35 protein-coding genes and 4 pseudogenes are annotated in these 41,708 nt (G+C 37.5%); 14 read left to right on the top strand and 25 right to left on the bottom strand.

The features are described 5' to 3' along the window. Positions 1–597 precede the first annotated feature (597 nt). From CCE82_RS11105 to CCE82_RS11085, 5 genes are all read right to left on the bottom strand, one after another. Positions 598–993 (bottom strand): type II toxin-antitoxin system HicB family antitoxin, encoded by a 396-nt coding sequence (locus tag CCE82_RS11105; RefSeq protein WP_086429446.1) that lies wholly within the window; start codon positions 991–993, stop codon positions 598–600. A 34-nt stretch (positions 994–1,027) separates the two neighbouring features. Then, positions 1,028–1,213, bottom strand: a complete 186-nt coding sequence (locus CCE82_RS11100; protein ID WP_086429445.1) for a type II toxin-antitoxin system HicA family toxin — start codon at positions 1,211–1,213, stop codon at positions 1,028–1,030. A gap of 420 nt (positions 1,214–1,633) precedes the next feature. Continuing rightward, on the bottom strand, positions 1,634–2,023 hold the full coding sequence (gene rbsD / locus CCE82_RS11095; protein WP_086429444.1) for a D-ribose pyranase: 390 nt from the start codon (positions 2,021–2,023) through the stop codon (positions 1,634–1,636). Further along, positions 2,016–2,900, bottom strand: a complete 885-nt coding sequence (rbsK, locus tag CCE82_RS11090) for a ribokinase (protein WP_086429443.1) — start codon at positions 2,898–2,900, stop codon at positions 2,016–2,018. The genes rbsD and rbsK overlap by 8 nt, the downstream gene beginning before the upstream one ends. 1 nt (position 2,901) lies before the next feature. Next, entirely contained in the window at positions 2,902–3,870 is a 969-nt protein-coding gene (locus tag CCE82_RS11085; RefSeq protein WP_086429442.1) for a LacI family DNA-binding transcriptional regulator, read from the bottom strand. A 267-nt stretch (positions 3,871–4,137) separates the two neighbouring features. Between CCE82_RS11085 and CCE82_RS11080 the strand changes: the two genes are divergently transcribed. Further along, positions 4,138–4,650 carry a peroxiredoxin family protein gene (locus tag CCE82_RS11080; protein ID WP_086429441.1) on the top strand — a complete coding sequence of 171 codons (513 nt, stop codon included), beginning with the start codon at positions 4,138–4,140 and terminating at the stop codon, positions 4,648–4,650. A 245-nt stretch (positions 4,651–4,895) separates the two neighbouring features. Here the strand turns inward: CCE82_RS11080 and CCE82_RS11075 are convergent, their stop codons facing one another. Beyond that, positions 4,896–5,351, bottom strand: coding sequence for a P-loop NTPase family protein (locus CCE82_RS11075; protein ID WP_086429440.1), 456 nt, complete (start codon positions 5,349–5,351; stop codon positions 4,896–4,898). 240 nt (positions 5,352–5,591) lie between these two features. On the opposite strand from CCE82_RS11075, the gene CCE82_RS11070 reads away from it, so the two are divergent. From CCE82_RS11070 to CCE82_RS11050, 5 genes are all read left to right on the top strand, one after another. Continuing rightward, on the top strand, positions 5,592–6,104 hold the full coding sequence (locus CCE82_RS11070) for a DUF4242 domain-containing protein (RefSeq protein WP_086429439.1): 513 nt from the start codon (positions 5,592–5,594) through the stop codon (positions 6,102–6,104). 180 nt (positions 6,105–6,284) lie between these two features. Beyond that, entirely contained in the window at positions 6,285–7,025 is a 741-nt protein-coding gene (locus CCE82_RS11065; protein ID WP_086429438.1) for an ABC transporter ATP-binding protein, read from the top strand. A 12-nt stretch (positions 7,026–7,037) separates the two neighbouring features. Then, positions 7,038–7,982: an ABC transporter substrate-binding protein gene (locus tag CCE82_RS11060; protein WP_420822121.1), complete on the top strand. Its 945-nt coding sequence runs from the start codon at positions 7,038–7,040 to the stop codon at positions 7,980–7,982. A gap of 5 nt (positions 7,983–7,987) precedes the next feature. Continuing rightward, complete coding sequence (locus CCE82_RS11055) at positions 7,988–8,752, top strand: ABC transporter permease (RefSeq protein ID WP_086429436.1); 765 nt, start codon at positions 7,988–7,990, stop codon at positions 8,750–8,752. A 19-nt stretch (positions 8,753–8,771) separates the two neighbouring features. After that, complete coding sequence (locus tag CCE82_RS11050) at positions 8,772–9,809, top strand: acyl-CoA dehydrogenase family protein (protein ID WP_086429435.1); 1,038 nt, start codon at positions 8,772–8,774, stop codon at positions 9,807–9,809. Between the two features lie 171 nt (positions 9,810–9,980). On the opposite strand, the pseudogene CCE82_RS11045 reads toward CCE82_RS11050, so the two are convergent. The 6 genes and pseudogenes from CCE82_RS11045 to CCE82_RS11010 all read right to left on the bottom strand — a co-directional run. Then, positions 9,981–10,202 (bottom strand): annotated as a pseudogene (locus CCE82_RS11045) (transposase); the annotation flags it as partial. Positions 10,203–10,313: 111 nt separating this feature from the next. Then, positions 10,314–11,460, bottom strand: a pseudogene (locus tag CCE82_RS13430) (IS3 family transposase). A gap of 93 nt (positions 11,461–11,553) precedes the next feature. Then, positions 11,554–12,264: an ATP-binding cassette domain-containing protein gene (locus tag CCE82_RS11025; RefSeq protein WP_159454538.1), complete on the bottom strand. Its 711-nt coding sequence runs from the start codon at positions 12,262–12,264 to the stop codon at positions 11,554–11,556. 5 nt (positions 12,265–12,269) lie between these two features. Continuing rightward, positions 12,270–12,686 carry a stage II sporulation protein M gene (locus tag CCE82_RS13425; protein WP_420822120.1) on the bottom strand — a complete coding sequence of 139 codons (417 nt, stop codon included), beginning with the start codon at positions 12,684–12,686 and terminating at the stop codon, positions 12,270–12,272. Positions 12,687–12,736: 50 nt separating this feature from the next. Beyond that, positions 12,737–14,446: a hypothetical protein gene (locus CCE82_RS11015; protein WP_086429428.1), complete on the bottom strand. Its 1,710-nt coding sequence runs from the start codon at positions 14,444–14,446 to the stop codon at positions 12,737–12,739. A 65-nt stretch (positions 14,447–14,511) separates the two neighbouring features. Further along, the gene (locus CCE82_RS11010; RefSeq protein ID WP_086429427.1) at positions 14,512–14,748 is read right to left on the bottom strand and encodes an uberolysin/carnocyclin family circular bacteriocin; all 237 of its coding nucleotides are present in this window, start codon (positions 14,746–14,748) and stop codon (positions 14,512–14,514) included. A 149-nt stretch (positions 14,749–14,897) separates the two neighbouring features. Between CCE82_RS11010 and CCE82_RS11005 the strand changes: the two genes are divergently transcribed. Continuing rightward, positions 14,898–15,500, top strand: a complete 603-nt coding sequence (locus tag CCE82_RS11005; RefSeq protein ID WP_240507201.1) for a hypothetical protein — start codon at positions 14,898–14,900, stop codon at positions 15,498–15,500. A gap of 555 nt (positions 15,501–16,055) precedes the next feature. On the opposite strand, the pseudogene tnpA reads toward CCE82_RS11005, so the two are convergent. From tnpA to CCE82_RS13415, 3 genes and pseudogenes are all read right to left on the bottom strand, one after another. Continuing rightward, positions 16,056–16,537 (bottom strand): annotated as a pseudogene (gene tnpA / locus CCE82_RS11000) (IS200/IS605 family transposase). A gap of 400 nt (positions 16,538–16,937) precedes the next feature. Beyond that, positions 16,938–17,150: a group II intron maturase-specific domain-containing protein gene (locus tag CCE82_RS13420; protein ID WP_420822122.1), complete on the bottom strand. Its 213-nt coding sequence runs from the start codon at positions 17,148–17,150 to the stop codon at positions 16,938–16,940. A 21-nt stretch (positions 17,151–17,171) separates the two neighbouring features. Next, positions 17,172–17,522, bottom strand: a pseudogene (locus tag CCE82_RS13415) (group II intron reverse transcriptase/maturase); the annotation flags it as partial. 851 nt (positions 17,523–18,373) lie between these two features. Here CCE82_RS13415 and CCE82_RS10990 point away from each other — a divergent pair. The 6 genes from CCE82_RS10990 to CCE82_RS10965 all read left to right on the top strand — a co-directional run bounded on the left by CCE82_RS10990 (position 18,374) and on the right by CCE82_RS10965 (position 28,181). Further along, complete coding sequence (locus CCE82_RS10990) at positions 18,374–19,546, top strand: MFS transporter (RefSeq protein WP_086429426.1); 1,173 nt, start codon at positions 18,374–18,376, stop codon at positions 19,544–19,546. A gap of 759 nt (positions 19,547–20,305) precedes the next feature. Next, positions 20,306–21,877: a fatty acid degradation protein FadX gene (gene fadX / locus CCE82_RS10985; protein WP_086429425.1), complete on the top strand. Its 1,572-nt coding sequence runs from the start codon at positions 20,306–20,308 to the stop codon at positions 21,875–21,877. Positions 21,878–21,895: 18 nt separating this feature from the next. Then, complete coding sequence (gene fadD / locus CCE82_RS10980) at positions 21,896–23,410, top strand: long-chain-fatty-acid--CoA ligase FadD (RefSeq protein ID WP_086429424.1); 1,515 nt, start codon at positions 21,896–21,898, stop codon at positions 23,408–23,410. 42 nt (positions 23,411–23,452) lie between these two features. Next, the gene (gene fadE / locus CCE82_RS10975; RefSeq protein WP_086429423.1) at positions 23,453–24,664 is read left to right on the top strand and encodes an acyl-CoA dehydrogenase FadE; all 1,212 of its coding nucleotides are present in this window, start codon (positions 23,453–23,455) and stop codon (positions 24,662–24,664) included. Between the two features lie 47 nt (positions 24,665–24,711). Beyond that, a complete protein-coding gene (gene fadB / locus CCE82_RS10970) occupies positions 24,712–26,973 on the top strand; it encodes a 3-hydroxyacyl-CoA dehydrogenase/crotonase FadB (protein WP_086429422.1) in 2,262 nt (753 codons plus the stop codon). Between the two features lie 23 nt (positions 26,974–26,996). After that, positions 26,997–28,181: a thiolase family protein gene (locus CCE82_RS10965; RefSeq protein ID WP_086429421.1), complete on the top strand. Its 1,185-nt coding sequence runs from the start codon at positions 26,997–26,999 to the stop codon at positions 28,179–28,181. An 80-nt stretch (positions 28,182–28,261) separates the two neighbouring features. Here CCE82_RS10965 and CCE82_RS10960 read toward each other — a convergent pair whose 3' ends face one another. Continuing rightward, complete coding sequence (locus CCE82_RS10960; RefSeq protein ID WP_420822119.1) at positions 28,262–28,519, bottom strand: type II toxin-antitoxin system Phd/YefM family antitoxin; 258 nt, start codon at positions 28,517–28,519, stop codon at positions 28,262–28,264. A 200-nt stretch (positions 28,520–28,719) separates the two neighbouring features. Between CCE82_RS10960 and CCE82_RS10955 the strand changes: the two genes are divergently transcribed. Then, entirely contained in the window at positions 28,720–28,914 is a 195-nt protein-coding gene (locus CCE82_RS10955) for a hypothetical protein (RefSeq protein ID WP_086429420.1), read from the top strand. A 25-nt stretch (positions 28,915–28,939) separates the two neighbouring features. Here CCE82_RS10955 and CCE82_RS10950 read toward each other — a convergent pair whose 3' ends face one another. The 9 genes from CCE82_RS10950 to CCE82_RS10910 form a co-directional block, all read right to left on the bottom strand. Then, positions 28,940–29,173 carry a hypothetical protein gene (locus CCE82_RS10950; protein WP_086429419.1) on the bottom strand — a complete coding sequence of 78 codons (234 nt, stop codon included), beginning with the start codon at positions 29,171–29,173 and terminating at the stop codon, positions 28,940–28,942. 81 nt (positions 29,174–29,254) lie between these two features. Continuing rightward, positions 29,255–30,586, bottom strand: a complete 1,332-nt coding sequence (gene gtfB, locus CCE82_RS10945; RefSeq protein ID WP_086429418.1) for an accessory Sec system glycosylation chaperone GtfB — start codon at positions 30,584–30,586, stop codon at positions 29,255–29,257. Then, on the bottom strand, positions 30,579–32,087 hold the full coding sequence (gtfA, locus tag CCE82_RS10940) for an accessory Sec system glycosyltransferase GtfA (RefSeq protein ID WP_086429417.1): 1,509 nt from the start codon (positions 32,085–32,087) through the stop codon (positions 30,579–30,581). Before gtfA ends, gtfB begins: the two co-directional genes overlap by 8 nt. Positions 32,088–32,102: 15 nt before the next feature. Continuing rightward, a complete protein-coding gene (gene secA2, locus CCE82_RS10935; protein WP_086429416.1) occupies positions 32,103–34,487 on the bottom strand; it encodes an accessory Sec system translocase SecA2 in 2,385 nt (794 codons plus the stop codon). Next, positions 34,487–35,413 carry an accessory Sec system protein Asp3 gene (asp3, locus tag CCE82_RS10930; protein ID WP_086429415.1) on the bottom strand — a complete coding sequence of 309 codons (927 nt, stop codon included), beginning with the start codon at positions 35,411–35,413 and terminating at the stop codon, positions 34,487–34,489. Before asp3 ends, secA2 begins: the two co-directional genes overlap by 1 nt. Beyond that, the gene (gene asp2 / locus CCE82_RS10925; protein ID WP_086429414.1) at positions 35,391–36,947 is read right to left on the bottom strand and encodes an accessory Sec system protein Asp2; all 1,557 of its coding nucleotides are present in this window, start codon (positions 36,945–36,947) and stop codon (positions 35,391–35,393) included. Before asp2 ends, asp3 begins: the two co-directional genes overlap by 23 nt. Continuing rightward, positions 36,931–38,502 carry an accessory Sec system protein Asp1 gene (gene asp1 / locus CCE82_RS10920; protein WP_086429413.1) on the bottom strand — a complete coding sequence of 524 codons (1,572 nt, stop codon included), beginning with the start codon at positions 38,500–38,502 and terminating at the stop codon, positions 36,931–36,933. Before asp1 ends, asp2 begins: the two co-directional genes overlap by 17 nt. Positions 38,503–38,512: 10 nt before the next feature. Then, a complete protein-coding gene (gene secY2, locus CCE82_RS10915; protein ID WP_240507202.1) occupies positions 38,513–39,760 on the bottom strand; it encodes an accessory Sec system protein translocase subunit SecY2 in 1,248 nt (415 codons plus the stop codon). Positions 39,761–39,845: 85 nt separating this feature from the next. Then, positions 39,846–41,708: LPXTG cell wall anchor domain-containing protein (locus CCE82_RS10910; protein ID WP_086429411.1), on the bottom strand; the 1,863-nt coding region annotated here is incomplete at its 5' end.

Below are 41,708 nucleotides of genomic sequence, written 5' to 3'. Positions count from 1 at the left end.
TCAGTTTCCTGACGAATTTTAAAATCCAAGGGAAGTTCGATTTAGCTTCTCTCAACTACCTATTATAAAAAATAAGTAGTGAAGAAACTATCGTCATAATTTCTTCACTACTATCTTAATATGTTTCCTAGGGGACTTGCCTCAACTAAATTCGGCTTGATTGAATGATACATTTTGATGGAAGCCGAATTGGATTTTCGGCTGCGTCTGATCCCTCAGGAGTGTCACATGGACGGTGGCTTGCCTCGGGACATTTCTGTTTGTTGAATATGTAATACCATTCAACTTCATGTTACATTTACACACCATACATGCCGTGAGTGGAGATGAAGTGCTGCGAGGCTCTCATTTTTAAGTCTTTTTCATTTGAAATGTGATTGTCCAAAAAATTCAGTTTCAGCATGACAATTATTTCCAGAAATAAAAAAACAGACGTATGTGGCGTGTCTTCCATACATACATCTGTCAGTCAAATCATATTTCTCAACATAAAAATAACATCATCTAAATTGATTTGACTCCTATATATAAAAATATTTAATTGGTGTTTTTTGAACTTATTCATAAAATAATGGTAAGAGTATATTCTCAATTCAATTATAAGTTCAACTCTTCTTTTAATGCACGTTGCAACGTCTGACTAAAATTAACACCTTTTTCTTTGCCTAATACGACCATATATTGCGGCAAAGTCACCATCTTATTCACTGTCTTGTTTTCTTCTTTAATTCTAACTAGTTTTGTATCTACAGTAACGAGTTGTAGTTGCTCATTCGTATCAAGGTTGTTGATGAGCTCTCGATATTCTGATGGTTTAGGTATGGCATCGTTGTCATCTTCCATTACTAATAAGTGTCCCTCTAAAGCATCTTGTGCCATAAACACAGCTTCTTCAATATCACTTCCGCATGTAATAGCACCTGGTAAATCAGGAAAGTATACATTGTAGTCAGTACCTTCTTGCTGTAACACTGCATAGAAATGGTATTTCATATCAATCCCTCCATATTAAGAAGATGCAAGAGAGCTATAATAGCCCTGCTTGCTTAAGTATTGAGCATTCAGTTCCATAAGGTAAATCCTTTTTAGGGTGTGGTACAGTGACTTTGCCTTTATGCTTTAAGTGTTTAAAGTGATGGTGGCTACCAACAACTCTTACACAATACCATCCATTCTGCTCAAGCCTTTTAATAATTTCTTTTGATGAACTCATTTCAATTCACCTACCACATATATTATAACATATGTTTTAAGTGTTAGAAAGCTTAACGATTATACTATCAGCTGAAGGTTTCAAATTAATGACTACTTAATATACGTCTCATTTCCAAGCCTCATCGTATTAGAACATTCGATATATTTATTTAATCACTCATTTGATGTACTATCTTTTTTACCTAAACCTCACAAGATTGCTAAGAGGTTAAAATGAGATGTATCTCATAGTGCAAATTTAACAAAAACAGACGTATGTGGCGTGTTTTCCATACATACATCTGCTTTTGATTATTATGTTGTTTGACTACTTATTGATTCGTTTCAACAGCGACTCATTGTAGTTGCTCATTCGTATCAAGGTTATTGATGAGCTCTTGAAACTTTGATGGTCTAGGTGAATCATTGCTGTCACCCCTTAGAAAATCACACCACTTTGTAGAATAATATTGGCATATGGTGTGGCCTCGCCTGTCCGAATAATTGCTTTTGCATGACGTGTTTGCTTTTTAAACTCTTCGTGTGAGAGCATTTCAAGCGTTGGAAAATCTTTGTTAATCTTTTGATACAACGCCTCATTTTGCGCTGTCATTTCTCGAGCTACAACGACTTGTTCCACAACCATATGATGCATGAGTTCTTCATACACTTCTTCAAATGATGGTGTGCCTTTTTTTAATGCTAAATCAATGCGTTTGACCCCGTCTGGAATCGGAAGTCCACAATCCGCAATAACAATTTCATCTGTATGACCTAACGTACTTAATACTTTTGAAATCTCACTATTTAATGTTCCGTATCTATACATCAAACTCACCTTCCAAATCTGCCAAGTACGGCATGCCACCTTGTGCGCCCATACCTGTGACTGAATGACTTGCTGCTAAATTTGCAAATTCAATTGCTTTCGTTAATGGATAGTCTTTTTGCAATCCAACTGCCAATGCGCCGTTAAATGTATCACCTGCGCCTGTTGTATCTTTAACCTCTCTTTTAAAGCTTGGGACTTTAACGATTTCTGCACCGTTGTGATACATCGCACCTTCTGAACCGAGTGTCACAATAAGTTTATTTGGATATTGTGCTGCAGCTTCTTCAATGTCTTTTCCTTCAAAGAGATGCGCACTTTCTGTTTCATTTGGTGTAATATAATTCGCTTGTGCAATGACTTCTGCCGGCACTTCACGGTAAGGGGCTGGGTTTAAAATCGACACAATATCATGTTGCGCACAGTAATCCATCACATGTGTCACAGTCTCTGCAGGAATTTCTTGTTGAATAAGCACGATATCTCCCGCTTCAATACGTTCTAAATAAGGTTGAATGCGCTCTGGTGTGACATAACCATTCGCTGATGGCACGACAATAATACGGTTGTCTTGTTGTGATAACGTAATATGTGCCGTTCCTGATGGTTCGTCTTTAATCACTTGAATACCATCCACTTGGACTTCATTATCTTTAAAGTTTTGTTGAATTTGCTGGCCAAATGCATCTTCACCGACACAGCCAATCATATGAACATGTTCGCCTAGACGTGCGGCTGCAACAGCTTGGTTCGCACCTTTTCCTCCAGGCGTTGTAAAGAAGTCGTCACCTAATACCGTTTCACCTTGTTCGGGTACCACTTGTGAAGATACAACTAAATCCATAGACATACTTCCAATCACATAAATTTGACGCATTTTACTTCCTCCTTGTCGTTTCTCTTTCTATTAATGTGACATCTAACATCGTTTTACGTTCGATTTCAGCTTGTCCTTCAATTTGAGCAATCAGTTTTTCAGCAGCTTGTTCACCTAACGTGTACGCCGGTTGACGCACAGTCGTTAATCCAGGCACAAACCATTCTGCTAGTGGGATATCATCATAACCGACAACTTGTACATCTTCCGGCACACGCTGTCCGTCATAATATAGCCACTTTAATACACGAAATGCCGCCACATCATGACTACAAATGACACTGTCAATACGATTTTCATGTATTAAAGTTAAAAACTGTGCCTCTGTCATCGCTAAATCCGACAATTCAAACACGGTACAACCTGCTTTTTGTAAAACGTGTCGCGCCATTTGATAACGTTGTTGAAAAGATTGGTAACTTTGGTCTTGATATACAATTAACACACGCTGACCACGGCCCCGAAGCACCACTTCAGCTTGTAAACGTCCACCTTGTCGATGATCGGCCTCCACACAATAGTCATCCGCCGTTACCCTATCAATGAGCACATGTGGTCTATCATCATTTTGTAGTTGTTTAAAAGTATGTTGCGTAGACAGTTGAGACGCAATAATACCACTACAATGGTTTGCTTTAAAAGTCGCTAAGTAATTGAGTTCTTTATGTTCATTCATCGCACCGTTGCCAATCATGATGTGATAACCGCGTGCCATTGCTGTATCTTCTACACCACGTGCGACATGTGTAAAAAATGGATTGCTCATATCTGGCAACAGCAAGCCGAGAACTTTAGATTGTTTCATGTTCAAAGTGCGGGCGACTTCATTCGGCGCATAGTCTAATTGCTGAATAGCCGCTTCAATTTTCTCTCTCGTCGCCGCTTTAACATAGCCACTTTGATTCATCGCTCGAGATACTGTGGCAACTGACACTCCCGCTAACGCAGCGACTTCTTTAATCGTAGCCATCGCAAACCTCCTTTTGTGGAAACGTTTACATATAAATTAACACGAGTTTCACAAACGTGCAATATAAAGCATCACATTCCTTGTGAAAACTAAGACTTCCCGCACACTACTGGTAGTATAAATGTCAATTTCTATTCAAAAATAACGCTATTTTTTCGCTAACACAAGCACTCTACTTCGTCCTTCATCGCAACAATGCTATATTTGAATTAACAGAAATATCTCAACAGTAAGTCAATATTTCATCATAAAAAGGAGAGAATGATAATGACAGAATTTACATTAGGCGACCAAATGCCAAATTTTAAACTGAACGCAACAGATGGAACAACATTCGATTTCCATCAATTCCAACAAACACATCCAGAACAATGGTATTTTGTGATTAACTTCCGCGGTTCTTGGTGTCCTGTTTGTATGGAGGAACTCGATAGTTTAATTAAAAATGTAGGTTACTTTGAAAAGAAAAATATTCAAATCATTTTAACTTCAAATGATACAGCAGAAAACCTTCGTCAAATGGTTGAGGAAAAACAAGTCCCATATCCAGTACTTGTTGATGAAAACAGTAATTTTGCGAACACTTATGGCGTTTATAGTCATCCGGATGATTCCATTTATGATGACCATGGTACACACAATGAACCAGCATATTTCTTAGTTTCTGAGGACAATCGTTTGGTTTATCAACAAAAACAAACGAACCCATTCGGCCGTCCAACGATGATTGAGTTAAGAAAAATCATTCAATACATCCAAAAAAGTTATAAAAAGGCTTAATTGCAGACGCACTCCATTGAATTCAAATCATTTTATGAGATTGTAGTCCATTAGGTTCCTGTTTCTGGTACTCATAATGGACTTGCAATCTTTTTGTTAAACTTGCCATCCTTATGGTTTGCGATTTTTGATTGCATTCATGTTCTCAACCACTTTAAAATCATTAATGAATCATCAATCTCTCAATGAAATGAGACTTAAAATTTTCTATATCCCAACCTCGTTTCCCATTATCATCCCTTTCTTCACCTCCGCCATAGTTCGCAATGGTTCGCGTGAGGTTGATAAATGCGCAATAGATTCTCTGTTTTATCACGCTCATATTGCCAAATATATCGAATAAACTCCCAACTGATGATGTCTGGATTATCTCCAGCTTGAGGGCGAATTTTGCTCAGCACATAACGGTGGATGACGCGTAAAATACAACGCCAGCGTGAGTCACTCAGCCAAATCAATAAATCTGCGCGTGCTAACCTTTCATCTAATGTCCTTTCATACGTGCCATCCATCACCCATGCGTCTGTATTCACAATTTCAGTGACATGACGTTGCAACACTTCTGCCGGGACAAGTTCACCTTCTTCCCATGCATAGCGATCTAAATGATACGTTGGAATTTGAAGTGCTTTACCAATTTTCATACATAGCGTCGATTTCCCCGAACCTGGCATGCCCAAAATAACGATACGTCGATACATGAAGTTCCCTCCTCTACTCATGTTGTTTCAATTATAATTCACTTTCTAACCCATGACACTTTCTAATTCTTAATTTCTTCAATAACATTTTTCATTATTAATAAAATTATTCAACACGACTCAATTGTATTCTTTTGTGTTTTATTTATCAAAAAATTCTGATTTATTTCTAATAATCCCTTGTATTCTGATAGGAATTAAGGTAATATGTCCATATCAAATTTGTTGGAGGTATAATTTATGTCTTTATTCTTATTGGAAACTCAAGATTTATCTTTCGCAAAAACATCAACGGAATTAGAAGAAAAAGTACAATCTCTTTCTGAACAAGCAGGTCCAGAACTGATTGAAGTACAAGTTACTGAAGATTTATCACACGGTTATTTCATTGTGGAAGGCAATAGTGAAGAAGAAGCGAAACAATTTTTAGAAGATGCATCTATCGAAGTGAGCCTCGTAAAAGAAGTTCGTCTTGTTGGCAAAGATTTAGATGAGGTCAAGCAAGGCGACGTTTCTATCGACTATTTAGTCACTTGGAACATTCCTGAAGGTATTACAATGGATCAATATTTAGAACGTAAAAAGAAAAATTCCGTACATTATGAAGAAGTGCCTGAAGTACAATTCCAAAGAACTTATGTTTGCGAAGATATGACAAAATGTGTATGCCTCTATAACGCACCAGATGAAGATTCGGTTCGTCGTGCACGTGAAGCTGTGAATACACCAATCGATGGTATCGAAAAAATTTAATGCCAACCCTTTCCTAACCTATGCAAAAGCGCACATATCAATCCGACACATTGAGAGCGAGAACTGTGTAGTCAGTCAGCCATTTGATTTTGAAATATCATAAAACTGTCACTGCCTACTTCTCGCTCTTTTTTACAACTATAATTCCTAGTGTTTTAATAAGGTTTAGGAGGTGTTGAGATGATAGAAATTAAAGCACTGCATCATTATTTTGGTGAACAACATGTGATTCGAGATTTTAATTTAACGATACCTACAGGAAAGATCGTTAGTTTTATCGGAAAGAGTGGTTGTGGCAAATCGACTTTACTCAATATCATCGGTGGCTTTTTAACGCCGTCATCAGGTGAGGTCATTATTGATCAAACAATCAAAACAGCCCCTTCTTCTGATTGTTTAATGTTATTTCAACACCATAACTTATTACCTTGGAAGACGATTAACGACAATATTAAGCTCGGGTTAACAAAACATGTGTCCAATGCTGATATTGATACATATTTATCCACTGTGGGCTTAGCTGACAAAGGAGCGCATTTTCCTGCTGAGCTGTCAGGTGGGATGCAACAACGTGTCTCCATTTGTCGTGCACTCATTCATCAACCGCGTGTGGTGCTATTAGACGAACCACTCGGTGCACTGGATGCTTTTACGCGTTATAAATTACAAGATGAACTAATTAAATTACGTACGCATACGGATGCGACACTCATTCTCGTGACACATGATATTGACGAAGCCCTCTATTTGTCAGATGAAATCGTTTTGCTCGGTGATGGCGCTCAAATTCTCAACCAGTATACTGTGCATCAATCCCATCCGAGAAACCGTAGTGATGAGACATTGTTATCCATTCGTCGTCAAATTATGGAAGATTTTGCGCTCAATCATCATATGGCTGAACCGGAATATCATTTGTAGAGGAGGCACATGATGAAACGACTATTTATTTTATTCATGGTGATTCTTTTCATCATCACCGGCTGCAGTCCAAATTCTCAAAGTGATGTGCATAGCGATAAAAAAGTGCTCAAGATTGGTTACCTACCGATTACACATGCCGCGAATTTGATGATGACCAAAGAAATAAAGCAAAGTCACTCGGATTATGACATCGAATTAGTTCGCTTTAACAATTGGCCGGATTTAATGGATGCATTGAACAGTGGACGGATTGACGGCGCTTCGACTTTGATCGAACTCGCCATGAAAGCGAAATCGAAAGGTTCACCGATTAAAGCCGTCGCACTCGGACATCACGAAGGCAATGTTGTACTTGGACAAAACGGCCATAATTTACATGACTTTAATAATCATCACGATTATTCATTTGCGATTCCACATCGCTATTCGACACATTATTTATTGTTAGAAGAAATGCGCAAACAGCTCCATATTCATGATGGGCATTTTCATTATCACGAAATGGCACCCGCTGAAATGCCTGCCGCACTGAGTGAACAACGGATTGATGGCTATTCTGTCGCAGAACCATTTGGCGCACTGGGTGAAAAGCTTGGTAAAGGACACCTGTTACAACATGGGAGTGACATTATGCCTGATGCGTACTGTTGTGTTCTTGTCTTACAAGAGGATGTCATCCAACACCATCATCAAGCGGCACAACAGTTTTTGAGTGATTACAAAAAAGCAGGTTACCAATTAGAAGACAAACAGCAGAGCGTCAACATCATGGCGAAATACTTTAAACAAGATCGTAAAATCCTTGAACAATCTGCGCAATGGACATCTTATGGTGATTTGACGATTCAACAAGAGGGCTACGATAACATTGCACAGCTCGTTCAGTCACACCATTTGTTTGACGCCCCATCATACGATCAATTTGTAGATGACACATTATACAAGAAAGGGTGATTCATTTGATCAGTGCCATATTCAAAAAATATTTACTCCCTTTCTATACTTTTGTGCTGTTCTTATTACTTTGGCAATGCGTCATTTGGATCGGACAATACCAACCCGTACTCTTACCGGGACCAGTCCAAGTCGCCCAAAGTATCGGGCACTTCATCATTACCGGGGAAATATTCGTACATCTTGGCATTAGTCTTTACCGTTTTATCATCGGCTTTTTGATCGCTGTCGTGCTCGCCATTCCACTCGGGATACTATTAGGGCGCAATCGCATACTTTACCAAGCCATTGAACCGTTACTACAAACGATTCGTCCGATTTCACCGATTGCATGGTCACCCTTTATCGTTTTATGGTTTGGCATTGGCAGTTTACCGGCCATTTTCATCATCTTCATCGCCGCCTTTTTCCCTATCGTTTTCAACACAATTAAAGGCGTGCGCACCATTGATGATCACTATTTAAAAATCGCCGACAATTTAAACTTACGCGGTTGGGCATTATACCGTGACATCATTTTCCCTGGCGCATTTAAACACATCATGTCGGGCATTCATGTTGCAGTCGGCACAAGTTGGATTTTCTTAGTCTCTGGTGAAATGATCGGCGCACAATCAGGGCTCGGCTTTCTCATTGTCGACTCCCGCAACATGCTGAATTTAGAAGATGTGCTCTCTGCCATCTTTTTCATCGGGATTTTCGGTTTTCTCATCGACCGTATCATTAGTTATTTAGAAAGTTTAATTTTAAAACGTTTTGGAGAATCTTAATCTATACAGGAGTGATAGGATGACAACGATTGAAACTTTAATTGAAGAAGAATTAACCCCTTACTTAGTCGAAATTGATAACGGCCAATACTATGCACAACCATTTATTCAACACTTATTTGAAGGGGGTCATTTTTCAAAAGATGACTTGAAACAAAATGCCGTAGTGGTTGAAAAAGTCGCCTATTCATGCCTCACAACCGCATTTTGTTTATGGTGCCAACTTGCCTTTTCAACGTATTTAAAGCAAGCCGAGCAACCCGCTTTGCACAATGATCTACAACAGCAAATTTTATCCGGTCAAGCGTTAGGGGCAACAGGTTTATCCAACCCGATGAAATCCTTCAATGCATTGGAAACATTCAACTTAACGCATCATTACGAAGGTGAACAATTCATCGTGAACGGCAAACTTCCAGCAGTGAGCAACATTGGCACAGATCATTATTTCGGAGCCATCTCACAAAATACAGAGACAAACGAACTCGTGATGTTTATTTTACAAGCGAATACAGCAGGTCTTACACTTGAAGAAAAATCGAACTTCTTAGGGGTCAACGGTTCAGCCACTTACAGCATTACATTCGATAATGTGGCAGTACCTGAATCACAAATTATTACGAGAGATGCTGAACAATTTGCGGCGACCATTCGCCCACAGTTCGTCACACTGCAAATTCCTATCGCATTAGGATCCATTCAAAGTTCACTCGATTTAATCGACCAATTTTCAGACGCACAAAATGGGATTAACGCGTATTTGGAATATGATGTCGAAAGTTATAAAAAGCAGTTTGTAGCGTTACGTGAACAATATTATGCGTTATTAGACAAAGCACAAGGTGACTTGCGTGATCATTTACTCGAAGTCATTCAATTGAAAAAAGCATTAGGTTATTTATTGCTTGAAGTGAACCAAGCATCGATGGTCAACGGTGGGTCTCGCGCATATTCACCAAAAGCGCCTCAAGCACGCAAGTTGAAAGAAGGATTTTTCTTTGCGGCACTCACACCGACATTACGTCATTTAGGCAAACTTGAAGAAACACTTCAGTAAATTTCACGTTAAATTGAGAGCTGCGTTTCTAGCTACATGCCCCTGTCAAAGTACGCTTCAACTTCATAATCCATTAAAATGCTGGGACATAGTCCTTTAACTCATTTAAGAAAAAACTGTTTAAATTCATTTTTAGAGTTTAACGGTTTTTTCTTATTAGCGAACGAAAATTAGTATGGCTAGTTTTCGTATATATACTCCCATGAGTGCGATGCCAAGTTCACACTTAACTTTTGATTGGGTACGAACCGATAATCTTTGAAAGCCCAAATTAGCCTTCAGTTTTCCAAAATTTAATTCAACGTCTATCTTTCTCTTTTGATAAATGTGATTCGTCTTTGAATCTGAAATCTGCTTATTTGTATAACCTTTGAAATAGTCCCAAAACAGAATGGATCTATGTCAAGAATACGGACACAGAAAAAAGAGAATTCTACCGCGCTTCGCTTGCTTGCCTAGCCCATCATGTACTTTTAAGAATCAAAAAGTACATTCTGAGCTAGGTTATTTTGTTGCGTATTTCTTCTCAAATTCAATGGGGCTCATATCATTTAACGTTGAATGTACTCTTTTAGAATTGTAAAAAGTAAGGATATATTCCACAATGCTGAACATCGCTTCGTTTCTGGTTTTATAGTCCTGATGATGTATCAATTCCTTTTTGATGATACTATGAAAAGATTCTATACATGCGTTGTCGTAACAGTTTCCTTTACGACTCATACTGCTCTGAATCCCTTTTTCACGTAGTAAATTTTGATACTCTATTGAGGCATATTGACTTCCTTGATCTGAGTGATGGATTAGGCCTTCTCTAGGTTCTTGAATTGTATACGCTTTGTTTAAAGCTGACATCACAAGTTCTTTAGTCATACGAGGTCCATCGCTCAACCAATAATTCTACGAGAAAACAAATCCATAACAGTTGCTAAATAGAGCCATCCTTCTTTCGTGTATACATACGTGATGTCAGCCACCCAAACGCTGCCAGGTTGTGATACTTTAAATTGTTGTTTCAATAAATTGGGGTATACAGGAAGATGATGCTTTGGATGGGTCGTTGCCTTGTATTTCTTTTTTGTGATAGACCTTATACCGAGTTCCTTCATCATTCTACTGACAGTTCTTTGGGTTACAGTATGTCCGTGTCGCCTTAGTATTTGTGTGATTTTGGGGCTTCCGTATCGTTTTTGACTTTTAATATAGATTTGATAAATATCCTTCTTCAAACCTTCACACTTCACTGTACGCGTACTTGGCTTGCGATTTTTCCAATCATAATAACCACTTCTCGAAACACCTAGAACTTGGCACATCTTTACGACGCGAAATTCATGTCGGTGTTCATAGATAAACTTATATATTACTTCTAGTCTTTGGCAAAGATGTGCATAGCCTTTTTTAAGATTTTATTTTCTTCCTCTAAGTCTCTTAATCGCTTTTCTAAATCTGCCTCTACTTGCTTATTTGACGTACGTTTACAGCTACCAACAAAACCTTTTTCACCGTCTTTACGGTATATACTCAGCCATCTTGTTAACGTTTGAATAGGAATATCTAAATCTCTAGAAACTTCTGAGGCACGTCTCCCTGATTCGACTAATTGAATTGCTTCCATTTTAAAGCTATGATCGTATTTTCTTCTCGCCATCACTGACACTCCTATAAATTGATTTCTTTTATTATACATTAAATTCTTATCAATTTACCGTGTCCGTTTCTTAGTCTAGCATCACTTTACAACTTAAAAAGTGTTAATCATCCATTGCTTTAATTCTTCTTCGGAACCAATATCCTTTGTATTTTCAGTAGTATGAATTACCCCTTCTTTTAAAACAACAATTTTTGAGGCTAGATTAAATACAGTACTTGAGAAATGAGTAGTAAAAATCACAAGATGACCATTTCGATTAAATTTTTTTAATAAATTACACAAATCATTTTGGCTTTTAACATCTAAAGCATTAAAAGGTTCGTCTAGCAATATAATTTTAGGATTTATTAAATTCAATAATGCAAAGTTTAATTTTTGTATCATCCCAGAAGAATACGTTTCTATTCTTTTTTTTATTTGATTTTCAGTCAGGTTAACTTCTATACATGCTTTTTCTATTACTTTATCTTCAGGAAAAATATTATATAAAGAACAAATACATTTCAAATTTTCAATAGCGTTTAATTTCTTATAAAAAAACGAATCTGACGTTATTAAAAAAATATGCTTTCTTAACTCAGTATTGTTTAAAATATTTTTATTAAATAACTTTATCAAGCCGCTATCTGGTATTAAAAGTCCTCCTAGAATATTTAATAATGTGGTTTTACCAACCCCATTATGCCCTAATATACAATATATTTCATTGTTGTAAAAAGAATAATCAATTCCTTTTAATACATAGTTCGGGTCTTTCCCGAATTTTTTTTGAATATTCATTAAATGTAAAATGATTTTCACCTACTTTATTTATAATTAATATAAACTTCTAAAAAAGCTGCTATAAGAGAAAGTATAGTAATTAGAAAAAAGGAATTTGTAAATAAATTCTTTATATTTGACTTTATATTTATTTCTCTGATTACTTTAGAGTAAAATAAATAAATAACAAAGAAAGCGAAGCTGTTTGATATAATCAAAGCTGAAATTTCAAACACACCATGCGGAGCAAGCCATAACATTAATTGCATAAATTGATTAGTCTTCAAAGAATATCCAATTAAAAAACCGATAACTCCACCATTATATAAAATCATAGAGACATTTATAATACCAAATGTCAGAAAACCAAACAAAAATATGATAAACCAGATATAATTATGAAAAAATAGTTCAATAACACTTAAGTTCGTATTTAATTCTAATTCAACTGGCTTTTGCAAAATTACATAACTTAATACAACACCTGAAATATTCCCTACAACAAAAAGAATTATTGTGAATATATATATATATTTATTAATTTAGTATTATAAATATAAATCTCTTCCTTTCCACTTTTCTTCGAATTTATAAAGTATTTTTTTATGGATAAAAATGATATAACAAAGAAAACACTAGTAAATATAATATCAAATAATAATAACCATTTAAAATTTATTCTCAAAAAGTAGCTAATTAAAAAGCCATATATATATACTGAAGTCAAAATACTGTTAAATTTACTAATCACATTTTCCTCTAAAATTTCATCTTCCCCCAAGTCATCTAACTCGTTAAAATGTTGACTTTGAAAGTGTGGTGAGATAAAAGAAGGTATTAAGGATAAGTGAGGAAAGGTCAAAAAGTTTAAAAGTACAATTAGCAATGTAAGTATTATTTCTAATACGTGAAAATCAGATACAATGACTGAAAATATAATTATTAATACACTTTCTTTGATTGCTAAAAATCTAATTATTTTAATTTTAGAATTATACAATTCCAAAAAGCTTATATTAGCCATTCTATATAAAGCAATAGAATATTTTTCAGAATCAAATCTAAGAGAATTAGTAAAAAAATCTGTCCCTAAAGTATTTGCATCTCTTGACATCATATAGATAACAATTATAGTTACAAACATACTAATTTGATTATCTAGATGTTTGTTGCAAGCCAAAAGGACGCCACTGTATATCCATAAAGAATAGCTGATGTAAATATAGGGCTTATGTAATGTTAATTGCTCTACATTTTTAAGAAAGTTTAAAGCCTGGACTTTAGTTAGACTTTCTTTCATATGTTTTATTAGATTTAAACATGGAGCAGTCTCTGTTAAATAATAATTTTCTCTGTACCAAAACCCCATACTTCTAGATAAAATCATGCTTATGTGAATGATCGAACTCACTATCACCCATATAAGGAAAATAGGAAAATTTTCTAGACCTAGGTGAGGTGAAAAATATGATAATATGTGGGTTAATGATACATGTAATTGATAAATTTCATCACCTATCTGATTAAATAATTGAGACCAAGTAAAGTTTGTTTTAACTTTTAAATTATGAGACATAATAAAAGTTAAAGGTTTAATAATAATTTTGATAAAAAAACTTACTAAGAAAAAACTAACCATAGAGAAAAAAACACCAGAAACAATATTGAATAAAAAATAATTTATATTAATTAAAGATTTCATTCCAGAGACTTTAAATTTTGTAATCAATGCCCCCCCTATATATGATAGGTACACTTCCATAAAAATAATGATAATAAAATTAAATAAATAGACAAACATATTTGTAGAATAAATACTTATAGTAATTGCTATAATGAACACATTGAATATACCTTGAAATCTTTTTATTAAGTTTAAAAGGAATACTTTATTATATATGTCTCTATTACTGTTAGGAGATTTAAATAATATTTTTTTGTCTGTTGGAAATATTAACTCATTGATGTTTCCAATCACAGAAAATATACTTACGTAAATAAAGGAAATTAATTTAAAATAGTAATCTATAGTATTAATATGTGTATAAAAAACATCACATAAATAAGCCATAAGAATAAACACAAATACAGGGGTAGAAATTACATCTAAAAACATAATGTATAAATACATTTTTTTATACTTTTTATTTTCTAGAAATTCATATTTCCTTCTTATGTGGTTCAATAAAACGAATTTATAATAATTAAAAGAAAAATTCATTAATCTAGATCCTTTCAATGAATAAGCCTTCCATTGCTAAAAGCAGCAGAAGGCCCTTCATTATTTTACCAAATGGCTGCTTTTCTACGACCGACTTTTTTTATCATTCGTTTGATAGCTGCTCTTCCAATTTCTGCAATAATTTTACTTGCGCCACCAGTAGCAGCAATACCTATTGTACTTAATAATGAAATAATGTCTGCTCCATTTATAACGCCATTTAAAATCATTGTCGCAGTACTAATACTCAAAACAACTGTTCCACCTGTTCCTTGCTTAACTTTACGAGCTATTTCTAACATACAATCACCCCCTTTACATCAATGATGCCATAAAATCAATTTTTCAACATATATTTTAAAACTTATGTTTAAATCATTTGAAAGCTTGGTTATTTTTTTTATTTATGATATATTGAAATCATACTATTTAATTAAGAAAGGATTAAAAAATGGATAAAAATAATTGGCCCTTTTTTTATAGTTTTTATAGGAAAAGAGCATCTACTAAATGGGGTTTTAACTTACTTATTGCTATTATGTTTGCCATGTTATCTGCCCTGTTATCTTCGCAGTTATTAACTAACGAAAAATCTTTAAATTCTATTGAAGGTATCGATCAGAACACATTATTTTTAATGATTAGAATTTTCTCTACTATAGCTGGAGGGATTTCTGCAATAATTTCTACTTTAGTTATATTTGTTTTATCTTTAATGTTTACTAAAATATTCAAAACAAAACCGCGAGTTAAGAGTTTGTTTTCCGGATCAATTTTACTGGTATTAATTGTCAATACAGTTACTTTAATTGCAATCATCATTCAATTCTTATTTGGTTTAAATCCTAAAGATTACAATATTTTAAGTTTGAATATATTTAATAGAGGAAATGATATATTGGGTGCATTCGACTTTAAGCTTATAATACAAAGCTATTTATTTATTTTGCTATTAAATGCTACTGGTAAGTTGTCTATAAAAATTTCTACTGTCGTATCATTAATATTATTTATATTCTTACTAATCATAAACTTAATTGGCGCTTTGATTTAAGGTTGTTTTTATTTGAATATAATGTTTTACAACTCTTAAATTCAAAAATCATTATTAAATCTGCTGAAAAGTATACTCTTTTGTAAAAAATAAACAAAAGTAACACATCTATTTGGCTAGCTTATTGGATGATATCATTACGTAAGTATACAAATATATTGCTATAGAAAATACCCTAAGTTAGCTTTGCGGAAATTTCACCTTTCATTATTTTACTTTTGTATTGGAACATATCCCATGAGTGCTTTCACAAACACCCACAAATAAATGAAATCTGAAGAACGACCACAATATTCGTAGTATAATAGCTATGAGGTATTAGTGGTCGTTTTTTATTGAGTTCAAATCTTGAGGGGCAAACTAATCTATTCTACTTTTGTACAGCCAAAAATGTCGCTATTAAGCATGAAAATAAAAATACAGATTAATCAAAACCACCCGTGTGAACGGGTGATTTGTTCTGCGGCTGAAAGTCTCTGTTACTGACCAGCCCTTGTAAGGGCACTGAGAAAATCAGCCAACCGTACTACTTTCTCAGCGACCCTTAAAAGGGTTTTATTTTTTACTCAACTTTTTATTCTCTTCTCCTGTAAACGGATCTATGTATTCCATCATTGTGAGTTGTTCTGCTACGATATCCTCTTGTAATTGATTTCGAATATATTCTTCTATTACCTTTTTATTTCTTCCAACCGTATCTACATAAAAACCTTTGCACCAAAATTTTCTATTCCCATATCTATATTTCAAATGTGCATGTCTATCAAAAATCATTAAACTGCTTTTCCCTTTTAAATATCCTACAAATTGAGAAACACTTAGCTTTGTTGGAATACTAACTAACATGTGTATATGATCTTTACATGCTTCAGCTTCTATTATTCTACACCTTTTCTTTCACATAGTTGGCTTAGAATTAAACCTATATCTCTTTTTAATTTTCCGTATATTATTTGTCTTCTATATTTAGGTGCAAAAACTATGTGATACTTACAATTCCATTTTGTATGTGCTAAACTATTTGTGTCGTTAGACATTTTGGCATCTCCTCATGTATATAATATTGGTTGGCTGACCAAATATTATTCTAGCATGTTGAGGTGCTTATTTTAATACAACGGTAGAACCTTACTCACAACGCATGGTTTACTTTTATTCAAACAGAGTAGATAACATATTAAATTTTATTCAGAGTTTATTTATATAGACAACGTATATCAATCTTGTGTAGCAATGGATATTTATCAAAACAATGTTGCTGCTTGCATTCTTGTAAATCCTCTGACACGATATGTCCGAAAAAATATCAAGCGACATTTAAAACCATATCTAGAGATTTAGATGTACTCAATCATTGATGTCAATAACGGTTTATGAATGACGTATGTTTAAATTTTTTCGCTTTTATAATCTTGAAGCCGGTATGAATCCCCGTGACTAGAAAAGGGGATGTTCGTTGTTATTATTGTGGATTTCATATCTTATTGACATCAATTGATAGAATAGATATGCCTGTTCTTTTGAGAAGGGGATATAGCCTATCTCATCAAAGTAATTTATCCAGCCTCTCGTCACTTGATTAATTTCAGTTATAATGCCTTTAAAGGTACCGGATCTATTTCGCTTCGTTATTTTCCTTAAGGTGCGTATTAAATTTTTTGCTTACGTAGTAGGTCTGAAACCATGGCTATGATTCGAGAATCTTCGGTCGATGCCTAGTTCAATCACATGTCTAATCGCTTGTTGTATCACTCTGTCTCTAGCGACAGGGATACCAAGCACACGCATTTTCCCATTCGACTTGGGAATTTCAACTTTCCGAACTGCTTGAGGTTGATATGAGCCATCAAGCAGTTTTTTCGTTATCTGTGAAAAGTACTGAGCAAAGTGAGCGTGGAGTTCACTGACTTTCATGCCGTCAATTCCAGGAGCACCTTTGTTTTTCTTAACTTTCTTGATAGCTTTTTCTATGTTGTTTGGTCTTACAACAAGCTCCATCAGTGATGGAGACTTACGATACATTTCTTTCATTTCACCTAAGATTTACTGTACACACTTATGTATTCTTTTTCGTTCCACTACTTATCCTTCCATAAGTTGCCGGTTAGGACCGTATTCTGCACGTCGTAAATCTATAACCTCCAATCTTTACTTTGTATTGAATATTGTTCAGTCCTTCGGTACGTTTTCCCTACTATGACTTCTGCTGACTTCTCATCATTCGTTGTTACTATGATAGAAAATACCGCTGATGAGACCTCCCCGAGTAAGGTGTAACCTCTTTCCACTCATGTCACCGCATCATTTACTATATAGAACTCGGGTAGTATCGGACTTTATCTTGTTTAGCAGATTCATCCATTCTACATAGCCTTAGTATGATGTTTCTGTTCGTCAGTGCGAGTGTTTGCGTCCGACTTCCTTCCGATTCCTCTTCACAATGGACACCCTTGTCTTTCGCTAACAGTTCCTACTACCAAGCCTGTAACGGACTTTCACCGTCTAGATGTTACCCATGCCGAACGCATTTAAAAGAAACACTACTGTTTTGAAAAGTTACAATGCTTTTTATCATTGATATAGCATTAGTATCATACTCTTCACACCTCCCAGTCATACCGAAAATGTAACATCTGTTACAAAATGTGTTGATCCCCCCTAGGAAAGCGACCTGTTAATGCCCATCATTAAGACAAGCCCAAAACCGAAAATAGTTGCGCGATCTGTAATACTACAGTTTTTGTACAATGAAGATACATCAATGTTCTCTCCCCCATCCTTCCAAAGCCTCTTGTTATACATGTTGTCCTCTATGTTTTATACTAATAACATATGAATCAAACTTCTATTGCCAACAAAAGGTGGTCCTGTTTATGCAAGAAAAACTCTGGTCTAAAGACTTTATTTTCATCACGTTGACCAACTTTTTAATGTACATGATTCACTATATGTTAATCGTGACAGTGACGGTCTTCACAATTAATGAATTCCATGCCTCTGAAAGTATTGGTGGTCTCGCTTCAGGGATTTTCATTATCGGTATGTTATTAGGACGTCTCGCTTCTGGACGTATAGTGGATTCGCTTCAACCTAAAAAAGTGCTCGTTTACGGCATTATTTTTTCAATTATTACAGTTTCACTCTATTTTGTCATGCAAACGTTAATGATTTTACTCATTGTTCGTTTTATACATGGTGTCGCATTTGGCTTTTCTTCTACTGCGACAGGTACCATTTCATCGCGTATTGTACCAGAAGCACGTAAAGGTGAAGGAATCGGTTATTATGCTTTAAGTGTGACAACCGCTTCTGCTGTCGGACCGTTTTTCGGTATTTTATTCAACCAATCATTCGGTTTTCGCTCTATCTTCTCACTGAGTTTAGGTGTGATTATATTAGCGTTTATTCTTGCACTTGCAATCAAACCGTTACCTAAAGTTGAAATGTCAGTAGAAAGTCAACCTGTCAAAGGTCTGCAAGCCTTTATTCAAAAAGATGCCATTCCGATATCGTTCGTATTAGCCGTCATTGGCGTCGTATATTCAAGTGTATTGTCATTTTTATCAGTGTATACAGAAACAATGCATTTACCGACTGCTGCAAGTTTCTTCTTTATCGTATATGCGGTCAGTACATTTGTGACACGACCCTTTACCGGAAGAATCTTTGACCAACACGGCCCGAATGCGATTATGTATCCTGTCATTGTCGTTTTTGCGATAGGTCTGGTTATATTAAGCGGCGCGCAAGGCACATGGCTCATCGCATTATCCGCTATATTTATCGGCATTGGTTACGGAACGATTGTACCAAGTGGGCAAGCGATTGTTGTCCAGCAAGCACCCCGCCATCAAGTTGGGCTTGCGACATCCACATTTTATATTTTCTTAGACTTTGGTGCAGGTTTCGGCCCATTTTTATTAGGTTATATCATTTCAATGTGGGGTTTCCGTGCACTTTACGTTGCGATGGCTGTCTTAGCACTCATCGCACTTGCACTCTATTATTTCGTACATGGACGTCATGTTTCACAACGTTCGCAATGACACACAAAGGACTAGCCGTTCATAGGTCTAGTCCTTTTATTTTTGAACACGCTACATCATTAATTCCCACAACAAAAATGAAAATATCAGTTAAATCATCCAACTTGTAAAAACTGTACAAAAACAAACGAAACATCATGTTATAGTTCAAACATTGTAGTACCCCATTTGTCCCCTTACCCGTTATATGATGACGTACTTGGTCAACACTCCCGAGGGATGAAGTTGAAAACAAAATAACGTCATTTAACTTTGATAGTGGCTACTGTTTAACGCAGTAGCTGTCTGACTTCTCAATGCATATGCTTTTGAGAAGTCTAGTCAGCCTTACGGGGGCAGTACGACGAAATCTTTGTGACACATGAGATTTCTGTACTGCTCTCAAAATACAATTTGGCTTCCTTCAAATGTACATCTCAATAATGCCAAATTGAGTTGAGGCAAGTCCCCTGGGAAAGGGAGACCAATGGTAAGTCATCGGTAATCGACATAGGAACACAAGAAATCTTTCCGCAATCATTGGTAAAACACGAAAACGATGTTTCTTCCCTGCCTATACCAAATGCCCAAATCAAATTTTTTTCATCTCCCATGTAAACGACTGAAAACAGTGTCGCCACTCATTTTATCGCTTTCAATAAATTGTCTAATCTTTGTCTATTGTCTGAAAATACAAATATTTTATTTTTACAATTGTTGTAACTGTGTTATATTTCATGTAAGGGCTTACAATCAAAGTGTAAAAGGAGGCTCTGCAACATGAAAAAGTGTACATGGGCAGCAATTCCGTCACTCATCAACACGGGTGATGTGATTGGTTTAGCCGCACTGACTGTATCCAACTTACCGGCAGCACTGCTCGCATCGTTAATTGAACACTATGATCAACATCAAGAACCGAAACAATTGACGATGATGATGGCAAATGATATTAGCAGTCGTGGTCTCGCAATAGAATTAGACGATTTTGTTGAGCGACAGATGGTAGACCGTGTCATTATGAGTATTATGACCGCTTCTCCCCGTACAGCCCAAGCGATTAAAAACAATGAATTGGAAGCGTACTTTTTACCACAAGGGGTCATCGCCACGCACTATCGTCAAACGAATGCGATTACACCCGGTGTGATTACAAAAATTGGCTTGAATACACATATCGACCCGCGCTATAAAGGGGGTCGCATCAATGACAAGACGACTGCATCCCTCGTCTCTTTTCTGAACATTGATGGCGAAGATTTTCTGCATTACCAATTGCCACCACTAGATGTCGCATTGCTTCGAGGTACTTACGCTGATGAACAAGGCAACATCTACATGGACGAAGAAGCACACCTCGGTGAAAGTTACAGTTTGGCCCTCAACGCAAAGTCCAATGGTGGCACGGTCATTGTACAAGTGAAAGCTGTCGTTGATAAAGGTCAACAAAATCCGAACCACGTGTATATTCCTGGGTCACTTGTCGATTATGTTTACGTCGTTGAAGATGCATCATACCATCGTCAAGTTGTTCAAACGATGTATCAACCGACGTTATCTGGGCAAGCACGCATGGACACAATCCCGGAGTCCCCATTGCCATTTAATACACGAAAATTGATTTTGCGCCGTGCAGCCCAATTTTTAAGTGTTGGGGACACCATGAGTATCGGTTATGGCATTAACAATGAATTGACGAACCTTCTGCATGAGGAACACGTGAATTATCTTGTTCAACCGATTATGGACATTGGTATTTTCGGAGGCTTTATCGGCAGTCGTGAACATTTCGGCATGAATTACAATTCCGACGTTCGCATGCGCCACGAATTGGCATGGGATTTCATTTATAACGGGGGTGTCTCTATCGCACTAATGAGCTTTGCGGAAGTCGATCAACACGGCAATGTGAACGTCTCATACTTTGGCAATCGCATGAATGGTTGCGGTGGCTTTATCGATATCAGTCAATCTGTCCAAAAACTGATTTTGACCGGCTCACTCATTGCAGGTGCCAAGCTCAATATTGAAAACCAACAACTCTCCGTGGTTGAAGAAGGTCACACGCAAAAGTTTGTCGACACGGTGAGCAACATTGACTTCAATGCATCTTATGCCAAGTCATTACGTCAAGAAGTCTATTTCGTGACAGAACGCGCTGTATTCGAACTACAAGATGACGGTCTCACATTGATAGAAGTCGCACCAGGACTAGACATCGAACAAGATATTATCGCTCAAATGGGCTTTACACCAAAGATTTCACCACAATTGAAACAAATGGATCCCGCGATGTACCTAGCACATTGGGGGCAATTACTACATACGATTCAGTCAAACAGAGCAATATAAACAAGGGGGTATAGAGAGATGAATTTCGATTGGATTAAAACACGCGCAGATTTTGATGTCGAGAAACCCGCAGTAATTGACCATCTTAAAGGGACAAAATGGTCATACCAGCAACTGAATATTCGTGCAGATAATATGGCACATTACCTAACAAAGCAAGGGATTCAAAAAGGAGATGTCGTCGGTGTACTTGCACCCAATGATGTCGCATTGTTAGATTTACTGTTCGCTTGTTTCAAAATGGGAGCAGTGTTTTTACCGATTAACTGGCGACTTAACCCAAAAGAAATCGCAGCTATTGTCGAGGATTCTACTTTGAAATTATTGTTTTACGCTGAAAAGCATTTAAGTTCGCTCAGTGAGGTCAATCCGGATTACTTGCATATGGACATTGATTCGACTGCATACAACCAAATTGTTGACCCCACGCAACATTCTGTATTCAAAGCGATTGCTGTAGAATCAACAGACCTTGCCGCATTGATTTATACGAGTGGAACAACAGGTGAACCTAAAGGTGTCATGTTTTCCTATGAATCATTCGTGCATAACGGCGCCAATATTGAACTGACTTATAAATTCAACTCAGACTATCTCACAATTATTTCCACTCCGATGTTTCATGTTTTAGGTTTTAACGATACCGTGTTACCGACTTTGATGGCAGGTGGCACATTAGTATTGCAACGCTATTTCAATGGCGAAGAACTGAACGACATGATTGCCCAGTATCATCCAGACTTTCTCATTATGATTCCAACGATGTATTACAGCACATTGACACAAGACAATTTCAACCCTGATGACTTTAGAGCGATGAAATATGTCATCCAAGGCGGCTCACAACCACTGCCGAGCATTCAACAAGCGTTCAAAAAATACGGCATTAACATTATTAACGGCTACGGTTTAACTGAGGCACCACTCGTCATGGTCAACACCCCTGACAACGCGCGACATAAACCGATGAGTATCGGGAAAGCGGTCATGTTTGTCGATGCAAAAGTGTTAGACGAAGACAAAAATGAAGTCGCAAACGGTGAAATCGGTGAACTGTCGATTCGTGCGAAAAACGTGACGCCCGGCTATTGGAATAAACCTGAAGAAACAGCCAAAATTTTCCACGAACAATATTTACTGACAGGTGATTTGGCGAAAAAAGATGCAGATGGTGACATTTTTATTATCGACCGTAAAAAAGAACTGATTATTACGGGTGGTGAAAACGTCCTTCCATCAGAAGTTGAAAATGTACTCGCCGAACATCCACTGATTGATCGTTGTGTCGTTGTCGGTTACGAACATCCGAAATACGGTGAATCGATTGCAGCCGCGATTATTTTAAGAGATCAACCTGAGGATTACGTGGACCAACTTGATCAACATATGCGCGAACGATTAGCCGGCTATAAAGTACCACGCATGTATTTACCGGTCACACATATGCCACTGAACTCCACACAAAAACCAGACAAAATCGCCATTGCAAAAATGATGAACGACAAAGCACAACAACAAGCAGCTGAGCAATAACAAGCAAGTCACTCGAATATCACTATTAGGAGGTAATCTATTATGACTACAGACAAAACAGCAGTATTAAAACAACTTTATCCTGAAGATATTTTAAGTATTGCGAAAGGGTTAACAGAGGGCGAAGTGGAATTGTTACAACAGCTCAATGACTTGTTAGAAAGCAAATACCGCCAAGATATCAACCAACATTGGGTCGATGCGACAGTGCCAGAAGACTACTTTAAAGATATTGGAAACTTGAATTACTTTACGAACCCTCTTCTTTACCAAGGCCGTGAAGATGCGAAAACACCGAGCCAACTGTTTCAATTTTTCATGTCTTATACGATTGCGCGCTTTGATGTGTCACTTGCGACATTGCTTGGTGTCCATCAAGGTCTTGGTCACAATACGTTCCTATTCGGAGGCAGCCCTGAACAAGTCGCAAAATATGTCCCTAAACTTCAGTCACATGAATTGCGCACATGTTTTGCCCTCACTGAGCCAGATCATGGTTCGGATGTTGCAGGAGGTCTCGAAACAGTCGCTGAACGTCATGGTGATGAATGGGTCATTAACGGCGCGAAAAAATGGATTGGTGGTGCACATGTGTCCGATGTGATTCCAGTCTTTGCGGTCAACAAGGAGACCGGTAAACCTCATTGCTTTGTCGTCACACCTGATCAGGATGGCGTAGAAATTGACGTCCTCCAACATAAAATCGCATTACGTATCGTGCCAAACGCTGAAATTCGACTCAAAAATGTCAAAGTGAAAGAAGCCGATCGTCTCCAAAACATTACAAGTTTTAAAGATATCGCTAAAATTTTATACTCTACGCGTGCAGGTGTCGCTTACATGGCAACAGGTGCACTCGCTGGAACATTACGTGCGTCACTCGATTATGTGAAACAACGCAAACAATTTGGCAAGTCTATCAGTCAGTATCAACTCATCCAAGAAAAACTCGCCATGATTCAAGGCAACTTAACACATGCGATGGCGATGAGTGCACAACTCGCACGTATGCAAGAAAATGGTGAGTACGATGAGGTAGCGACTTCTACAGCAAAAATGATGAATGCCCTTCGTCTCCGTGAATCTGTCGCAATGGGACGTGGCATCACAGGAGGTAACGGTATTCTTGCTGGCGAACAAGATATTGCACGCTTTTTCTCAGACGCTGAAGCCATTTACACGTATGAAGGCACACACGAAATGAATGCACTTGTGATTGGCCGTGCACTGACAGGCGTCTCTGCATTCGTCTAAAACAAAGCGATCACAAGCCAAAAAGCGAAAAATGGGAGGAAAATACGATGACAATTAGAAAAGTAACCGTCCTTGGTGCAGGGACAATGGGCGCACAACTCGCCGCTGTCCTTGTCAATGCTGGACTTAAAGTGAAATTATTAGATATCGTAATCGATGACAATGATCCGAACAAAATTTCTAAAGCGGCTTACGATAAAATTACACATCCTAAAAAGCCATTACTGTTTGACCTTGCGCTTGCCCCGCACCTCACATATGGCAACTTTAGAGATGACTTGGCAGATGATGATGCGGACCTTTATTTAGAAGCCGTCAAAGAAGATTTAGAAGTAAAACATCAATTATGGCAACAAGTCGTACAAGCAGCGAAACCAGAAGCCTTATTTGCGACGAACACATCTGGTATTCCGATTGAAGCGATTGCGAAAGTGTTTGGACCCGAAGATAAAAAGCGCTTTTTCGGCTTACATTTCTTCAACCCACCACGCATTATGAAATTAGTCGAGCTTATCCCTAATGCGAAAACTGACGAAAGCATCGTTCAATACGTTCAGACATTTACACAAGAAGTGCTCGGTAAAGGTGTGATCGTTGTCAATGATGTCCCTGGCTTTGTGGCGAATCGCATCGGAACACAAACGATGAACGACATTATGTATCGTGCAGAACAACAAGGCTTCTCGATTACAGAAGTGGACGCACTGACAGGCAAAATCATCGGGCGACCGAAAACAGGAACGTATGCCCTATCTGACCTGGTCGGTTTAGACATTGCCGTATCCGTTATTCGTGGTTTACAACAAGTGCCTGAAGAAGCGCCGTACTTCCATGATATTCAAGTCGTTAACACATTGTATGAAGCAGGTGCACTCGGTCGTAAAACGAAACAAGGCTTTTACAAAAAAGATCGCAAACAAAAACAACGTCTTGTGTATGATGTCGAAAAGCAGGATTACGTTCCCGTGACAAAGCCCGAATTACCTATCCTTGCCTCTTTCAATAAAGACTTGGCACACAACTTAGACGTCATTTTCAACGCAACAGATCCAGCCGGACAATTTTTGTGGGAGACGTTACGTAACAATTTTTATTACGCTGCAGTGAACGTCCCAAAAGCAACGGATGACTTTCGCGATATTGACCGCGCACTCGTTTGGGGCTTCAACTGGAAATTAGGTCCTTTCCAACTATGGGATTTAATGGGATTTGACCGTGTGAAAATGCGTATTGAAGCAGAACTCGGCACCTTACCTGACTGGATTCAACAAGTAGAAGACGGTTTTTATGGAGAATGTGAAACGATTGATTATGTCACACCGATTGAACATCAACTGGATAAAATCCTTTGGCAACGTAGAGATTCACAACTCGCCATCATCAATGAGCAACAGCTATTGTTGAAACTCAGAAGTCACAATAATGTCATTACGGACGCTTTTAACGATGACTTGGTAGAAGCCATTGATATGTTGGAAAATGAACCTTATTCAAGCATGGTCATTTATGCTGACGGTCCACACTTTAGTGTCGGTGCGAACCTTTACGAAATGAAAAAAGCACACGAAACTGGACAAGTCGATGAACTGATTGCGCCGGCGATTGATCAATTACATGCGAGTTTCAACCGCTTAAAATATAGTGAAAAACCTGTTGTCACAGCCATTCAAGGACGTGTGCTCGGTGGCGGATGCGAACTTGTACTTCATTCACCATTCGTCGTCGCAAGCAGTGAAACGTATATGGGACTTGTCGAAGCAGGTGTCGGTCTCTTACCAAGTGGCGGAGGTCTCGCAGAAATGAGCGATCGTATTTTACAAACGTCACATATGATGAACGATAAACAAGCATCGATGACACAGTTTCTCATGACAGTCGGCTTAGCGAAAGTATCGACCAATGCGTTTGAAGCACAGCGTTACGGTTTCTTGCGTCCGACTGATACGATCATTTTCAATCAGGAGCGCCGTGTCGAAATCGCCTTACAACGTGCGCAATATGAAGCAGATGCACATTACATGCCGACACCGAAAAGACAATATATCGCGCTAGGAGAAGACTTCCTCGCACTCGCACAAGGTCAACTCGATGCACAACGTCTTGGTCATTACATTAGTGATCACGATTACAACATCGCCTTACGCATTGCGACAGTCTTATCAGGTGGAGACCTTCCGCGCAACACGTATATCAACCAACGTTACATTCAAAAACTCGAAAAAGTACATTTCTTAGAGCTTATCAAAACAGAAAAAACGTACGAAAGAATTGCCTATATGCTCAAACACGGCAAACCATTACGAAACTAATCAAAAGAGAGAGGATGATTGACATGCGTGAAGCTTATATTGTCGCTTACGGCCGCTCTGCAGTCGCCAAAGCCAAAAATGGAGCACTCTTTCACGAACGACCAGATGATGTTGCAGCAGAAGTGTTAAAGGGTGTGCTCAACCGTGTAGACGGCACATTCCGACCTGACATGGTAGAAGATGTCATTGTGGGTAATGCGTTTCCTGAAGGGTTACAAGGTCAAAACATTGCAAGAACGATTGCCTTACGTGCTGGCTTGGCGGATACAGTACCCGGTCAAACTGTGAACCGTTATTGCTCATCAGGATTACAAACCATTGCACTCGCCGCCAATCAAATTATGGCCGGACAGGGTGACATTCTCGTCGCGGGTGGTGTCGAACTGATGAGCGCTGTGCCGATGGGTGGTAACGAACCAACAAACAATCCTACGTTACAACAAGAAGACATCGGGGCCTCTTATCCAATGGGTCTCACTGCTGAAAATGTCGCCGATACGTATCATGTCTCGCGCGAGGACCAAGATGCTTATGCCGTACAAAGCCACCAACGCGCAACAGCGGCTCAACAAAACGGGAAATTTGAAGATGAGATTATTCCGATTCGTGTCAAAAAGGTAACTTATGATCAGGACGGCCCACATGTGCATACAGAAATGTTTGATACAGATGAACTCGTACGACCAGACACCAATGCAGAAACACTCGCAAAATTACCGACCGTATTTAAAGCAGACGGCACAGTGACAGCAGGAACATCTGCCCCACTTTCGGACGGGGTCGGCTTTGTGGTCGTCATGTCTGGTGAAAAAGTAAAAGCACTCGGCGTTACACCTATTGCACGCTTTGTCGGATTTAAAGCGGTAGGTGTCGATCCTAAACTGATGGGAATCGGACCCGCATTTGCGATTCCAGAAGTATTAAAATTAACCGACTTAACAATAGACGATATGGATTTAATCGAGTTAAACGAAGCATTCGCCTCACAAACATTAGCCTCCATGCGTGAAGTCGGGTTGTCGACTGAGAATACTAATGTGAACGGTGGCGCCATTGCGTTAGGCCATCCATTGGGCGCAACAGGTGCGATCTTAACAGGACGCTTATTAGCAGAAATGCGTAAACGTTCAGATGTACGGTATGGCATGGTCACAATGTGTATTGGCGTCGGAATGGGCGCAGCAGGTATTTTTGAATTAGTGAAATAGGACACATCAAAACAGCAACGCCCCACTCAACGTGTGATCGTTCATGTTGAGCGGGGCGTTTATTTCGATAATAGTGAAATTTATAATCTATTCCAGTCTATGTCATCTATATTGACGAAACCACCACTATCTTTTTCACGTTTTCTAGCCTTTTCCATCGTTCCAGAAGTTTCAAGGTATAATGTTTCCTGAATACTTCTCCATTGCTTTTGACTCATGATCACCGCATGATTGTCAGTTTTAGAATCACAAATCAGTATAGGCGCGTCTTGTTCATTAACTTGTTGAATCATGCTCAATAGTTCTTTTTCAGCGTGTTCAGCCGTCACTTTGTACACTACCAAGACACCTCCTCATCACTACATTTTTGACATTCAATTCAAATACTAGACATCCTTCATTGCCATTTTACCACTTTTCAGTAAATCTATATTTCCAATCCGCTTCATTTATTTATATAATCAAAGTGACATGAATTAAAAATATTTCATTTTTATATGAATAACATACCTCTATTTATTTTTAAAGGAGTATTGGCATGAACAAAAACCAAGAAAAATACATCAAGTCTTTACCGCTTCTCGGAATAATGATTTCTGTTTTTTTGATGATTTTATTTTTCATTATTTGGAAAGCAGAAGGACCTTTCTGGAAGATTATTCTATACTGCCTGCTTCCATTTTTCGTCAACACAGCTGTTTATCTTAGCTATGTATTCACTAAAAAATGGTGATGCCGTTCTATTTCACTGATATTGATCATGTATCCAGTTTCTTTTTTCCTTTATACCATTGTTCTATTAAAAGTATGAGACCTAAAACTAAAAATACTAATGATGAAATGAATCCTAATCTATCCGTAATCAATAAAAACAGTACAAATCCGCTAAAAACGATAGGTATGATAAAGCCTAAGTATTGATTCTTAGATGAAAGAAAATACTGTATGGCCAACAGAACAATAAATGTCATGATAGTAATGAATTCAGACATTCACATTTCTCCCTTCTTTTCATTGTCTATGCATACACATTTCAAAAAAAGAGACAGCGCTAAACTGTCTCTTTTTCTATATTATGCTTGATATACAGCATTAAATGCTTCAACCGTTGTTTCATTCGCATGTTTTTGTTGATAGTCTTTGCGCACTTTAAAGTAACGTTTCTTCAAGTAAACATCTTTCACAGCTTGAATGAGGTCTGCTGCTTGATCTTCTTTAGTAAATAAGTTTTCTGGTGCAGTGTATGTGCGGTTATGTGCAATATCTTCATAACCCATAATGAGCATGTCGAAATCAAATGCTTTTCGAACTGCATTCACAATTTCGCCACCTTCATTAATATCCAAGTACACATCGCACTTATGATACAACTTTTCAATCGTTTCAGTTTCAATCGTTTCATACAATTTTACATTTTTGTATGAGTCTAACGATGTCAAGACCGTCGACATTTCAGTCACTGCGCCAATGTGGAATGTCGCAAATGGACAAGCTTCAATCATTTCTACTAAGTTTGTGATTTGATCTGAGTTTGTCATAGTTAAAATGTTAGCTGAATATTGATTTTTTGATTGATATTCATACAGATAACCACTATACGCAATATGTTCTCGTTCTTCATCATTGAGTTGTTCGCTGATGATTTCATATTCTTTATGCGACGGGATTAACACACGACAGTCACGGTTGATGTTGTCTTCCAAAATCAAGCGCATATTTCCTGGAACTTCACCTTGTGATGACTCTTGCCAAAATAGTGTATCTTCGCCCGGCACATCCAGTTGATACAACACTGAGAATGGCAAACCGAGTGAGTTGATCACAAAACGACTCAAATCAACGCCGAGTTGCTTTAAGAAAAAGACTAAGAATGCTGTCTGACTGTTGAAGTGATAATACTGACCTTTCCAAGTTAAAATAATACTTGAAGCGATAAAATTTTCATAAATCACTTCTTTACCTTGTTGATCTAAATAGCGTCTAAAAATCATTTTTCCATTTAAATCATAAACGGTTTGCGCAAAATGAAGCCCGTGTTGGTTGTAGTGATTGACATATTGTAATTTTCCGTATTGATCAAGCCACTCAACATGTGTCACAAGTCGGCGCTTATCTCCAGAATGAAAATGAATATAAGCTCTTGTATAACTCATGTCTTTGACCCAAGCTTCTTCGTTATTTCCTTCAATTTCCCAAAAACGTGGCATTGGTACTTCATTAAAATAACGTGCACGCTTTTCAGATGGTGCTTGATAATTCGCAAAAAATGAATAAGGTGAAATGATGCCGTCTGGTAAAAAACCATCATCAATTAAAACGATTGTATCATCTTGGTGCCCTGCAAGTTTCAATGTTTGATATAACTCTTGTGAATTGCGATCAAAGTGCTCAAATAAATTAACCATGTAACACCTCTTCTACTAATTCTTTCCATTTTTGTCGTGTATTTTCTAATAAGTACGGTTCTGCAATTTCATATGACTGATCATGTGGTGCAGCTGGGCCATCATTGAAGAAACGCACCATTGCTTCTGCCAAACGCTCAACAACAACCTCTCTACCTTCTTCTTTTTCATCAATCGGAATGAGGTAGCCATTCTTGCCATCTCGAATAAACGTTGGGTTACCATAATTTACATCAAAACCAATCATACCTAAACCAGATCCGACCGCTTCCATCAATGTTAATCCGAAACCTTCACTTGTTGATGCTGCGACGAATAATGGATACTTTTGATAAATGTCATCTAATTTTTGGTGTCCTAACAACTTGATATAGTCTTGAGCCCCTAATTTTTCAATCCATTTTTCAATTTCTTCACGCTCGCCACCTTCACCGTAAATGTCAAAAGTCAGTTCAGGTACTTCTTTTTTCGCAATCGCTGCTGCACGTACGAGCCAGTCGATATGTTTTTCACTCGCTAAACGTGACGCAGTAATCATCGAATATGGACGACGTTTTTCTTTTGGTTTCGTCAATTGGTCTAAACTACCTACTGGAATCGTGAATATTTTCGGTTCTGCATTTAAATACTTCTTAAATTGCGCTCTTAAAATTTCCGTTTGACGTTCTGTCGCAGTGATGTAAAAATCAATTTCATTCACATTCATAAATTGATACTCGTAATAGTTGTTCCATAAAATGTAGTCGTCATCAGTTGAGTTTTCACTGAAGTGCTCAGCGTGAACAACAACGCCACCTTTAGCTTCACCTTGATTTTGTAACATCGCTTGTCCCACTTTAGAAGCACGATCATAGATTACAATATCATCAGCTGTTAAATTCAATTTACGCATGAAATAGGCTACAAATTCTTCTTTCGTATACAACGTTGCATCTTTAAGCGCATAGACATTCGTATCACCGTCGATAAATTCTGTATACGCCACTGAGCCATCTTCATTGTAAAAATGACGCATATACAACTTCGCTTTATTATCTTCTGGTGCATAAAACTCAGAAAACGTACGAATATAGCTGTAATAATCTTTACGTACTAATTTACTATTAATCACAAATTCAGCGCAGTCCACATACGGCTCATTTTCATTTTTCAAATAGCATGTAATGAATGAACCTGGCTCGTCTAAATGTAACCATCGCACTGTACCTTCTTGCTCTTCTCGGACAATCTCTTCATGTACTGACGCTTTGATGTCATCCAACGTGTAAGTTGTTGGTGCAATTTTGACATCTGTAAAATACTGATACAACCAAATGACTTCTTCATCCTTGAAGCCAATATTTTCAGTCAAAGTTTGGAGGTTATCTCCACTCATAAATTCTAAAAACACAAATTTCAATGGTTCATCTAAGCCGCGTAATAGTTTAGCACGATACATTTGTGCATATTCTACACCACTACTCGCCCAGCCGATACCAAAGTTAATATTATAAATTGTCACTTTGAAATCACCTCTTTAATTTGGAAAATGTACGATTAAACGTTGCTCTTTATCAAAATTTGTAATACTTTGACATAAGTATTTAACAATATCTTTTTTAATGACATCTTTCATCTTTTCAAACGATTCTAATGCCACTCTGTGATATTCAAATATCGGACTGCGTTTTCCGTTTTGGCGCGTATTAACACTACTTTTTAATCTTTGTAAATGATCAACTTGTTTAATCCAATTGCTATCGATTGCTTTTAATATCGCTTTTTGTACAAAACTCGTATAAAAGTAATCATCTAAATTTGCTTTTTGATAGTCGAGTTGTTGTTGAAAAATGTCCATCAAATAATCAAGCACCGCACCTCTATCTTTTAAGTCCAACGTGTCTAAGTCTCCTTTGAATTGAAAACTTAAATTTTTGTATATATAGTTCACCCATTCCGGCGTTGTATAATCGTTGAAGTCATACGCTTCTTCAAATACTTCACGCGCTAGCTTCGTTAAATGAACATCATCTAAATTTTTGAAATCCAATACACGGTTGCGCTCTTTATATATCAGTTCGCGTTGGATACTAATGCTTTTCTCATATTCATTTGCTTGTTCTCTTGCTTGAATGCCTTGTTCTTCTGACAAACGTTGTGCACGTTGGACAATCTTTTTCACACGATTTTGGAATATACGGCTATTTTGTAATGTATCTGTATCAATTTCACTCAATCGTTTTTTATCCATCGATTTTACCTTGCCCCAACGTTTAACAAGGTAATCGTCTAATGAAATGTAAATTTGCGAAGTCCCTGGGTCACCTTGTCGTCCAGAACGCCCACGCAATTGTCGGTCTACACGGCTATTTTCCATATGTTCACTCACAATGACCGCAAGACCTCCTAATTCTTTCACACCTTCTGCAAGCTTAATGTCTGTACCACGACCTGCCATACTCGTTGCAACAGTAACCGCTTTTAATTGACCTGCTTCTGCAATCATTTGCGCTTCTTTTGCAACATTTTGTGCGATCAGTAAGTTATTCGGAATATCGAGTTCAAAGAATGTAGACGAAAAATATTCAGCCACTTCAGCTGTACGTGTAATGACAAGCACAGGTCGTTGCTCTGCATACAGTTCTTTGACACGTTCGATAATCGCGAAATTTTTATCTTCAATGCTTCTAAAAACACGATCTGGATAATCAATACGTTGAACCGGTCTGTCAGTTGGAATTTGTACCACGATTTTTGTATATAAATCTAAAAATTCCTTCTCACCTAAATGACTCGTAGCCGACATCCCAGAAAAATCTCTAAACTGTTTAAATAAGTTTTGGAACGTAATCGTCGCCATCACACTCATATCCGCTGATAGTTTGACGCCTTCTTTCGCTTCAATCGCTTGATGCAGTCCGGATTGAAGTTTCGTTCCTGGCATCATCCGCCCAGTAATACGGTCGATCAAGATGACTTCCCCTTTATATACAAAGTAGTCGGTATTGTTTTCAAATAAATATTGCGCACGTAAACATAAGTTAATGTTACGCACTAAATCAAAGTACGGTTCGTCATAAATATTGTCGACACCAAAATACTTATTAGCCGCTTCAATACCACGCTCTGTTAACCAAATTTCTTTTTTCGTTTGCTTCATTTTGAAATGTTGATGTTCAACTAAAGTTTCTACAAATGTATTCACAACTCCAAATAAATTCGATTGCACACGCGGCACTCCAGAAATAACGAGCGGTGTCTGCGCTGAATCTAAAATAATCGAATCGACTTCATCAATAATGCCGTAGTTCAACTTTGGTAAAAATTTACCTTCACGACTTTCAGCTAAGTTATCAATTAAATAGTCAAACCCAAGTCTCCCGCCAGTCGTATAAATGATGTCATGTTTATAAATTTTTTGCTTTTCACCCTTCTTGTACTCATAATTTGGAATATCGACAAACCCTAGGCCAATCGTTAAACCTAACCATTCAAATAACGGCTTCATTTCTAAATAGTCACGCTTGGCTAAATAGTCATTCGTCGTAATTAAATACGCACCTTTACCAGATAAGCCATTTAAATATAACGGCATCGTTGCAGTGAGCGTTTTACCTTCACCTGTTTGCATTTCTGCGATATTGCCTTCATGTAAGACAATCGCACCTAACACTTGTACATCTTTAGGAAACATGCCGAGTATACGTCGACTTGCTTCTCGAATCACCGCGTAAGCTTCAGGCAATAAATCGTCTAATGTTTGACCTTCAGCAAGCAACTGTCGAAATTTTGTCGTTTTCTGTTGTAAAGCTTTATCTGAAAGTTGTTCAAACTCACTTTGGTATTGATTAATGCGTCGTAAAATACGTCTCAGTCGCTTTAAGCGTAATTCGTTAATCGATTGATGCATACGATTGCTCATTACAAGCCACCTCCATTAACCCATTGCGCATCTAAACCAAGCAAATGATGACTTTGATTTAAAATAGGCGTCACCAAATCCAGCGCTGGCGTGATTTCATCTTCATATGGCTGATAAATCGCAACACCGTTAAATACTATATCCGTGGTTCCAAGTTGTTTTTGGAATTCAGGATGACGCAATGAAGTCACAAATACAGATGCATCCATTTGAGCACCCATCGCATAAGCCATCTCATTTGAACGTGCATGGTAACCGACAAACTGTAAGATATAACGTTCGTGATACGGTTGCAGTAATGTTTTCAATTCATTGATGACAGAAGTCATATGGGGTTGATGCCATTTTGTCACTAAAATACAGTTGCGAATATGGCGTATCGCATCCTCTTGAATCCCTTCATCCTCTACAAAAACAACCGTCGCAAATTGAGAAGTTGGATCGGCATTGTGGATGTCACTCACTTCAACTAATTGTGATGGAGTCGTATTGTAGGAGACATCTTGAATGATAATTTGACGAAAAACCAATGATTCTGTCGCCATATTAATCATTTGAACAACATATGAAAATGCTTCGGATGGCATCATGATGTCTGCTTCATGACCTTTAATAATTTTATAGTCGCAAACGCTCCCATTTCGGCGTTTGAAAATGATTTTAAAATAGATACTGCCCACAGGTTTCACTTCATAATCAAACTTAAAACGATATGTTTCATTTTTCTTCAAAATAGGCAATGTCGGTATCGCATTATCTTTTTCATAACTCGTTATCATTTTCCATTCATGTAAAACGATTCCAGATGGCATCAGTTCATTTTCGAATAAAGTTTCTGTAGGTTTGAAGCGTAATAATGATCCATACATAAATGTGGTTTTCGTTATTTGAGTCCAGCGAATATTAAATTGATTTTTTTCTTTCATGTCTCACTCTCCCAAATCGACTTTCCATAATCATATGGTAAAAATTCGTAAACCAACTCGCGATTGTTGTCGTATCATCATTGTGACGCCCCGGAATACTACGGCTCATGACACGCGCATGCTGACGAGACAACACTGGCAATAAATTTTGAAACGCATATAAATCATAGTCATCATTTTCCATGTATGCGACAGCAAAAATAGTATTGCTGATATCTGATTGCTCTAACACATCCCAAAACCTATTATTCAATCGTTGAACAGCAGCTTGATTGAGTGCCTTTTCGTTTTCCAACAAAATATCTAATGACGTACCAAACTCTTCTGGTCGCATGAGTCTCATACTGTCAGCAATACCACCAACATTCACAAGTGGTTTACCAACAACAATGGCAGATGCATTAAGTTGTGCTCCGTAATATAACGCACCAAATGATCCCATCGATAAACCAGATAGAATTAACTCATCATCTTTGAACCCCAACCATTCCAAAGCATCTTTAATTACTTTTTTGATTTGATTTTCATAGGTCTCACTGCCGAGGTAAAATCCGCCCCCTTCGAAACGTGGATCGCCAAATAATAAAAAGGGCGCCTTAAGACCACGCATCATATAAAAACCTTCAAATCCTTCTGCCGTTCGGTATCCACTGAAATAGACGTTAAGTGGCGGCTTGAGATCACCTGGATCAAAATAATGAAAAAACTCTTCTCTTGCTTCATCCGAAAAACGCTGACCCCCTAAAATAAAGTTACCAAACTCATTACGCATCCAACGTTTATGCAAATTGCCTACGCATAGTGTCCCCTTACCTTTTGCTTTAGCACTCACCAAAATAAAAGCATCATAGTCTTTTCGTGGAATGTTTAAGGGTGTTTTTAAAAGTTCTCCTTCTAGCACATACGTCTCTTTTAATTCAGGCATATCCACTGTTTCATAGAGGCGCAATGTGTACGAAATCTCTACATCTCCTGTCGTGGTATATTCTGCCCAAAATTGATTGACTTTATTTTTGTCATAATATAAATACATTTTCCACGAGAGAATAGGTTGAAAATCCTCACCAAAGTCCCCTGTCATCACTAACTTATGTTGTCCTTCGTAACGATACTCTCCTTCAAACGACTGATTAACAACCGCGGTCGTAGGTGAAATGTGGTCACCATACTGTCCTGGATATGCTAATGAAATTAATTTGTCTAAACGATCTGCTTCATCCTTATAAGGAAAAGGACGAATGAAACGTTCCCTGACTATATCTTCCGCTTCAAATCCTACATCCCAAAATTGTTGATCAACATAAGTGTTATATGGCGAACTTACTAAACGAAAGACTTGAATTAAAGCTTCCGAGTACGGGGCTTGAACGAATACAAATTCAAATGCTTTTTGATTTTTCATCAGCGCTCTAATAGCTTCAACGTCCGATAATGATTCAAATGATTGATATACCCAGTTCACATCTTTACGATCACTAAAAAGATGTTGGTAGTTCTCACCGCCAATTTGAAGCATATTATATTTCCGTGCCATGTGTTTCACCTTCTAACCAATCATCCAACTGTTTTAAAATTTCATCCGACGTATACATCTTTGACAACTTCATTGCATAAGCGTAGGATCGATTCCAGTTTTTCAAGTGCATTAAATAAAAATCTATTGCTAATGGTAATGCTTCAATATCCGGAATAATATAGCCATTTCTTTCATGTTCTACATAATCTGTTTCCATAAGGTTAATCTGTGGTAATCCTGCACCCATACAACAAATTTGAAGAAATAAATCCGGTTCTTCGTTCAAATCAATCAATAGTCTTAACGTAGAAATTGCTTCAACAATATCATTTTCGAACGGCACGCTTTTTACTGATGCGTAGATAATTTCTTTAGGTTTACCATTTTTGGCGATATCTTGGTCTAACAAAGGTTGAGTCGAACGTTTCGTAAAATGTTCTTGAATCCTTTGTACTTCTCCCATAACCCATATTGGAACTTTAAATGTTTCAGCACGCGTTAATAAAGTTACTCGTGTTTGTGGCTCACGTTCAATTTCATGAATTAATTGTGTATTGATTTGGTGTAATTCTTCTTTACTCAGGCCATCTACCCAGACACCAATATAGGTTTCATAAAGCTGACTACTCATATTGGGTGTAATTTGCGCATCGAATGGTGTAATACGCATGATTTGATTACTTAACCGGTGTTCTGTTTTAAAGTTCACAAGATATTGATTGCTTTCCAAAGTATCAGCTAACCAATAGCCACCGTTGACCATGGATGCGATTCCTTCGTCAGACAACCCTGTTTTTCTCTTTTGAAATACTGAAAAACATAACTTTTGCGCTTCCAAATTTTCTGCAATCATTGCATTATGCCGAACATCTGCAGCAACAATCATCACATCACGAGGCTGTATATATTGTTGTACATACTTTGCAAACCATTCATCAATAACCTCTGTCATCCCTTCATAGCATTCTTGATTAAAGCGATGAACATATTTCGGATGAATCGTCACCCTATTCGTAAAAATATCTTCTTTCATAATCCAGTCGCCATCAGCCGTCATGTAGTATTTTTGAGACCAAAACCCTTCTTCATTCGCCGTCATATAACTAGATAAAAAACCTCTATCATCAAAAATATATTGTTCGTATCCAATATCATTTTTAAAGGTTTCAATCCATAACAAATAACCTTCCTGGCTGAAATGAATATCAGAGTATGTGTTTTCTGAAGTTATTGCCCTAATCATCAGTGTAGAATGAACAAATTCAGTTGTTTTGGGCCAGTTGAGTTGGCGATAGTCTACAGATTGCGGTGTTTGATGCGTAAACCCTTGAATATCATCAAATAGTGACCAATACGGCGCTTCAAACAATTCATGACGATGCAAAAATGTTCGCAAATCAGGCATGTAGTTCAATACAGCTATTTCAAAAGGTACTTCATTTTTTAAATGCATCCCCATTAGACTGATCAAATCATCAAATTCGTTAGCAACAGTCCCTCTCAAATAAAAGGGCACGACTTGATTCGTCCACCAATCATCGGTACTGTACCAAGCTGGTATAAAACGTTTCATAAAATACTCCTTACCAATATTTATTTAAAAACTGCCCATACTTATCGAAATATAAATACGTTCTTAAAGTTTCAGTAATATTCATTGCAATATAAACTAAGATAATCAATTGCACTGCAAAATAAATTTGTTGAGACAAATGCGGGATTAGTAAAGAACTATACAGTGGCACACCAATGATCACAGCAACAATTAGTGTCCCAAACCAACATAGTCGTCTTGCCATTTGATTTAAATAATCTCCAGTCTCACTTCCAGGCTTAATCCCCACAAAGTAATTACCATTTTTCAAAAAATCTTTTGTATTTTGCTTTGTATTTATAATTAAACGAGACAAAAGATAACCCAAGACAATTTGTATAAAAAGATAAATACTAATACCTATAAAATGGTTAAATGAAAACCATTTTATATCCGATGCTTCTCCCGTTGCCATATTGACTATCAGATTAATAGCACTGTTGAATAACACGAAAACAGATAAGCTAATCATGATCGAAATACTGCCGCCCGGATTAATTTTCCATGCCAGGTATGTGAGTTCATCAGCTCTTGAAATATCAATAATGTCACGATAATGTGTTCGATATTCAATCAACTCTATTAATAATAAAGTGAACATTGCCAATCCCATCAATACGAGAATCACAACTAGCATCACTGTACTTAATGACACTGGGGATAAATTTTGCGTAAACATAGAACGAATGATACTCGTCATCACAATAGGCATAGGTCCTGCAATGCCATAACGGACATTTTGATCTGCTAACCACATCATTAACATTGCTCCAGTAATCAAAATAAGTAAGAGTAACAACTCATTTGATTTTTGAAGCTGCTCTTCCCTTACAAATTGAGTGAGCATAAAATAACCTTGAATGACGCTTAAACCTAATGTTAAAAACTTTTCCTTAAAATGTTTTTCAGCCCGAGTCTGTCTCATTGCCTTTTCAACGTTTTTATATGACATCAAACTGATAATAATCATAGCCGTTAGCCATGGTCCTAACCCAAGTGAAAACACATTTAACCGATGAATGTCTCCTCCCATATTAGAAACAGCTAACTTATAAAATGAGCTATCGTGATGGCGCATTGCATGTTCGCCGACGATGGCAACTTTACTGCCTAATATGTATATCAATAAAATAAAAAGTGTGAATAATATGCGTTTGTATAAAATTTTATATTCATATTTATTAAAAATATGTGTAATGACATTGTTTTTCACATTAACCCTCTTTTTATAAAACATGGTGTCAAAGAGGCTAGATACCGCTTTGACAGGAAAATCCCTAAAAGTTTTTGTTCTAGCCCCTCTAACCATGTTGATCTATTTATTATTGATCAGATGATGTTTCGTCATCTTTTTCTTTTTTGGACTTTTTAAGTAAGCCCATACCTGTTAACATTGCCGCTACAGCACCAAACAATCCAGCTTTTGATGATGTTTGACCTGTATCAGGTAACATTTTAGCTTTATCTTTGTTTGATGGTTGTTCTGCTATGTTCGCAGATTTACTATCTGTCATTGATGTACTTGTTGGCATGCTCGTCATACTTGAAGACTTCGCTGTTGAAGCTGATGACGAAGCTGACACTGAAGCACTTGTTGACATGCTAGTTGAATCAGATACGCTTACTGATGCACTTGTCGATGATGAAGTACTCATCAATGTTGACACACTCATTGATGCGCTTGTTGAAACGCTTGCTGAATCTGATACACTTGTTGACTCTGAAGTACTCATTGATGTGCTTGCTGAATCTGATGCACTTGTTGAAGTACTTACTGAGTCACTTCCGCTCATTGACGCACTTACTGATTCAGATGTACTCATTGAAGCTGAACTACTCATTGATTCACTATTTGCTGCTGAACCGCTTAATGACTCGTAAGTTGATTTCGCTCCTGATGTTAAATCGCTGAAGAATTGGCTTACTTCTTTCGCGATGCTGTCTGATTCGCTTGTGCTTGTTGAAGTACTTGCTGAGTCAGACGCACTTGTTGATGTGCTTGTTGAATCGCTTGCACTCATTGACGCACTTACTGATTCAGATGCGCTCATCGAAGTCAAACTACTCATTGATTCACTATTCGCTGCTGACGCACTTAATGACTCATAAGTTGATTTCGCTCCTGATGTTAAGTCACTGAAGAATTGGCTTACTTCTTTCGCGATGCTATCTGATTCGCTTGTGCTTGTTGAAGTACTTACTGATTCAGACACACTTGTTGATGCGCTTGCGCTCATTGACGCACTTACTGATTCAGATGTGCTCATCGAAGTCGAACTACTCATTGATTCACTATTTGCTGCTGATGCGCTTAATGATTCGTAAGTTGATTTCGCTCCTGATGTTAAGTCGCTGAAGAATTGACTTACTTCTTTCGCGATGCTATCTGATTCGCTTGTGCTTGTTGAAGTACTTACTGATTCAGATGTGCTCATCGAAGCTGATGTACTCATTGATTCACTATTCGCTGCTGATCCACTTAATGACTCATAAGTTGATTTCGCTCCCGATGTTAAGTCGCTGAAGAATTGGCTTACTTCTTTCGCGATACTATCTGATTCGCTTGTACTTGTTGAAGTACTTGTTGATTCACTCGCTGATACGCTTGCTGAATCGCTTGCACTCATTGACGCACTTACTGATTCAGATGTGCTCATCGAAGCTGATGTACTCATTGATTCACTATTTGCTACTGATGCGCTTAATGATTCGTAAGTTGATTTCGCTCCCGATGTTAAGTCGCTGAAGAATTGACTTACTTCTTTCGCGATGCTATCTGATTCGCTTGTGCTTGTTGAAGTACTTGTTGATTCGCTTGCTGAGTCAGACGCACTTGTTGATGTGCTTGCACTTATTGATTCAGATGTGCTCATCGAAGTCGAAGCACTCATTGATTCACTATTTGCTACTGATGCGCTTAATGATTCGTAAGTTGATTTCGCTCCTGATGTTAAGTCGCTGAAGAATTGACTTACTTCTTTCGCGATGCTATCTGATTCACTTGTGCTCACTAATGCACTTATTGATTCTGATGCATTCATTGAATGAGAACCATTCGTCGATCCACCATTCGCTGCTGATTCACTTAATGACTCATAAGTTGATTTCGCTCCTGATGTTAAGTCGCTGAAGAATTGGCTTACTTCTTTCGCGATACTATCTGATTCGCTTGTGCTTGTTGAAGT

The sequence above is a fragment of the Staphylococcus cornubiensis genome (assembly GCF_900183575.1).
Lineage (GTDB): Bacteria > Bacillota > Bacilli > Staphylococcales > Staphylococcaceae > Staphylococcus > Staphylococcus cornubiensis.
Note: the sequence above shows the minus strand (reverse complement) of the source record. Positions and strands in the feature narration are given on the sequence as shown.

Excerpts from the sequence above, each read along its gene's own strand:
- CCE82_RS11010 (WP_086429427.1), bottom strand. The coding sequence starts at position 14,748 with ATGTTAGAAATAGCTCGTAAAGTTAAGCAAGGAACAGGTGGAACAGTT.
- CCE82_RS10955 (WP_086429420.1), top strand. The coding sequence starts at position 28,720 with ATGAACAAAAACCAAGAAAAATACATCAAGTCTTTACCGCTTCTCGGA.
- secY2 (WP_240507202.1), bottom strand. The coding sequence starts at position 39,760 with ATGTTTTATAAAAAGAGGGTTAATGTGAAAAACAATGTCATTACACAT.
- CCE82_RS11085 (WP_086429442.1), bottom strand. The coding sequence starts at position 3,870 with ATGGCTACGATTAAAGAAGTCGCTGCGTTAGCGGGAGTGTCAGTTGCC.
- CCE82_RS11005 (WP_240507201.1), top strand. The coding sequence starts at position 14,898 with ATGGATAAAAATAATTGGCCCTTTTTTTATAGTTTTTATAGGAAAAGA.
- CCE82_RS11065 (WP_086429438.1), top strand. The coding sequence starts at position 6,285 with ATGATAGAAATTAAAGCACTGCATCATTATTTTGGTGAACAACATGTG.
- CCE82_RS10990 (WP_086429426.1), top strand. The coding sequence starts at position 18,374 with ATGCAAGAAAAACTCTGGTCTAAAGACTTTATTTTCATCACGTTGACC.
- CCE82_RS11015 (WP_086429428.1), bottom strand. The coding sequence starts at position 14,446 with ATGAATTTTTCTTTTAATTATTATAAATTCGTTTTATTGAACCACATA.
- CCE82_RS11075 (WP_086429440.1), bottom strand. The coding sequence starts at position 5,351 with ATGTATCGACGTATCGTTATTTTGGGCATGCCAGGTTCGGGGAAATCG.
- CCE82_RS11080 (WP_086429441.1), top strand. The coding sequence starts at position 4,138 with ATGACAGAATTTACATTAGGCGACCAAATGCCAAATTTTAAACTGAAC.
- gtfB (WP_086429418.1), bottom strand. The coding sequence starts at position 30,586 with ATGGTTAATTTATTTGAGCACTTTGATCGCAATTCACAAGAGTTATAT.
- CCE82_RS11070 (WP_086429439.1), top strand. The coding sequence starts at position 5,592 with ATGTCTTTATTCTTATTGGAAACTCAAGATTTATCTTTCGCAAAAACA.
- fadB (WP_086429422.1), top strand. The coding sequence starts at position 24,712 with ATGACAATTAGAAAAGTAACCGTCCTTGGTGCAGGGACAATGGGCGCA.
- fadX (WP_086429425.1), top strand. The coding sequence starts at position 20,306 with ATGAAAAAGTGTACATGGGCAGCAATTCCGTCACTCATCAACACGGGT.
- CCE82_RS10965 (WP_086429421.1), top strand. The coding sequence starts at position 26,997 with ATGCGTGAAGCTTATATTGTCGCTTACGGCCGCTCTGCAGTCGCCAAA.
- CCE82_RS10950 (WP_086429419.1), bottom strand. The coding sequence starts at position 29,173 with ATGTCTGAATTCATTACTATCATGACATTTATTGTTCTGTTGGCCATA.
- asp1 (WP_086429413.1), bottom strand. The coding sequence starts at position 38,502 with ATGAAACGTTTTATACCAGCTTGGTACAGTACCGATGATTGGTGGACG.
- rbsD (WP_086429444.1), bottom strand. The coding sequence starts at position 2,023 with ATGTATAGATACGGAACATTAAATAGTGAGATTTCAAAAGTATTAAGT.
- rbsK (WP_086429443.1), bottom strand. The coding sequence starts at position 2,900 with ATGCGTCAAATTTATGTGATTGGAAGTATGTCTATGGATTTAGTTGTA.
- asp3 (WP_086429415.1), bottom strand. The coding sequence starts at position 35,413 with ATGAAAGAAAAAAATCAATTTAATATTCGCTGGACTCAAATAACGAAA.
- fadD (WP_086429424.1), top strand. The coding sequence starts at position 21,896 with ATGAATTTCGATTGGATTAAAACACGCGCAGATTTTGATGTCGAGAAA.
- CCE82_RS11050 (WP_086429435.1), top strand. The coding sequence starts at position 8,772 with ATGACAACGATTGAAACTTTAATTGAAGAAGAATTAACCCCTTACTTA.
- asp2 (WP_086429414.1), bottom strand. The coding sequence starts at position 36,947 with ATGGCACGGAAATATAATATGCTTCAAATTGGCGGTGAGAACTACCAA.
- fadE (WP_086429423.1), top strand. The coding sequence starts at position 23,453 with ATGACTACAGACAAAACAGCAGTATTAAAACAACTTTATCCTGAAGAT.
- CCE82_RS11105 (WP_086429446.1), bottom strand. The coding sequence starts at position 993 with ATGAAATACCATTTCTATGCAGTGTTACAGCAAGAAGGTACTGACTAC.
- CCE82_RS11100 (WP_086429445.1), bottom strand. The coding sequence starts at position 1,213 with ATGAGTTCATCAAAAGAAATTATTAAAAGGCTTGAGCAGAATGGATGG.
- CCE82_RS11060 (WP_420822121.1), top strand. The coding sequence starts at position 7,038 with ATGAAACGACTATTTATTTTATTCATGGTGATTCTTTTCATCATCACC.
- secA2 (WP_086429416.1), bottom strand. The coding sequence starts at position 34,487 with ATGAGCAATCGTATGCATCAATCGATTAACGAATTACGCTTAAAGCGA.